Genomic DNA, 42170 nt, shown 5'->3' on the forward strand with positions numbered 1-42170 from the left:
TCGGACACGCGGTACTAGGCGCTCGCGCGCTTTAGAACTTCAGCTGCAAGCCGCCGGGCGCCGCCGACAGCTGCGCGGCCTTGCGCGACTTGGACAGGCGCACGGTCCCGCCGATGCCGAGGCCGAGGCCGGCGAGCTGGGCGACGCCGGCCATCGCCAGGCCCAGGCCTGCGGTGGCCGAGGACAGTCGCGAGGCGGCGATGAAGGGGCCGGCGACGGGGATCAGCAGCGGACGACCGACCTGCGGCTCGCCCGAGTCGATGGAGATCGTCGCCCCGACCGCGGTGAACAGGTAGACGACACCAAAGATGGTGTAGCCGCCGATCATCATGCCCATGCCCTTGTTGGGGTTCTTCTTGGGCGGCGCTGGAGGGGGCGCGACCGCGGGCGGAGGCGGCTGGGGGTAGGCACCAGGCGGCGGCGCGGCGGGCTGGGCCGCCGGCGCGGGCTGGGGCTGCGCCCAACCACCGGCGGGCGCGGGCTGAGCCGCGGGGGCGGGTTGGGCCGGCTGAGCGGGGGCCGGCTGGGCCGCGGGCGCGGGCTGAGCTGCCGGGGCCGGCTGGACCGTGACGGCCGCGGGCTGAGCCGCCGGAGCGGGTTGGGCCGGCTGAGCCGCGGGCTCCGGGGGCAAGCTCGGCGCCGCGAAGGCGACCGAGGGGACGGCCCAGGCTGCGACCATGCAAGTCGCAAGGGCAGCCGAAGCGAGGGTCTTGGAGGTCGAACGAGGGGCGTTGAACATGGGGGCTCCGCGGCGGGCAGACCTGGTGTAGCACGGCTCTACGGCTTCCCAATGTAGTAATTCACCGTTGTAGAACGCAACGCTCCGGGGGCTTCCCCCGTCGCGAAGTGCCGCCAGTGACACGGGCGACTCCGCTCCTTTTGCACCACACAGCACGCGCCCGAACCCACTCCCCCCACACCCCGCGCTGGGCAAGGCCCCGCCTCCGTGGGAGCCTGCGGTCCTCGATGGACGTCCTGTTCGTCATCGTCGCCCAGCTGCTGCTGGTCCCCTTGGTTCTATGGGCGCTGCTGGCGATCGAGCTCAGCCTGGGCCTGATCTCCTCGGTGGTCGCCGTGTTGCTCGGCCGCCGCTCGGCCAAGGAGGCCGTCCGCAACCGCCTGCGCAGCGTCGTGCGCCGGATCGTCGTGCTCATGGTGGTCTCCACCACCGCCTTGCTCGCCGCGGACCTGCTGTTCTTCGAGGCCCTCGTCAGCCTCGCCCTCGGCGGCCTCGACGACCGCGAGGATCTCGAGCTGCGCTACGCCAACGCCGAGGGCAGCTTCATCCTCGGCCGCGTCGAGCTCCACGGCCTCGAGCTCGCGGGCGCGCGGGGCAGCCACGAGGGCGGCCCCGCCAGCACCTTCACCCTGGCCGCCGAGACCCTGGTGATCGACGTCGACACCCTCGGCATGCTGACCCTCGACTTCGCCGTAGAGGAGCTCAGCCTCGACGGCGTCGAGGGTCGCTACGAACGCTTCGCCCCCCGGGTCCAGGCCGACGACGAGGCCGGCTTCGAGCTCGACCGCGAGTTCACCATCGAGCGCTTCCACGTCGGCGCGGCCCACTTCGCCTACGTCGACCACGACAAGGCCGACCGCACCGTCCACGCCACGCTCACCGAGCTCGACGCCGGGCCCGTGCGCAGCGAGGCGCCGATCTTCGATCTGCTCTACCGCACCCGCGGCCACGGGGAGCTGCGCTTTGGAGCCGACGCCGAGGCCGCCGCGCTGCCCTTCTCCCTGAGCACCGCGAGCCCCGACGCGAGCCCGCGCTCGACCCTCGAGCTCGCGGCCGTGCCCCTCGACCCCTTCACCCACGTCGTCGAAGACCGCACGGGGCTGCGCGCGAGCGGCCAGGCGGCGGTGGTGCTCGGCAACCGCTACGTCGACGCGCCGGAGTCGAGCGCCGAGGGTCCAAAGATCGAGCTCTCCCTCGAGGCCAAGCTCGCCGGTCTCCAGCTCAGCGCCGGCGACTCGGCCGGGCTCGCGGCCAAGGTCATGCTCGAGGTCGCCGAACACGCGCTGGTCCGCCTCGGCGGGGCGCTGACCCTCGACGTGCAGCTCGTGATCCTCGAGCGCGAGCTCATGGGCATGCGCAGCCTGGCGGAGTCGGACCTCGTCGATCGCCTGGTCCAGGCGAGCGTCGACGCCCTCCAGACCCAGCTCCGGGCCCGCGACGAGGGTTGACGGGGTTGACGTGCTGGTATCCGCTATCGGACCAGCGAATACCAGCACCGGATCGCTCAGCTCTCCTTCATGGGCAGCTCGACGTCGCAGTCGTCGGCGACCCCGCCCACGCACATCGTCAAGCCGAGGACCCGGACCTTGCGAACGGGGGGCGGGGGCTCCTGCGGCTCGGCCTCGGCCTCGGGCACTGGGACAGTCACATCGCAGTCGACCGCGGCCTGGTCACCGAGGCAAAACTCGATGCCCAGAAAGCTGAACACGCCGTCGTCCGCACCCCGCTGGGGAGACGCGTCGGCTGTGGGCGCGACCAGCAGCGCCGCCGCGGCGAGCGTAGCCAGCAGCGCACCGTTGCGGGTAGCGGATGCCCGCTTGGATTCAAACCTCGATCGTTGCTTCAACATCGTTTACCTCCTTGCCCGCTGTCAGAGATTCGCCAGCTGCGGGCCCGCTGGCTGTGGTTCACGGCCGTACACTGACCACTGCATCCGAGGGGTCAAGATTTTTTTTTATCGAGGCCGTTGACACGCGCTCGGCGATGCTCAGCATCGATCGCGTCCAGCAACCCACGCGATCGAGTAGCAATGATGATGAGGACAACGACCAACGTGCCCCGTCAACGGAGCCCAGTGCTGACCCGCGACGACGTCGACACCTGCGCGAGCTGTGGAAGCCACGAGAACCTCGAACGCTCCGCTCGCTTCGGTGAGATCCCCTTTTGTCGGGAGTGCATCGACCGCTCGTTCCACGTCGAAGACTGGGACGACCTGGGCGACCCCGGGGCCTGACCACCCCTGCGGCTCCGGTGGCCGGGCGGTACGACGGTGCCGTCCGGCCACCGGAGGCTCGAGCTCCCCGCTCAGCTCAGCGCAGACCGAAGATCGCGGTTGATCTGCTGGTAGAGCGGCTCGAGCTGGCGGCGCAGGAGCGGGAACATGAGCCGCGCCAGGGCGCCGTCGAACTCCTCGCCGTGGCGCACGATCGTCCCCTCGCCCCCGGGCCCGGGCTCCCAGCGCAGCCAGTGGTTGCCAAAGAAGACCCCCGGGATCCCGCCGGTCCAGCGCACCTCGCCGTCGCCACAGCTCGCCACCTTGACCCGCATGGGCGTCGCGAGGGGCCCAGCCTTGACGCGCATTCGCGCGCTGCGGCCGACGACGAGGGGGTCGAGGAAGTAGAGCCCGCGGCACCAGTCGCGCCAGCCCGGCCCGTCGCACAGCAGGGCCCCCACGGCCTCGGCGGGGGCGTCGACGTGGATCTCGGTGGCGATGTTGGTGCTCACCGGACGGAAGCTACCAGCCTTGAAAGGCGACGGGGATTGCTGGCGTTCGGTCGCCACCGGCCCCCTCCGGAGCTCCCGCCATGGCACCAAAAGCCCTGAAAACGCAGTTCGCTCAGCTCCTGACGCTCTTCGCCCTGTCCCTCCCCTCCCTGTCTGGCTGCCAGACGGGGGCGGAGGAGCGGGGCGAAGGCGCAATTGATGAAGGCGCTTCACCCGATGCCCCGGTCGAACACGCCGACGTCGGGACCATCACCAAGATCCGCGGCAGCCGGGGCGTCACCTCGCCCGACCTGCCCGAGGGCGCCTTCCTCGGCGAGGGCGCGACGGTCCACGGCGGTCAGCGCCTCGAGCTGCCGCGAGGGACCCGGGTGGAGCTCGAGCTCGCCTCCGGCGTCCGCCTGCGCGTCGACGAGGACAGCGCCCTGACCCTGCCCGAGCGCCTCGATCAACCCCTGACCCTCGAGCGCGGCCGACTCATCGCCCTGGCCAAGTCCGCCGGCGAAGGTCCAGCGCTGACCATCCTCGCCGCCGACGACCGCCTGACCCTCGAGCGCGGCGAGGTCGAGGTCCACCACGCCGGCGAGACCCGGCACTTCGGCGTGGTCCAGGGCCGCTCGGTGCTGGTCAGCGACGGCCGCGAGATCCCGCTGAGCGCCGGGGCGAGCATCTCGACCCCGGCCGCCCCCACGACGCGTCCGGAGGCCCCGCCGGACCCCAACATCCTCGCCGTCGCGGCGCCCGAGCTGAGCCTCCGACCCCTGCGCGACAGCGCCTGGGCCGACGCCTTCGAGGACACGGCCCGCATCGCCGAGAACCTCCCCCAGGGCGTCGGCAGCCTCGTCGCCCGCCGAGCCGGCAGCCGAGTCGAGCGCCAGTCCCTGCGCCTGAGCGAGCAGAAGGTCAAGGTCACCATCTCGGGCCGCATCGCTCGCACGGAGATCGAGCAGGCCTTCAGCAACGACTCGAGCCAGACCCTCGAGGGCATCTACCAGTTCCCCCTGCCCGCCGACGCCTCGATCTCCGACCTGCAGCTGCTCGTCGGCAACACCTGGATGACCGGCGAGATGCTCGAGAAGACCCGCGCGCGGCGGATCTTCCGGCAGATCGTCGACGCGACCGTGCCCCGGGACCCGGCGCTGCTGCAGTGGGAGCAGGGCGGCGTGTTCAAGCTCAACATCTTCCCGATCCCCGGCAAGGGCGAGCGGCGCATCAAGATCGCCTACACCCAGGTGCTGCCCGAGGCCGGCGAGCAGCTGCGCTACCGCTACCCCATGGGCGGGTCCGGGGCGACGGCCACGGAGATCGGCGAGTTCGAGTTCGAGGTCGAGGTCGACGGGCGCAGCGCGATGATCGACGAGGCCGCGCTGGCCAAGGTCAGCACGCCCATGGCCGAGCTCAGCCGCGAGCGTCGCGGCCAGAACCTGCGCCTGAGCATGGAAGAGCGCGACTACCAGCCGACCCACGAGCTCGGCGTCGACGTGCCCATCGCCGCCGAGCAGCGCCGGGTCAGCGCCGCGACCCACCGCGACCGCGACGGCCAGGGCTACTTCATGCTCACCCTGCGCCCGGAGCTGAAGCTGCAGGCCGACCCGCGCCCGGTCCACTACGCCTTCGTGCTCGACCGCAGCCACGGGACCACGCCCGAGCTGTGGACCGCCGCCAAGGGCATGACCGAGGCCATGCTCAGCACCCTCGAGCCCGACGATCGCTTCACCGTGCTCGCCTGCGACACGGCCTGCGACGCCCTCGACGGGGGCCTGCGCGCGGCCACGGACGCGAACATCGGGGCCAGCGTCGAGGCCTTCATCGATGACCAGGTGCTCGCCGGGGCCAGCGACGTCGGGCACATGCTCGAGCGCGCGGCCGACAGCTTCGGCGCCGATCCAAACACCGACGCCGAGCGCGTGGTCGTCTACCTCGGCGACGGCGTGCCGACCTCGGGCGCGCTGACCCCCGACGAGCTCGGAGCCATGGCCAAGGGCGAAGGCCCGCTGGCCCACCTGCGCGTCCAGGCCGTGGCCCTCGGCGCGCGCTCGGACCTGCTCGTGCTCGACAACCTCACCCGCCAAAGCGGCGGCGACCTGATCCGCCTCGACGCCCGCGACGACCTCGAGCGCGTCGCCCGAGAGCTGCGCCTGCGCGCCCAGGTCCCCGTGGCCCGGGATCTGGCCCTCGACCTGCCCCCGGGGCTGACCGACGTCTACCCCCGCTCGATCCCCGCCCTGCGCCCCGGCGACAGCCTGACCCTGGTCGGCAAGCTCGCCGAGGATCAGAGCGGGCTCACGGGCATGCGCGGCGACCTGCAGCTGCGCGGCCGCGGGCCCTCGGGCGTGGTCGACGAGACCTTCCAGATCATGCTCGACGCCGAGTACTCCAAGGGCGACATGGCCGGCCCCGGCGGCGTCCATGCCCACCTGCCCCGGACCTGGGCGCAGGCCGAGATCACCCACCTGACCCAGACCGAGGGCGCGGCCGCCAAGGATCGCATCATCGCCCTGTCCCGGGAGTTCAACGTGCTCTCGCGCTGGACGGCCCTGCTGGTGCTCGAGAACGACCGCATGTACCGGGAGTTCAACGTCGCGCGCAAGGCCGGCAAGAAGGACGGGTGGACGGACAAGCTCGACGAGAAGCCCAAGGCCGAGACCAAGACCACCACGGGCCAGACCGTCGCCAACAAGCCGGCGGAGAACCGCAACCAGGACGCGACGGCGGCCTCCGAGGCCATCCCGGGCGCCCAGCCCATGCCCAGCCCCGACGCCGCGAGCGCGGACGCCAAGGATCTCGAGAAGTCCAAGGGGGACTTCGAGGGCGGCGACTTCTCGGGGGCCTTCGACGGCAACGAGTTCGACGGCGAGGCCTTCGACGCCCTCGAGCCCGAGGCCGAGCCCCCCGCGCCCCCGGCGGACGAGTTCGCCGAGCAGCAGGAAGAAGAGCTCGCCGAGGACGACTTCGACAATGACTTTGGGGACATCGGCACGGGCGGCGCGGGCAAGGGCGGCGGCGGCTCGAGCAGCAGCGGCGCCCTCGGGCCCAACCAGGCGCCGGCCAAGAAGGAAGCCAAGGCCAAGAAGAAGCCGAGCTCGAAGCCCGGCGGCGGCTGGTCCGACGATCCCTTCGACGACCCCTGGAACGGCGGTGGTGGCCGCGGCGGCTGGTCGCCCCCGCCCAAGCGCCCCCGCCCCAAGATGGTCCTGCGCGACGCCTCGGGCCCGAGCAGCAGCGACCGCCAGCGCATCGCCGAGCTCCAGCGCCTGCGCGACACCGACCCGACCAACCGCAAGGCCCACCGCGACCTGGTCCGTCGAGCCGTGCGCAGCGGCGACGCCAACGCCATGGCCTTCGCGGCCGCCTGGGCCACGGCCGATCCGGACCACGCCCCCGCGCTCTTGGCCCACGCCGACGCCCTCGCGGCCGCGGGCGACCCCATGGCCCTGCGCGCCTACGCCAGCGCCGTCGAGGTGAAGTCCTTCGACAAGCGCATGCACCAGCGCATGGCTCGGGCCCTGACCATGGCCGGCGACTTCGAGCGGGCCTGCTCCCACCGCCGCGCCCTGGTCAGCATCGAGCCGAGCAACGCCGACGCGAGCGCCGAGCTGGTCGAGTGCCTCGTGCTCAGCGGGCGCACGGAGGCCGCCCGCGCGGCCCTGAGCCAGGCGACGGAGGTCGCCCGCGCGAGCAACCGGAGCAAGTCCCAGTCGGTCAAGTCGAGCAAGGCCCTGGCGCGGGCGCAGAAGCTCATCGACGGGACCCTCCAGCCCTCGAGCCTGGGCCTGCACGGCTCGCCGGACCTGCGCGTCGAGCTGCGCTGGACCGCGGCCGAGAACCTCGACGTCGCGGTCATCGACCGCCGAGGCAAGCGCCTGTCGGTGCAGCGCCCCGAGTCGGTGCGCGTCCGCGAGACCCGGGAGGGCAGCGAGCGCAAGGAGGTGCTGACGCTGCGCGAGGTCAAGGGCACCTGCTTCATCGAGGTCACCCGCCCCGAGGTTGACGACGAGGGCCGGGTGGCTGCGCCCGTCGACGCCGAGCTCAGCGTGCGCACGGCGACGGGTCGGCGGACCTTCCAGCTGCGCCTGCTCCCCGGGCGGCAGCGGGTGGCGCTGACCAAGTGGGACCGCCCGCGCAACCTCGGCGGGTGGTGATCCAAATGGCGGGGCGGCCGGACTTGTTCCAGGTTCGCTGCCCCGCCGTCCCCCGCCGTCCCCCGCCGCCAACAATTTAGGGGTATCGAGGGTCCGGGGACGCCACCGCGCGGGGGTTCACCCTCTGGCTCGGCCCGCTCGGCCCCCTATACTAGTCCCGGCATGCCCACTCCCCGCGACGAGCAACTCCTGGCCAGCATCCGCGGCGGCGACCGAGCGGCCCTGCACGCGCTGGCAGAAGAGATCCGCGAGGTCGTGCGCCAGCTCGAGATCCCCGGGGTGTCGGATCAGCGCGGCCGCCTCGACACCATCGTCGGGCCCCTGCACGCGCGCATCGTCCACCGCCTGCGCGCCCCCGACTTCGCCCTCCGCGGCTCGCTGCGCGCCTACATCACCACCTTCATCGCCCTGCGCCGCGACGAGATCACGCCCGGCGCCCCGCCGACCGGGCTCCGCCGCATGCACCAGGCCAACCCCGACCAGCTCGCCGGGGCCGTCGACGCGGCCCTGCGCCGGCTCACCCACAGCCACAACCCCGACGTCCGCGAGCTCGCCCACACCTGGCTGGCGCTGGTCGAGGAGGGCTCGGCGGGGGACGTGCAGTCAGGGCGGGAGACGGCGCGCATGCTCAAGACGGCCTCGCCCGTGCTCGCGCGCAAGAGCGAAGGCGAGTTCGCGGGCGCGCTGCGGACCTTCCGAACCACGCTGGGCTACGAGCTCGGAAAGCAGGGGTACTGAGATGAGCGCACGGGACATCCTGTTGCTCGCGGCCGAGGACGCCTTCGACTTCGAGCGCTTCCGCGAGGCGGGGCCGCTGACGGCCGACGTCGACCCCGAGGTGACCGCGGCGGAGATCGTCGAGTTCGAGGCCCTGGGCATCCCCATGCCCAGCGAGCTCGAGAGCCTGCGCCGCGAGCTCGAGCACGCGCCCATCGTCCGCGAGGCCCTGCGCAACGCGGCCATCGCCATGCGCCACTCGGGGCGCGCCACGGCCTCGGCCCTGGTCGCCCTCGGACCGCAGAGCGTCGTCCCGGCGGGGGCCTACGGCTTCGGTATGCCGGGCGGCCTGCCCCCCGGGGTCGACCCGCGCCTCGCCGCGGCCATGGCCGCGGGCGCCATCCCTCACGCGCCGCCACCGACCGCGCCCCCCTCCGCCCCCCACTTCGCTCAGCCAGCCCCGCCCCGGGCCCGCCAGCGCCCGCCCGCCGAAGCCCCCCCGCCCGAGCCCCGCCCGCCCATCGCAACCGCGGCCGTCGTCCACCCCGAGGGCACCGTCGACGCCGACATCCTCGACGACTGGGACGGGGCCGAGAGCGACTTCGACGACGACGACGACTGGGACGCGCCCCGCCCCAAGCGACCCCGGCGACGGCCCAAGCCCAAGTCGCGGCGGCCCCGCGACCATGGCTACGACGACGACGACTTCGACGACGACGACGACCTGCTGATCGCCGCGCCCCCGGCCCGGGACGACAAGACGACCTGGATCCTCGGAGGCATCGCCGCGGCGGCCGTGCTCGCCCTGCTGTGGATCGGCTTTGGCAATCGAGGCTCGGCGGCGCAGACCCAGGCCCAGGCGGACCCCGCCCTCGCGCCCAACCAGGCCGTGAATCAGCCGCCCGTGCAGCAGGCCGTCCCCGCCGCGGTCGCGCCCCCGCCCGCGGCCCTTCCCCCGGCCGAGGCCGCGCCCCCGCCCGCCCCCGCTCAGCCCGCGTCGACGGGCGGCGGTGGTCGACGCGGCGGCGGAGGCAGCCGTGGTGGTGGTGGTGGTGGCGGCTCCAAGCCGGCGCCCAAGTCCAGCCCCCTCAACCCCTTCGGCGGCTACACCCCGCCCGGCGAAAACCCAGCGCCTGCGCCCACCAACGGCCAGGGCGGCGCCCAGCCAGGCACGCAGCCGGGAACCCAGCCCGCCCCCGCGCCCGCCCCGGCCGGAGGCGGCGCTCAGCCAGGCACGCAGCCCGGAACCCAGCCGGCTCCCGCTCCAGCCCCGGCCGAAGGAGGCGCCCAGCCGGCGCCCGCCCCCACGCCCGAAGAGCCCAAGCCCGAGGAGCCCAAGCTCGTCAAACAAAAGATGACCGCGGCCCAGCGCGGCGCGATCACCAAGAAGGTCGGCGACCTCCAGCGCTGCTACACCGACGCCCTCGTCGGCAAGCCCGACCTCGCCGGCCGGGTCGTGTTCACCATCTCCCTCGACCAAGACGGCGTGGTCAAGCGCGTCGACATCGCCAAGGACCAGGTCAAGTACGGCGTGGCCAAGTGCGCGGCCAAGAAGATCCGCAGCTGGACCCTGCCCTCGGGCGGCATCCCGATGATCTTCGACCTGCCCTTCGACTTCAAACAGTAGCCCGGGTAGTCGAGGCGGTCAGCCCTTGACCGAGACCCCGCCGCGGACCAGGCCGGTGTAGACCTCCGGGTCGACCAGGCCCAGCCAGGGGTCGCCCGCCGGGGTCTGGAACAGCTCGGCGTAGAGCCACGCGTCGACGCTCTCGAAGTCGAGGGGCTCGCCGGCCCGGGCCCGCCGGGCGAGCTCGGCGTGCACCCGCGGGTAGAGCTCGAGGGCGTTCTTGGCCGTGTCTTCGTGGACCGAGGTCAGCAAGCCCGCGGCCATGCGCGACTCGAGCTCGGCCCGCTCCCGCGCGCCCTCGACCAGGCCATCGACGGGCCGCTCGGCGCTGAGGATCGCCAGGGTGTTCGGGTGCAGGTCGTCGTAGTGCGAAAGGCCCACGCCCAGGACGACGCGCTCGGCCTCGGTCATCGGCTCAAAGCCCGGGCCCAGGTCCAGCGCGACGCCGAGCAAGCTCGGCGCCTTCGCGGGCTCGGCCGGCCCCCGCAGCCCGAGCTGGCGCGGCGCGGCGTCGAGGATCGGCGCCTCCATCCGCGACTTCCCGACCGCCATGGGCACGGCGATCTTCGCCGGCACGCGCCCGTCTCCGTCTTCGTCGCCGGGCGCCTGGGCGAGCCACAGCCGCGCGTCCCGAACATCCACGGGCGCGCCGCGGAGGGTCGTCAGCTTGGCGCTCAGGTCGACCGCCGCCGCCTCGAAGCGCCGCTCGTGGTGCGCGGCCAGGACCGCCGTCGCGTCCGCGTCGAGGCTGCGCCCGTCGAGGGCCCCGACCAGCTCCAGGCTCTGCTCGAGGGCCGCCCGAAAGCGCGGCGGCGCCCACAGTCCGGGCAGCACGTCGAGGGTCCGGCCGTCGGCGTCGAGGACGAAGTGGGCGCTGTTGCCCGTGATCGTCCGGTGCACCACCCGCCCGTCGCCAAAGTCGATGGCCATGCGCGGCACGGGCCGCTCGCTCGACCAGTGGAGCACGAAGTGGGTCTCGAGCCAGGCCGCGAGCTCGGGGTCGGCGTAGAGCAGGGTCCGGAACAGGCGGCTGTTCGCGCACGAGAACTCCGTGTCGAGCTCGCCGAGCAGACGCAGAGACAAGATCGCCTTGCCCTCGGACCGGGCGCGCTGGCGGGCGCGATCGAGATCGCGCTCCCAAAACAGGCCGCCGTAGACCGCGTCGCGCTGCTGGGCGACGGCGTCGATGAGCCCGCGCCAGCGCGCGTCGTCCTCGCCCGTGGGCGCGAGCTCGGCGTAGCGCTCGATCAGCGCGTCGAGCTGGTCGGGACCGCGCTGACGCAGGGCGTCGACGCTGGCCGCGAAGGCCTCGCTCTCGGGATCGGCCCCGAGCGCCGCCGCCACGAGGGCGTCGGAGTCGGACGCGTCCACGCGCGACACCGAGGTCCCCCGCGCCTCGCCCTCGAGCTCTCCGCTCGCGCCCGAGAAGGCGCCCGCACAGCCGCACGCGAGCAGGGACAGCGCCAGGAAGGAGGCGCGCGCCCCTCGGTCCATGAAACGATCTCGAAGCATGCTCCGATCATGGGTCCAGCCAGGCCTCCGCGCCGGTAAGGACCGCGCTCGATCTACGTAAGGGCCGGGTAAGAGCCCCGCTGGACCCAAACGCGCGGGGCTGCCATGGTCGGGCGATGCGGACCCTCGTCGGCGCTGCCCTGGCCCTCGCCCTGCTGGGCTGCGTGCGCGCCCCGGGGCCCTCGGGTTGGCAGCGGCAGCCCGCCGCGATGGCCCCGATCGTCATCGACAGCCGCAGCGAGCGGCTGCTCGCCGTCGAGGTCGCAGGACAGCTCCTGGGCAGCCTCGCGCTGACCCTCGACAAGACCCCTGACGGCCGCTGGATCCGCTCCGAGCGGGTCCGCTTCCAGATCACCCGCTCGGGCGGAGGCGCCGACGCGGCCTTCACCATCGAGCGCGAGTCGATCTCCAAGCTCGACGCCGAGCACCGGCTGACCCGCATGACCGCCGTCGAGCGCGAGGCCGACGTCGAGATCACCTGGCAGCTCGCCCGCGACGGCGACGACTTCGTGCGCAGCTACCTCGGGCCGGGCTACGACAGCCCGGAGCTCGAGCGCTTTGCGATCCCGCCGGACTACCGCGACACCCTCGCGGTCGAGTTCGAGCTCCTCGCCGAGTGGCAGCGCACCGGCGAGGCGGCGACCCGGCGCTTTGCGAGCTTCGACCTTCGCCAGGGGCGCTTCGAGATGTCCGAGCTGACCTTCCTGGGCGAGGCCGAGTTCCGCACCGAGGCCGGCGAGCGCATCCCCGCCTACCGCCTGCGCGCCGTCGAGGAGGACGGGACGGTGACCGAGACCACCGTCGACCACGACTTCCTGCCCCTGAGCTACGAGACCGCCGGGACCTACACGGCCTACCTCGTCGACGAGCTCCCCGCCCTCGGCCGCGGCGGGGCGCGCTTGAGCTCGAAGATCCCCGTGACCGGCTCGGCTCCTTCGGCGTCGTGGGAGCTCGACGCGCGCAGCATCGTGGCGACCGTCGACGCGCCCAACGAGGCCGACGCGCCGCCCCTTTGGGAGAGCGGCCACTACCACGAGGTCGAGCGCGAGGGATCGCGCTACGCGCTGCGCCTGCTCGCGACCCGCCCGGGCCCGGACTTCGCGGCCCCGGACCTGCCCCTGACCGTGCCCGCGGAGATCGAGCGCTTCTTGGCGCCCACGCCCATGTCCCAGTCCGACGCCCCCGCGATCGCGGCCTGGGCCCGGAGCCTCGCCGACGGCGAGACCGACGCCCTCGAGGTCGCGCGGCGGGTCGTCGTCGGGGTCCACGACCGCCTCGACAAGCGCGGCGGAGTGCGCGGCTCGGCCACCGCCACCGAGGTCCTCGACAACGGCGAGGGCGACTGCACCGAACACGCCGTGCTCGTCGTGGCGCTCATGCGCGCCCTCGGCATCCCGGCGCGCACGGTCAGCGGGATCATCCTCGCCCCCGGCGGCGGAGACACCGGCATCGCCGTCTATCACGCGTGGGCAGAGATCTGGCTCGGCCGGTGGATCGGCGTGGACGCGACCCTCGGCGACACGGGCACGGCCCCACGCTACCTGCAATTCGGCCTCGACGAGCCCGGCGAGCCGAGCACCAACGGGAAGCTCGTCCGCGCCTTCGGGAAGATCCGCATCCAGCTCGAGTGAGCCGCTCGAGGGACTCAATTGCGAAGAGCCACCGGGGAGATCCCGATGGCTCGTCATGGATGTCGTCAATGCGTGGGGCAAAAAGGGACGATTAGCAGCACTCGTCGACCAGCGAGTTGAGCGTCGCCGCCCGCAGCGGCTTGCTCAGGCACCCGTTGGCCCCACGCGCGAGCGCGCCCTGGCGATCGTCGCTGCCCCGCGCGGCCATCATCAAGATCGGCACGTCCTCGTGCTCGGGCTCCCGGCGCAGGCTCTCGAGCAGCGCCATGCCGTTGATGACGGGCAGATCCACGTCGATGACGAAGAGGTCGAAGGACTCCTCGCGGCTCATCAAGAGCCCGCGCAGACCGTCGTTTGCGACCCGCACCTCGTAGCCACGCCCCTCGAAGAGCTGCTCGAGGTTCCGCGCCGCGACGCGGCAATCGTCGACGATCAGCACCTTTGGACGAACCTGAACGAAGGCGGCGAAGGGAGCCAGCGGCGCCTCGGCGACCCGCGGACGGGCCGCAGCGGCCACGTGGGGGCCCGTATGCGTGCGCCGGCCGCGAAAAACAGGCACCGAACTATCGAAGGGTTCAACGTCCATCCACATCTCGAGTGTCCTTTCGATCAAGCGTCAGTTCAAAAATATTTCGAAATGTACATCACAAAAATATCTATTCGACATCAAAGCAGCGTGAGCAATGAGTTTTTATTGGGTGCCCAAAGAAAGGTGAGCCCCACCGGGGAAGACGCGACACTGACGGATGACAGCAGTGGCCGAAAGCCCGATAGCTGGCTCCGCAGTGCGGAACTGAACGTCTCCCGAAACGAGCGAAGCGAACCCCGATGCCCTTCTCCCTCCCCGGTCACGACGAGCGCCTCGACAACGAGCGCAGCCGCGCGGGGTGGGCTCGGCGCCTGGCGGGTTCATTCATCGGTGATGCGTCGGGTTTATTCGCGCGTGCGTTGGCCGCCACGCAAGGGCCGCAGGTGAGCCCCTGGCTGCGATCTGCGGACGATGACACTGCTTCGGGCGTATGGGAGACTGTCACGTCTGGAGCAGACATGAGCTCCCGCCCAGTCCCGGTCATGAGCGTCGCCAGCCCGAGCGACTCGTTCGTCGCAGCGACCCCACGGAGGGCCTCGACTCTGTCCGAGCGCCTGCGTGCCGGTGATCCAGGCGCGGTGGCGGAGCTCTTCGATCGCTACGGCAACCACGTCGAGCGGGTGCTCGTGCGGACCATCGGCCACGACGGCGAGATGGAGGACATGATCCAGGACGTGTTCCTGGGTGCCTACCGCAGCGGGCCCAACTTCCAGGGCGACGACGATCAGCTCAAAGCCTGGGTCAGCCGCATCGCCGTGTTCACCGCCCGTGGCTACCTGCGCAAGCGCAAGCGCAAGTGGTGGCTCCGCTCCTCCGACCCCGAGCAGCTCCCCGAGCTGACCTCCAAGGAGGCGAGCCCCCACGTCCACGAGACCCTTCGCCGGACCTACGCGGTGTTGGATCAGATGGACCCCGATCTGCGCATCCCCCTGGCTCTGCGCGAGCTCGAGAAGCTGGAGCTGACCGAGATCGCCGAGGCCTGTGGCTGCTCCGTGTCGACCATCAAACGTCGCCTGGCGCGTGCCCGAAAGACCTTCGAACGCCTGGCCAAGAAGGACCCGATCCTTCGGGACTGGGTGGAGGACGAGAACTGATATGGGCGACATGACCCGAACTACCGGCAAGCTGTTCCTGGCGGTCCGAGAGGCTCAAACGTCGGACCTGCAACTCGACGACCCGCGGGCCCACGCCCGCTCGCGCGCCCGGCTGTTGCAGGCCATGGACACCGCCGAGCTCGACGCTGCGCCCGCGCTGCCCAAGAGCGTGACCCAGCCGCGCTCGCGCTGGCTGTGGCTGGCCGCGCCCGTGGCCGCGGCCGCCTGCGCCCTGGCCATCGTCATGGTCCCCGGCGACGCTCGGGAGGCCCAGCCCATCGCCTACGCCGTCGACGGCGACGCGATGTCGGCCAACCAAATGATCGTCGCCGGCGAGCGCAGCCGCGAGCTGGCCTTCTCCGACGACACCCGCGTCGAGCTCAGCCCCCACAGCGAGCTCCGCGTCGACGCCCTGCGCAGCAACGGCGCCCAGCTCATGCTCGCCGAGGGCGAGGTCTCGCTCTCGGTCCACCACGAACACGACACCAGCTGGGAGGTCGACGCGGGCCCGTGGTCCGTGCACGTCACCGGCACCCAGTTCTCCGTGGCCTGGGAGCCGACCACGGCCGAGTTCGCCGTCGAGGTGACCGAGGGCTCCGTGCGCGTCGAGGGCCCCCAGGGCACCGTGGCGCAGCTCGAGGCCGGCGATCACTTCAGCCGGACGCCGCGCCTGGCCGCCGATCTATCGGGCCCCAGCGCCCTGCCTTCGATGGCGCCCGGACAGCCCGGGGCCGCCCTCGCTGGCGCCGTCCCGGCCATGCCCGAGGCCGCCATCGCCATGCCCGGCGGGGGCACGCCCGAGGCCGCCATCGCCGAGCCCGAGGCTGCGCTGGTCGAGGGCAAGGCCAAGGGCAAAGCCAAGACCAAAAAGGCCGAGGCCGCGGAGGCCAAGGCCGCGTCGTGGAAGGAGCTCTACGACGAGGCCAACTTCACGGGCGCCTGGGCGAGCATCGCCGAGAGCCCCGGCGGTCTGCACGGCGAGGCCAACCGCGTGTCGGCGGGCACCATGCTCGACCTGGCTGACCTGGCCCGCTTCAACAAGGCCCGCGGCGACGCCCGCCAGGTCCTCGAGCGCCTGCGCGAGCGCTTCCCGGGTACGCGCAGCGCCGGCGAGGCGGCCTTCTTGCTCGGCAAGATGGCGGCCGAGGGTGGCCACTGGCCCAAGGCCGCGACCTGGTTCGAGGCCTACCTCGACGAGCAGCCCAAGGGCACCCACCGCTCCGACGCCCTCGGCCGGCTCATGGCCAGCTACCAGGCGGCGGGCAAGCAAGAGCGCGCCCGCGATGTCGCGGCCGACTACCTCGAGCGCGACCCCAAGGGCGCCCACGCGGCCAAGGCCCGCGAGCTCCTCGACCGCTGACCCCGTGAGCTCGGTGAGCTCCAGATCTCAGACGACACGACCCTGGCTGCGCGGCGGCCCGGGTCGTTTCGCGTTGGGCGGCCTCGCCCTCGCCCTCTTCGTCGTGGGCTGTCCGACCCTCGCCCACGCCAGCCTCGGGCCCGAAGAGGCGGCGGCCGAGTCCACCGAAGACGACGGGATCAGCCACGATCTCGTGCTGATCCGCGTCACCCCCGAGCGCCCGGCCGTCCGCGCCCGGCTGCAGGCCGAGCTGGGCTTGCTGGGCTTTGTCAGCGCGCCCCTCGAGCGCCCCGCCGACGACCCGGCCCTCGGCGAAGAGCTGCTCGAGGTCTTGCTCGAGCGAGAGCCGAACTCCCAAGCCGCCGGCGCGGCCATCGAGATCGTCCTCGGCGAGGGCGAGGTCGAGCTGTGGATCGCCAACCTCGGCAACGAGCGCGTGCTCTACCGGCGCCTCGACGCGGCCGAGAGCGACGACGGCAACCCGCGGACCCTGGCGATCGCGGCGGTCGAGCTGCTCCGCGCCGCTCGCATCGAGACCGACGCGCCGGCCCCCAGTCCGGACCCGCCAGAGCCCGACCCCATCGACACCGATCCCGACGGGGAGCCCGACCCAGACCCCGACCCGGACCCCGACCCCCCCGAGCTCCCGGACTACCGCGTCGGCATCGGCATCGCGCCGGTGCTCGGCTACGCCCAGGGCCTCTCGGTGAGCGCCCACGTCGAGCTCGGCGTCCGCTGGCTGCCCCGCCTGCCCAACCTGAAAGACGACCACGACCCCTTCGCCCTGCGCATGGCCGCGTGGCTGTGGACCGTGCCCGCCCGCGCCGAGAACAACCTCGGCACGGCGCAGGTCAGCTGGGGCATGGTCTTTCTCGAGCCGCAGTGGCGCATCCCTCCGCCCGCCCGCGCGCCCTACTTCCACCCGGACGTCGGCGTCGGCGTCGGCGGCCTGCTGACCCTCAGCCGCAGCGTGTTCGACGACGCGGGCCAGACCGTCGACCAGACCTCGGGGGCCTTCGCAACCTACGGCCACCTCGGCCTCGGCTTCGCCGTCACGCCCCGGCTCTCGGTCCACCTCAACGGCTACGCCGGCATCGTCGCGCCCTACTTGAACATCCAGCTCGAGATCCTCCAAGACGACGGCACCTCGACCATCGAGACCCTGACCCAGTGGGGTCCCTTCTGGGCGGGCACGAGCCTCGGCATCGAAATCTGGCTGTGACAATCGAAGCCGCGAAGAGCGGATGTCGCGGCAATTCTCGGTATGAGGCGGTTTCCAGATCAGAACGTGGTCTACGTCTCCAAGTTCGCATGAAATTACTCGTGTATTTGTGCCTACGCCTGGGTGCTTGTCCAAATAGAATCGCGTAGACTCAGTGTCAAGCGCTTCTCCATGTCTTCGCCCGCTCGCCCCATCCTCGGACTCGTCGTCGCCAGCCTCGGGCTCACGTCCATGGCCTGCGCCCTCGACGTGACCTTGACGGCGGCGGCCGCGGACGAGGTCGGCACCGAGGACGAAGGCGACGAGGCGTCGGCCGACGAGGCCGGCACCGACTCGAGCGACACCGACGAGAGCGGGTCGAGCACCGACGGCGAGGACGAGGGCGAGACCGGCCGGGCCGAGCCCAGCCCCCTGTGCCAGGTCGTGCCGGGAGAGCTCGACGCCCCCCTGCCCTGCGACATGCCCTACGCCGCCGTCAGCCTCGAGCCCGAGGTGCAGTGGACTTGGTCGGGCAACGGCTTCGAAGACAGCGTCGTGACCACCCCGCTGGTCGCCAACCTCGACGACGACAACGGCGACGGCTTCATCGACCTGTGCGACACGCCGGACGTCCTGGTCGCCGCCGTCGATCTGCCCGCGGAAAAACAGGCCGTGTGGCCCAAGGCCCACCTGACCGTCATCGACGGCGCCACCGGGGAGACCTCGCGGGTGTTCGCGCACGGCATCGACGGGGCCGTGAACCCGGCCATCGCCGACCTCGACAACGACGGCAGCCCCGAGATCCTGGCCCTCGAGCAGTACGGCACCAACAGCCCCTACCAGTTCGCCGACCGGCACCTCGTGGCCTTCGACGCCGAGGGCAACCTGAAGTGGTCCGGGGAGTACGTAGCCCAGTCGCGGGGCGGAGGGGCCATCGCCGTGGCCGACCTCGACCACGACGGCTCGCCCGAGATCCTCGCGCCCGAGTACGTCACCGACGCGAGCGGCCAGCTGCTGTGGGCCCTCGACGATCCGCCCACGCAGTACTCCATGCCCGTGGCCGCGGACTTCGACCTCGACGGGGACCTCGAGGTGCTGTTCGGCGGCACGGCCTACCACCACGACGGCTCGCTCTACTTCGACGTCCAGGGCGCGCCGACCAACCGCGGCAGCGCGGCGGTCGCGAACTTCGACGACGACCCCAACCCCGAGTTTTACGCCCAGCACGACGGCGCGCACGCGGTCTTCGACCACGACGGCTCGCTGATCGCCGTGTGCCCGGCCCACCTCGTCATGGGCGAGGCTGGCAACCCGACCTCGATCGGCGACCTCAACGGCGACGGCAAGGCCGAGATCCTGTTTGCGATCGGCCAAAAGGTCTACGCCCTGCGCCCCAACGCGGACAGCTGCACGATCGCCTGGGAGAAGAACATCGACACCCCCGGCGCCAAGGGGGCCGCGACGGTCTTCGACCTGCTGACCGACGGCGGGGCCGAGGTGCTCTACGCCGACGACAGCCAGATGCGCCTCTACGATCAGATGGGCAACGTCGTCGCCAGCTTGCCCCGGACCGCGCGGGAGAACATCGCCAGCCCGGTGGTCGCCGACATCGACGGGGACGGCGGCGCGGACATGCTCTTCGCCTCGAGCCAGCCGGTGTCCTCGGTCGGCGAGCCCGAGCTCCCGGGCACCGCCGCGCTGACCATGGTCAGCAACGGCCAAGGCGCCTTCGCTCCGACCCGGCGCATCTGGAACCAGCACGCCTACCGCGGAGAGACGATCCGCGAGGACGGCCGCGTGTCGAGCTACGAGGCCGACTTCGAGCCGGGCAACTGGATGGACCACAACGCCTATCGCGCCAACCCCGGCGTCGTCGGCTTTGAGCAGTGCGCCCCCGGCGGCTGACGCGTCACGACTGCGCTCCCCCCGCTAATTGGAGGGCTCGAGGCAGCCAGCAAGGGCTTGCGCGGTCGCGCTGGGGTATTTTGCCCGGTAAGCTCCGGCGGTCGTGGGCAGGTCACGCAACCGAGGGACAGTTCGTCCCATGCTCGCGCTGTTCGCACTGGCCAGCGCGGGGCCGAGCGCCTGCGCGCTCGACGTGACACTCACCGCACAGGCCGCAGCCGCCGACGATGGGGACACGGGCGGCGACGAGCTCGGGGGCGAGCTCGGCCACGACAGCGGTGCGCCCCACGAGCCCGGGCCCGGACCCGAGCCCCACGAGCCCCCGCTCTACTGCCAGGTCGGGCCGGGCTCCATCGACGGGCCGCCCCCCTGCGAGACCCAGTGGCGCTCGGGGCAATCGTGCGAGCTCGACTTCCATCCCGAGCTCGCGCGCACCTGGGTCGGCCCCGAGGGCGAGCACAGCGTGCTGACCACGCCCTTGGTGCTCAACTTCGACGACGACAACCACGACGGCGTCATCGACCTGTGCGATCGCCCCGACCTCATCGTGGTCGCCGCCGAGCTGCCCAAAGAGCCCACGCAGCTGCTGTCTCCCGGGCACGTCTACGTCGTCGACGGCGAGACCCTGACCACGCGCCTGCGCAGCCCCTACCCCGTCGACCCGACGGTGACCCCGGCCGTCGCCGACATCGACGGCGACGGCGATCCCGAGCTGGTGACCCTCGAGAGCCAGGCCGCCACGCCCGGCGCGCCGCGCCTGCGCCGGCTGGTGATCCTCGACCATACCGGGCAGATGGTCGGCCTCGGCGACGAGTGGCACCCCTCGAAGGGCGGCGGGGCCGTGGCCATCGCCGACCTCGACCGCGACGGCGAGCCCGAGCTGCTCGCCCCCGACTTCGTCGCCGACACCCACGGGACCACGCTGTGGCTGCCGACCTCCACCCCCGAGGCCGACTCCTCGCCGGTGGCCATCGACCTCGACCTCGACGGCGCCCAGGAGGTCCTGTTTGGCGGCAGCGCCTACGCCTTCGACGGCGAGCTGCGCTTCCACGCCAGCCCCGCGAACCCCAACGGGGGCCACGCGGCCGTGGCCAACTTCGACGCCGATCCCTTCCCCGAGCTCTACCTGCAGCTCGACGACCACCGCGTGCTCGAGCACGACGGCAGCGAGAAGGCCCACTGCTCGAGCGGCGACCGCAACCACGCGGCCATCGCCGACCTCGACGGCGACGGCATGGCCGAGATCCTCTACGGCTACCACGACCGCTTCGAGCTCCTCGCCGTCGAGGGCGACACCTGCTCCAAGGAGCTGTCGATCCTCGTCGACGAGGGCGACGCGCGCTCGAGCGGGACCGCCTTCGACCTCCTCGACGACGGCCACGCCGAGATGATCTACGCCGACCGCTCGCGCCTGCGGATCTTCGCCCTCGACGGCAGCGTGCGCTTCGAGAGCCCGCGCAGCGCCCGGGCGAGCTCGGCCAACCCCGTGATCGCCGACATCGACAACGACGGCGCCGCCGAGCTCGTCGTCGTCAGCTCGATCCCCTACGCCGGCGACCTGCACCCCGACATCGAGCTCACGCCCACGCTGATGGTGTTCGAGAACCAGCCCGGCGGCTTCGCGCCGACGCGGCGGATCTGGAACCAGCACGCCTACCACGCCGGCTCGATCACCGAAGACGGGCGCCTGCCCGGCCTCGAGCTCCCGACCTGGCGAGCCGAGCTGGGCTTTCGGACCAACCCGCCGGCGGAGGACGCCGGCGGGATGTGCCAGCCTCCGCTGATCGAGTAGCGCCCGCCGAGCCTCGTCAACGCCCGCGGGTCACCCGGACGCTCGCGTCGAGCCCCGGGCGACCTGGCCGTCCGCGCGCTCGGGGATCCCGGGTGCGCGCCTGGGTCGACTACATGCGCGAAACCTTCGCCAATGGGCAGTTGGACGAATCAGCACAAAATCGAGATTAGAAGACATGGTTCGTCCATACGTTCGGGCCTACCTTGCCCTCGACTCCAGCGGCGGACGACGCCCGCGGAGCACGACACGAGGAGAGTGTAGTGAACGAAAACGTGTATACCATCGCCATCTTGGTGGCAAAGCCTGGCCAGGTCGACGCGCTGATCGCCGCCCTGGAAGCCCTCGCCGCGGCCACGCGCGAGGAGCCCGGAGCCCTCGAGTACGGCTTCATCCGTGACCACAAACGCCCGGAGGTGATCCTCTCCTACGAGCGCTGGAGGGACGCCGAGGCCGAGTCGGCGCACTGGCAGACGCCGCACCTAAAGCGCGCCCTCGGGCGCTTCGAGGCCCTCCTCGACGGCAAGCCTGCGGTCTACACGGGCGCCAAGATCATCTGAACCCGCGACCACGAAGGAGACACCACCATGAGCAAGACCATTTTGATCACCGGAGCGGGTTCGGGGCTCGGAGAGGGCACCGCCCTGGGCCTGGCCGAGCGCGGCCACACCGTCATCGCCGCCGTCCACGACTGGCCCCAGGCCACCGCGCTGCGGGCCGCCGCCGAGGCCCGCGGCCTCGAGCTCGAGGTCACCAAGCTCGACCTGCTCGACGCGGACGATCGCGCCCGGGTGTTCGAGCGCTACGCCAACCGCCTGGACATCCTCGTCAACAACGCGGCCACCGGCGAGACCGGACCCATCGCCGAGATCCCCGTGGACCGCGTCCGCCGGGTGTTCGAGGTCAACGTGTTCGCCACCTTGGCCTTCACCCAGCCCTTCGCCCGCTACTTCGCCAAGGCCGGCAAGGGCAAGATCCTGTTCACCTCGTCGATCGCCGGCTTCTCGACCTTCCCCTTCCTCGCGCCCTACGTCGCGTCCAAGCACGCCCTCGAGCCGATCGTGCAGCTGATGCGCGAGGAGATGGAGGGGACCGGCGTGCAGATCGCGACCATCAACCCCGGGCCCTTCCGCACGGGCTTCAACGACCGCATGTACGACACCCTCGACCAGTGGTACGACCCCGCGCACCACTTCACGCCGGAGCGACCGATCCGCGAGGTCCAGGCGCTGTTCGCCGGCGACGAGCTCCAGCTCGACCCCGAGGACATGATCGCCTTCATGGTCGACGTGATCCCCCGGGACCACCACAAGTTCCGCAACGTCTACCCCGAGCGCTTCATCGAGGACGTCAAGCGCTACCAGGACAGCCTGTGGACGCGTGAGGTCTAGGCCGGTCTAGGCCGCGAGCATCCAGCTCAGCGCCCCGCGCAGGGTCTCCCGGACCTCGCCCGGGGCGCCCTCGAGCAGCTCGCCGTGGGCGACGATCACCCGCTGCATGTCGAGGTCGAGCAGGGCCTCGACGCTGGCCCTGGCGGCCCCGCGGTCGTCGGTCATCGAGCGGATCAGCCGGCTCTGCGCCGGCCGCTTCCACGCCCCGGCCATGCGCAGCACCAGCCCCGTGAGCGCGCCCTCGACCTCGCGCATGTTGAACAGCAGGTCCGTGGCGATGAGCGTCTGCGTGGGTCGATGAAAGAGCATGTACTCGTCGAGGTCGCTAGCGCCGTCGAGGTGGTGCAGGTCGAAGACCCCCAGCCAAGGCGCCCCCTCGGCGCCGCAGCGCGCCGGGCTCAGGGCCTCGTCGATGCGCACCCCGGGCTGCTTGGCGCGCAGCCCCGGCGGGGCGTGGACGGTCGCGCTGGGGTAGCGCTCGCTCGCGTCGCCCAGCCAAAAGTGGTGGAAGAGGTTGGGCGCGAACAAGTCCGTGACCTCGCCGAGGGCGTCGAGCTCGGCCGCGAGGGCGTCGTCGATGGGCAAGGGCGAGAGCAGCAGCACCCCCTCGGCGTGGCGCACGACGGTCATGCGCGCGGGGAAGCGGACCCCCGGGGCGACGCGCACGGAGCTGTCGACACACCACAAGTTCTCGTCGATGGCGCGGAGCATGATGAAGATAGTCAAGCATGGCTGACGATTTAGTCAAGGTTACTTGACTTGTTTGTCGGGCCTGGGCAAGCTGAGTCCGTGGCGCCCCGGCGCAAGACGAAGGCGGACGAGGCGGAGGTCGAGTTCGTCGCCGCGGTCGAGGCCGTGAAGGCGCAGAGCCTCGCGCAGCGCCTGTTCAAGTGCGCACGGCTCCTCGACGAGCAGGCCGTGGCGCGCCTGCCCACCACCCCCGGCGCGCCGCGGATCCGCCCGGCCCACACCAAGCTCTATCCCCACATCGATCACGGGGGAACACGGCTGACCGAGCTCGCCCGGCGCATGGGCATCAGCAAGCAGGCCGTGGGTCAGCTCGTCGACGATCTCGAGGCCATGGGCGCCCTCGAGCGCGTCCCCGACCCCGAGGACGGCCGCGCCAAGCTGATCTGCTTCTCGCGCTCGCCCGGGGTGTCGATCCTCGACGGCTTCGCGGTGCTGCGCGATTTCGAGACCGAGCTCGCCGAAGCGATCGGCGCCGCCCGAGCCGCCCGGCTGCACCGAGACCTCGGCGTGCTGCTCGCTGAGCTCGAGGCGCGCGAGGCCGCCTCGACCGACGAGTAGGCACCAACCGTCGCGACCGAGCTGCCACCGAGTTGGAACGGGTGCACGGGGCTGCGCAGCTTTGATCCGCGCAGCATCTTGATAGCCTCGACAGCCTTGGAGCTTGCCATGACCTCGGACCTGACGACGCCCCGCTTCCTCGCCCTGTGTACCGGCCTGACCCTCAGCTTCACCCTCGCCGCGTGCGGCGACGACGGTGGGCGTGCGGACGACCCCGGCCTCGACGACGAAGCCGGCAACACCCTCGGCAACCAGACCGAGACCGACGGGGAGTCGAGCGAGAGCGCCGACGAGTCCTCGACCACCCTCGACGACGACACCACCGACACGGACAGCGCGGAGACCAGCGGCGGCGGACCCTGCGAGGTGAGCAGCGACTGCCCCGAGGGGGAGGTCTGCGTCGACGAGATGTGCCTGCCCAGCGAGGGCCCGTGCGAGACCCACGACGACTGCAACGGCGACACCTACTGCTGCGAGGCGCCGGACTGCCTGCCCGAGGGCGAAGACGAGGGCGCGTGCATCCCCTTCGGCTCCGGCCCCTACGGGACCCAAAACCCCGAGTGCGAGCAAGAGATCATCATCGGCCTGTTCGAGCCCGACGTGCAGTGCGAGTGGACGGCCCCGGCAGAGGGCGACCCCTACCCCAGCCACGTCAACGTGCTGACCACCCCGCTGGTCGCCAACTTGCCCTTCGACCAGGAGCACGCCGGGCAGGTGATCATCGTCAGCTACAACTACACCGACGGCGGCGCGCAGGCGGGCTGGGGCTCGGACCCGGCCTACTACGGGGTCATCCGCATCCTCGACGGCGACGACTGCTCGCTGATCCAAAACGTGCACGACCCGGCCAACCCCATCGTCGCGGCCTCGCCCCCGGCGATCGGCGACCTCGACGGCGACGGCAACGCGGAGATCGTCACCCAGCGCGCCAACTCCGGGCTCATCGCCTTCACCTTCAACGCCCAGACCCAGACCTACGAGCCCTTTTGGAACACCAGCGGGCAGTCGAACCTCGCCGGCGTCAGCCGCTGGGACGGGCCCTCGATCCACGACCTCGACGGCGACGGCATGCCCGAGGTCATCTCGGGCTCCGAGGTCTACGACGGGGTCACCGGCGTGCGCCTCAACCCCGGGCAGGTCATCACCGGGGCCGCCAACGGCGTGATCTCGGTGGTCGGCGACCTCGACCACGACTTCATCCCCGAGCTCATCGCCACCGACGTGCACGAGTGGGACATGGGCACGAGCACCTGGGTCTACAAGGCCCCGGGCGGCCCCGGCGGGCGCCACTACGCCTTCGCCGACTTCGGCAGCCCCGGCGTCAACCCGGGCGAGTGGAACGAGGACGCCCTCGACAACATCGCCGAGATCGTCACGGTGATCTCCGGCGCCGTCTACCTCGACACCCTCGACGGCGAGAACATCATGACCATCACCGGGGGCATCACCGGGGGCGGGCCGCCGACCATCGGCGACTTCGACAACGACGGCCTGCCCGAGATCGCCTCGGCCGGCGGCAACTTCTACCGCGTGTTCGACCTCGACTGCGACGGCAGCGACCCGAGCTGCGCCGCGACCTGGACCCGGTGGATCCAGCCCAGCCAGGACCTGAGCTCGGCGACCACGGGCTCGTCGATCTTCGACTTCGAGGGCGACGGCGAGGCCGAGGCCATCTACGGCGACGAGTGCTTCGTGCGGGTCTACGAGGGCGCCACCGGCGAGGTGCTCTACTCGTCCTCGCGGACCTCGTGCACCTGGTACGAGAACCCGATCGTCGCCGACCCCGACAACGACGACAACACCGAGATCCTCGTGGGCAGCAACGGCAACTGCTCGGTGTCCTGCCCCCTGCTCGACCCGATCCACAAGGGCGTGCGCTGCGAGGACGGCGAGGGCTGCCCCTCGGGCGTGTGCGACGAGGGCTTTTGTCGCTGCGTCGACGATACGGAGTGCCCGGCCGAGCACGCGTGCACGGCCCCGCTGGCCAACACCCCGGGCATGGGCGCGAACGTGTGCCGGGCCACGCACCCCCCCGGCATCGCGCAGACCGGCGTCCGCATCCTCCGCGACCAGCTCGACCGCTGGGCCTCCTCGCGCAACCTGTGGAACCAGCACGCCTACTCGATCACCAACGTCAACGATGACCTGAGCATCCCCGACGCGGCCAGCTGGGGCGTGAACCAAAACTACTCGGACCCCGAGCTCAACAACTACCGCCAAAACCGCCAGGGCGACACGCCCCCCGACGCCCTGCCCGACATCACCGGCGAGCTCGACGACGCGACCTGCTCGATCGTCGACGGCGAGACCGTGCTGACCGGGACCGTGTGCAACCGCGGGCTCAAGGCCGTGGGCTCGACCCTGCCCGCGACCTTCTACCTCGGCGACCCCGCCGACGGCGTGATCCTGTGCGTCGCCTACACCGAGGAGCCCGTGCCCGTCGAGGAGTGCCGCGAGGTCTCCTGCGTCATCGACAACGAGACCTCGGGGACCATCACCATGGTCACCAACGACGACGGCATGGGCGGCCAGACCACCCTCGAGTGCTTCGAGAACAACAACTCGGACACCGTCGAGGTCGAGGCCTGCGTGCCCGTCGAGTAACTCGACCCTCCGGGCCCAGGCGCGTGAGCCTGGGCCCCGTGGCGGGCGCCCCACCTCCAGACAGGGCCGCAGCGAACCCCTTTCGCCGGCCCTGCGCCGCTTTCGAGCGCTCCTGGGACAAAGCCGAGCCCGCGTCGGCGCGGAACTCACGGCCCCGCGGGCCCTTGCAGCTTCGGCCCAGGCACCCGACACTGACTGCACCTCTTTGTTTTCGAGGTCCTGACCATGCTCCAGCGCAGCCTTCCCCTCACCCTCGCGTCGACCTGCCTCCTTGCCCTGGGCGCCTGCTCGTCCGGCGACGGCGACGAGTCCCCCGGCAGCTTCAGCGCCAGCTTCTCGAGCGGCAACGCCGACAACAGCAGCATCGACGACGACGCGACCACGGACGAGGAGACCGAGGAGTCCACCGAGGAGTCCACGGAAGAGTCGACGGAGTCCACGAGCACCGAGGAGTCCACCGAGGAGACCACCGAGGAGACGGACACCATGGAGGAGGACCCCTGCATCGCGATCTGCGACGGGGCCTCCAACAACCAGCCCAACACCTGCGACGACCCCTACATCATCGGGCGGACCGAGGCCAAGCTGGGCTTCACCCACGGCGGCACGACCAACGCCGCGACCAACGAAGACACCGAGAACTGCGGGCCGCACGACGACCCCGGCAACCTCGACACGGGCAAGGACCACTTCTTCCGCATCTGGCTGTACGCCGGCGACATCGTCACCGTGCAGCAGGTGGCCATCGGCGGCTGGGACCCGCGGGTCAAGATCCACGACGAGGCCGACTGCGTGGGCAAGGCCAAGGAGTGCACCGAGGACGACATCAACCTGTTCGAGTACACCGCGCCCAAGGACGACTGGTTCACCATCGTCGTCGACGGCATCTCCCTGGGCCTGGGCGACGCGGGCGACTACGTGCTCAACGTGACCTTGGTCCAGGGCGACGGCGTGCTCGACATGTGCGCGTGCCTGTGAGGGGCTAGCCCTCAACTAGTCCGCCGCGGCTTCGAGGGCGCGGCGTAGCGCCTTGGACTCGACGTCCTCGAAGGCCTCGAGCAGCTCGAGGCCCGCGCGGGCCTGCTCGCCGACCTCCGGCGAGCCGGGCTCGGCCAGGCGCGCGCGGCAAAGGTGCGCCCTCGCCCGATCGGTCGCCGGCGGGGCGGCGGCGGCTTCCATGGCCGTGTAGCGCTCGATCAGCGCCCGCGCCTCGTCGCGCTCGCCGTCCTCGATGAGCAGCGCGGCGAGCAGGGCCAGGTTCGCGGCCAGGTCCGGGTGCTCCGCGGTCAGGTTGCGCTCGCGCAGGGCCAGGGCCCGCCGCAGCAAGCCCACGGCCGCTCGACGCTCGCCGATCGCCGCGCGGGCGTGAGCGTAGACCACGAGGGTCTCGGCCACGGAGGGGTGGTCCTCGCCGAGGGTCTCGACGCGGGCGTCGAGGGCCACCTGCAAGCTCGCCAGGCCGCGCTCGTGCTCGCCGAGGTGGACCTGGGCCGTGGCCAGGCCCTCGAGCGAGCTGAGGCTCTCGTCGTGCTCCTCGCCGAACACCGAGCGGCGCAGCGCGTAGGCCTTCGCGTGGACCTCGGCGGCCTGCTCGTAGCGCCCGAGTTTGTTGTAGACCCGGCCCAGGTTGCTCCACGTCGAGGCGCGCTGGGGGTCGTCGGCGTCGAGGTGCTTGGCCTGGAGCTCGACGATGCGCTCGAGGGTCTCGCGCGCGGCGTCCTGCTTGCCCTGGCGACCGCGGACCACGGCGAGGTTGTTGAAGGCGTTGAGCACGCTGGGGTGGCCCTCGCCGTAGCTGCCCTCGAACAGGTCGAGGGTCTCGATGAACTCGGCCTCGGCGAGGGTGTAGCGGCCCTGGGCGAAGTGGGCGCTGGCGAGGTTGTTGAGCGCCGAGCCGACCTTGGGGTGGCTCGCGCCCAGGGTCGCGCGCAGGGTGTCGACGACCAGCTGGAACTGCTCGGCGGCGGCCTCGGCCTCGCCCTTGGCCCACAACACGCTGCCCAGGCCCTTGCGCACGCGGATCGCCAGGAGCTCGCGCTCGATGTCCTCGCCTGGGGCCGCCCCGCTCGTGCTCGCCGAGGCGAGGGCCAGCGCCCCCTCGAGCTCCGCCTGCGCCTCGTCGAGCTCGCCCTGGCGCCAGTGCATCAAGCCGACGAAGTACTCGAGCAAGACGCGCTCGCGGCTGGGCGCCCGGCCGTCCTCCTCGCCGCCCACGGCCAGGGCCGCGCCCCGCCGCTCGTGCTGCTCGACCAGCGCCCGCGCGATCCGGGCCCAGTGCCCCGCCGCCTCGAACTGCTTTTGCCGGTCGCCGGTGAGCTGCAGCAGGGCCAGGGCCGCGTCGAGCTGGACCGAGGCGTCGCCCGTGGCCAGGGCGCCGTAGAAGGCCTCGTGGAGGTTGAGGCCGGCGGCGTCGAAATTGCCGCCCTCGAGCTGAGTGAGGCCGTGCTCGAGGCTCGCCCGGGCCGTCGCGGCCTGCATCGCCGCGGACGGCCCCGCCTGGGGATCGACCGTGGCGCGCAGCCGGGTGTGGGCGCCCTCGACGATCGCCAGCGCCCCCTCGACGTCGCCAGCGTCCCGGCGCGCGCGCGCGCGGGTCAGGGCCTCGTCGAGGATCGCGATGCGCTCGCCCTCGCCCGCGCTCCGGGCCTCGCTGGCCTGGGCCTCGCTGGCCTCGAGCGCGCTGCGGTCCCCGCACGCGGCGATGGCCGGGAGCTTGTGCACGGCCTCGATGCTGTTCTCGACCACGGTCGCGTCGGGCTCGAGCAGGACCTCGACCAGGGCGTCCAGGCCGGCGCGGCGCCGCTCCAGGCAGGACATGCGCAGATCCAAGAGCGCGGCTGACTGCTCCCCGCGGACGTGGGTGGCCTCGCAGGCGTCGGTGTGGGCCAGCTGCCACTCGTGGGCGTAGCCGTCGAGGGCCCCGATCACGGTCGGCGCGACCTTGGCCGCGAAGGGCAGCTCGGTCCCGCCAAAGGCCGCCTCGAGCGCGGCGCGGCGCTGCGGGTTCCAGCTCTCGGCGATCCGCGCCTGCGCCCCCGTGCACTGCGGACCCTGCTCGGCCTGCCCCGCCCGCCGGGCCGCGTCGAGGCCCCAGGCCCCCGCGACCAGCGCCATCGCGAACACCACCCCCGCGCTGATCCGCCGCTGGGTCGCCCGCGGGTCGCGATCGACGACCGCGAGCAGCTCGTCCATGGACGCGAAGCGATCCTCGGGCTCGGTCTGCAGCCCGCGGACCAGGGCCCGGTGCAGCTTCGGGGGCACGCGGCGGGTCGAGGGCGGCTGGAGCTTGCCGTCGCGCACGGCCTGCCACAGCGCCAGGGGCGACTCGCCCAGGTAGGGCCGCCGGCCGTGGATCGCCTCCCACAGCGCGACGCAAAACGAGAACTGGTCCGCGCGCGCGTCGGTCTCGGCGCTGTCGAACTGCTCCGGGGCCATGTAGGCCGGCGTCCCGACCATCGCCCCGGCCCGGGTCAGCTCCGTGTCCAGGGCCAGCGAGGTCGTGCCCGAGCGCTCGTGGATCGAGGGCGTCGAGCGGCTCAGCTCGCGCTCTTCGGTGCTGGCCAGGCGGTGGCTCGCCGAGTGCTCGATGAAGCGGCGCCGCTCGATGCTCTCGTCGAGGCTGTGGTCCGGATCCTCGGCCCGCGCGAGGGCGTGGGCGATGCCGAAGTCGAGCACCACCACCCGCCCCGCCGGGGTCACGATCACGTTGTCGGGCTTGAAGTCGCGGTGGACGAGCTTGCAGGCGTGGGCCGCCGCGAGGCCGTGCCCGGCCTGGGAGAAGGTCGCGAGGATCTGCGCCAGGCTGCGGGCCTCCTCGCGCAGCCAGGACTTGAGGGACTGGCCGTCGACGAACTCCATCGCGATGTACACGCGCTCGTCGACGGTCCCGATGTCGTAGACCTGGATGACGTTGGGGTGCGAGACCCGAGCCAGGGCCTGGGCCTCGCGCAGCAGCCTCAAGGTCGCCCGCTCGCTGCGGCCGTCGTCACCGTGGAGCAGCTTGATGGCCAGCTTGCGGTCGAGGTCCGGGTCGTAGGCCGAGTAGACCACGCCCATGCCACCGGCCCCGAGGCGATCGAGGATCAGGTAGCGCCCGACTCGCTCGGGCATCTCCTCCTCGAAGTGCTCCCCGTCGCCGCCGATCGTCGCCGCGACGGTGTCCTCACCAAAGGAGTAGGACGAGAGCTCGCTGAGCATCGTGTCGGCGGTCCCGCCGTTGATGTCGCGCCCGCCCGGAACCATCGCCCAAGCTTCGGATTTTGCGTTGGCCCCCGCAACCGCGCGGCGCCCGACGAGCGGCGCAGCCCCTGCGCGGCCGTTCCCGCCCCTTTGTCTGTTTTAGCCGTCGTGGACGACGCCACGCCCTCCCTGCCCCACGTCCACGACTCAGCGCCGCGCGGGGCCCACGGCCTCGATCAGCACGGCCCCAGATCTTCGCCGAGCGGCTCGCACATGAAGCCTTCGTCGACGGCCTCGGCCGGCACGCACGCGGGGTAGTGGATGATGCCCTCGGAGTTCTGGTTGCACCAAAAGGGCTCGCCGCCCTCGATGCAGTCCTCGACGAAGCGGCACTCGATGTACTCCGCAGGCTCGATGCAGTAGCCCTCCGCTCCCGCCGGGACGAGCTCGCCGACCATCAGGGGCTCGCACCCGACGGCGAGGACGCAGTCGTTGTAGGCCTCGATGGCCTCGCACTCGACCGGTGAGTCATCGGCGCTCGTGTCCGGGGCCTCGGACGCGGCGCCGGCCGTCTCGTCCGCGGCCTCTTCACCGACGCTCTCCTCGGACTCACCTTCCTCGTCCTCTTCCTCGTCGGTCCCCGCGTCGTCCCCCTTGCCGTCGCCGCGGCCTTTGTCGCCGAACTGCGAGTTGCCCATGGTGCACGCGAGCCCGCCCACCAGCGCGCACGCGCTCAACACCCAGATCAGTCGCGCGCCCCGAGTCATGGCCTCAGTTTCTCGCGCGCTTCGCGAGCAGCGCAAGTCCTGGTTGCGCGTCCGCCCCGACATGTCGCCACGCGGCGCGCGGCGCTACCATTTGACCGTGGATCACCCCGAGCCGACGGATGACCTCCTCCTCCAAGCCTGGCGCGACGGAGACAAGGTCGCGGGGCAGCGCCTGGTCGAGCGCCACTACCAGGCCGTCGCCCGCTTTTTCCTCCACAAGCTCGGGCCGCAGACCGACGACCTGGTCCAGGCGACCTTCCTCGGGCTCATCGAGGGCATCGAGCGCTTCCGATCCGAGGGCAGCTTCCGGGCCTTCTTGTTCGCCATCGCGCGCAACAAGCTGCTCAAGCAGCTGCGCAACACGACCCGCGATCGGGCCCGCTTCGACGCCGGCGAGACCTCGCTCGCGGGCCTGGATCCCTCGCCGACCCACCTGCTCGTCGCCCAGGCCGAGTCCAAGCTGCTGCTCAACGCCCTGCGCCACCTGCCCATCGACTCGCAGATCATGCTCGAGCTCCACTACTGGGAGCGCATGGCCATCGCGGACATCGCGGTGGTGTTCGACATGAAGGTCAACACCGTCAAGGCGCGCATGCGACGGGCGCGGATCGCCCTCGACGAGCACATGCAAGCGCTGGCCGCGACGCCGCAGGAGCTCGAGGCCACGCGCAGCGGGCTCAGCGGGTGGGCTCAGCGATTGCGCAACGAGCTCGAGCTGCGCTGAGGCCCGCTTCCAAGTCGGGTTCGCGAGTGGCTACAACAGCCGCCAGACCCCTGTGTGAGCCCTTTCTGGGCCAAAAAACGTGACGGAAACAACTGCGCGGAGCGACCACCAGATCGGAGCATGGACGCTCCGCCGCTCGCCCCCGACGCAACCATGGACTTAGACGAACTTCGTGCCTTCCTCGCCGTCGCCAAGACGGGCTCCTTCCTCGCCGCGGCTCAGGAGCTGCGCCAACCCCGGGCCACGCTGCGTCGCCGCGTCAACGCCCTCGAGGCGCGCGCGGGGGTCACCTTGTTCGAGCGCAGCAACTCCGGGGTGAGCCTGACCCAGCCCGGGGCCCTGCTCGCCGACAACGGGCGCGAGCTCTTGCAACAAGCCGGCGCCTTGCTGTCCTCGCTGCGCGAGGTCGACAGCGAGCCCTCCGGGGAGCTGCGCGTGGTCTTGCCCGAGGGCGCGCCGGTGACCGGGCTGACGCCGCTCATCCAGGTGATGCGCATGCGCTACCCCAAGCTGCGCGCGACGATCCACTTCAGCGACGACCCGCTGCGGGCCCAGGACGACTTCCACCTCGCCGCCCACTTCGGCGTGCGCACACCCAAGGGGCCATGGACGGCCTTCCCCCTCGCGCGCATGCGCATGGGCCTGCTCGCCAGCGCCGACTACCTGCGCCGCAACGGCACCCCCGAGCGCGTCGAGGACCTCGCCGAGCACACGCTGATGAGCTGGCTGTGTCCGAGCGAAGATCCGGGGCGCTGGCCGTGCGCCAACGGGCACTACTGCGAGGTCGAGCCCGCGATGACCAGCGCCAACAGCAGCCTGCTGCGCCGCTGCGCCCACGCGGGCATGGGCATCGCCATGGTCCCCGACGTCGGCATGCCCGATGTCGGCAACGAGGACTCGGAGGCCCTCGTGCCCGTGCTCCCCGAGCAGGTCGGCCGCGCCCACGACCTGCGCCTGGTGATCCACGAGGCCCTGGCGAGCTCACCACGGTTGTCGGCCATCGTCCGCGAGACCCAGCGCTTCGTCGACATGATGCGTGCGGCCGAGACCCGCGTGGAGAAGCTCTGCGCGCGGCTCCAGGACGGGCGCAGCCGCATCCAGAGCGCCTTCGAGCAGTCCGCCGTCTAAACTGGAGCGGTGTCCCAGGCCGAGCTCCTCGAGACCCTCCGGGCCCACGCGGGCGATCGCAGCCACCGGACCGTGCTGTCCGACGCGCTGCTGAGCGTGGGCGACCCCCGCGGCGCGTTGATGGCCGCCCAGCTCGCCGGCCTCCCCCCGCCGGCCGAGGCCTGGGAGCACACCCTCGACGCCGCCCTCGCTGCGGCGCCCAACGTCGACCAGCTCCGCGTGCACGCGGGCATGGTCGTCGAGCTGTCGCTCTCCGACTGGGACCACGCCGCCATCGATCCGAGCTGGATCGCCACCCAGCCCCTCGTCGTCGCCCGCGTCAGCCTGCCCTCGAAGGCCGAAGAGCTGCCGACGGCCATCGACTGCCTCGACCTGGCCCTGATCCGCTGCCGCGGGGTCGCGCTGGGCTCCCGCCTCGACGCGGACGCCTGGCCGCTGGTCTACGCGTGGCTGCAAGACCGGGACTTCGAGCACCTCGAGCTGGACCTGAGCGCGAGCGTCGACGAGCTCGGCGAGCTGACCGAGGCCCTGAGCTCGGTGCGCTCGGCCAAGCTCGACTACCGCGACGTCCAGGTCGCCGAGACCCTGTGCCTGTCCCTGCTGCCCAACCTGCGTCGGCTGTGCCTCGAAGGCCCCGCCGCGGGCTTCGACCCGCGCATGCTCGCCGGACTCGAGCACCTCGAGCACCTCGACCTGCGCCGCTGCGCCCTGTCTCCGGACCAGCTCGAGGCCGCGGTCGCCTGGCGCGACGCGGCCCCGGGCCGCAGCCTCCGACACCCTGAGCTCGGGGAGCTCGGGCTGCGCCCCCCGGACCTCGACGACGTGTTCGGGACCCAGGGCCTGCGCTGGGAAAAGGGCGACGCCCTGCGCACCCGCGTGGCCGTGTGGCCCGCCGAGGTCTGGACCTTCGCGTCCCTGCGCGGGTCGGAGCTGCAGCTGCACGTCCGCGACGCCCCGAGGGCCCGGGTTCAGCTCGACGCGGACCTCACCGAGCTCGCGGCGCTCCCGGATCGACTGGTCCTCGCGCGCCGCGAGGGCGGGGTGCGCAGCTACGCCCTCGACCTCGCGGGCATCGACTCGCCCCGCCTCGAGGCGACCCTGAGCGCCGCCGGCCCGCGCCGCCGCGGGACCCAGGCCGGGCGGGTCCGCGGCCTGGACCAGCGCGGAGACGCCCTCGCCGTCGACGGGCTCGCGGCTTCGTGGCGCTGCACCGACGGCGCCGATCGAGCTCCGGCCGATGACGGCGAGCTCGGCCCCGTGCGCCGCTGCCTGACCCTGCTCGAGGGCGGCGCGGCCTGGGTCGAGGGCGAGCTCCACCAGGCCGCGGCCTCGCGCCTGCGCGTCGCCTTCGAGGGCGAGCGAGCCGAGCGCTCCCGCACCGTCGAGCTCGGCGAGCCCATCCTCGCCCTCGGCGCGTCCGCGACCACGGTGTTCGCCCTGACCCCGCGCGAGGTCTGGCGCGTCGGCCTCGACGCCCGACCCCAGCGCATCGGCAGCCGCAGCGGGGGCCGGGCGCGGATCGTCTCGCGCGAGGGCGTGACCGCGTGGACGAGCTCGCGCCGCTCGGTCACGATCCAACGCGGCGATCGCATCGACTCCCTCGCCTACCCCGACAGCTACAGCGGCGGCTGCGACGAGGAGCTCGCCGTCGCCGACCTGGCGATCACCGAGGACGGCGTCGTCATCGCCGCCCTCGAGCACGGCGGCCTGAACCTGCTGACTCCCGACGGCGCGCTCAAGGCCGACGAGTTCCCCGAAGAGCCGCTGCGACGGTGGATCTTCATCTACCGCAGGGAGATCCTGATCGCGGGCTGACGCCCGCCCTGCCCCACGTCCGCGACTCAGCCCGCCGAGCGCTCGACGCAGCGCACCGCCTGGGCCTTGCCCCACGCGCGCACGTTGACGAACACCGACTCGAGCTCGCCCTCGCGGTTCACGAAGTAGGTGTCGGGGATCTTCTCGCTGCCGAACAGCTTGTGGGCCTCTTCGCCCTTGGCCCACAGCACCTCGACCCTGGTGTCGAGCAGGCCCATGCGCTCGAGGTAGGGCGCGAGCTCGGCCTTGTCCTCGTCGACGCCGACGGCCAGGATGACCACGTCCTCGCGCTCGCCGAGGCGGTCGGCGAGGATGTCGAGGTCGGGCCACTCGCGGGTGCAGGGCTCGCACCAGGTCGCCCAGAAGTTGAGGATCACGAACTGCCCGCGGTAGTCGGCCAGGGTCACGGCGTTGCCCTCGAGGTCCTCGAGCTCGAGGCTGGGGGCTGGGCCCGAGCGCGGCTCGGGGGCCATGGGCCGACACGCGGCGCCGATCTGGGCCTTGGCCGCGGGCACGAGGGCCTGGGCCAGCGCGAACACCAGCACGCCGCCGATGAGCACGAAGCAGACCAGGGCGGCCAGGCTCAGGGCGTCCATGGACGAGCCGCGCGGCTTGGCGGCCCGCGAGGGCGCCGGGATGTCGAGGTCCAGGCGCGGGTCTCGGGCCTCGAGCTGGGCCGCGAGCGCGGCCGCGCCCTCGTCCTCACCGTCGAAGCTCTCCCCGTCGACGCTGGCGTCGTCGATGGTCATGCCCGCGGCCGAGCGAGCCGAGCGTGGCTCACTGACCGCCGAGATCATCCGTTGCGGCGCGTCCTGGTCCTCGTTCACGCCTCAGTCCTTCGCGGTGGGCTTGCCGTCGGCGATGATCTTCGCGTACACGCCGCTGGCTGGGGTCCCGGCGTCGACCAGGCCCTTGGCCTCGGCGCGGCGCTCCTCGAACACCTGCTCGAAGACCGCGAAGCTCTGCGCCCCGGACAGGTAGCGCCCGTTGACGAAGAAGGCCGGGGTCCCGCTGATGCCGAAGCGCTGGGCGACCTCGAGGTCGGACTGCAGCGCCGCCGCGACGGCCTCGCCGTCGTAGTCGGTGACGAATTTTTCCACGTCGAGGCCGAGCTCGGCGGCGAGCTTCTCGAACTCGTCGAGGGTCTGGGCCTGATGCAGGAACAGCTTGTCGTGCATCTCCCAGAACTTGCCCTGCTGGTGCGCGGCCAGGGCCGCGCGCGAGGCGTCGCGGGCGTTGGGGTGCATGGCCAGCGGGCGCTGGCGGTACACGACGCGCACGTCGTTGGGGTAGGTCTCGGCCAGCTTGTCGACGGCCGTCTTGACCCGCACGCAGTAGGGGCAGTGGTAGTCGGCGAACTCGACCACGGTGACCAGCGCGTCCGCGGGGCCCTTGGCCGGGGCGCCGGTGATCGGCACGGCGTAGACCGAGACGTCGTCGGGCTCGCCGGGGCGGCGCTTTTTGGGGGCCGCCTTGCGCTCGGGCGCGCCGACTTGCTTGTCGAGGGCGTCCTTCATCAGGAAGTCGTAGACCTCCCCGCGGGCGAGGCCCTCGCTCTTTTTGATCTCCTCGGCGTAGTCGAGCTCGGCGGCGATGATCTTCTTCCACCCGAGCTCGTCGCGCTTGCCCCGGTACATGTGGCCGTTGACCAGGAAGGCCGGGGTCCCGGTCACGCCGACCTTGCCGCCCGCGGCCATGTCCTCGTCGACGGCCGAGCGCGCGTCGAGGGACTCCATGTCGCGGCCGAACTTCTCGGCGTCGAGGCCCAGCTCCTTGATCCAGTCGGGCGTGTCGTCGATGGCCGACTTGGCCGCGAACAGGCGGTCGTGGAAGATCCAAAACTCGCCCTGCTGGTGCGCCGCCCACGAGGTGTAGGCCGCCGGCGCGGCCAGGCGGTGCCCGGGCAGCGGGTAGTGCTTGAAGATCAGCCGGACGTCGCCCTCGTAGCTGTCCATCGCGGCCGCGAGGGGCTCGACGGACTGCTCGCAGTAGGGGCACTGGAAGTCGGCGAACTCGATGATGGTCACCAGCGCGTCGTCCGGGCCCTTTTGGGGCTCGTCGCCGCGCAGCTCCACGCGGTAGCGGTCGCCGCCGTCGGGCTGGGGCTTGTCGCCGAACTTCAGCCGCGCCCACTGGCCGACGTAGTAGCCGGCGATCAGCGTGGCGACGAAGCCGAGCACGAACACGAGGTTGCCGAGGAAGGCGCTCTTGACCACGTCCTTGCGGTTCGCGTCCTTGGCCGCCTGCTCGGCGGCCTCGACCTCCTGCGCAGGATCGGGCTCCTGGGGCGCGTCCTCCCCGACCCCCGAAGGCGCGGCCGCCTCGGTGGACTCGGTGGTCACCGACGCGCCGCCGGCCCCGGCCTTCTTGGCTCGGGACAGGCGCAGCGCTTCGGCGATCTCGGCATTGGTCTGCGACTCGTCGAGGGTCTCGTCGTCGCGGGTCTTGGTGTCGTCGTAGTCGGACATCGAGGACTCCGGCGGGAGTGGTAGCGCACAGTCTCGGCGGGCTCCACCCCCCACCTCAGGACTCCAGCCACGCGGGGCTCATGCGGGGCGAACGCGGGTTTGGGCCGCGGCTGGGGCTCTGAGGTGGGGGGGAGACCCCCTCGGCGCGCCCGCCGAAGCGGGCGCTGGGGGTCTCCGAGGGGACGTCGCCGGCTACTTGGCGTCGTCCTCCTTCTTGGGCTCGGGCTTCTTGGCCTCGTCCTTCTTGGCGGGCGCGCCCTTCTTCTTGGCCTCGAAGCCGCCGGCGAGCTCCTCGTCGAGGACGGCCTTGGCCATCTCGAAGGGCACCGCGCCACGCATCGAGCGGCCGTTGATGAAGAAGTTGGGCGTGCCCGAGACGCCGTTCTTGGCGCACACGGCCTTGTCGTCCTGCACCTTCTGGGCGGTCTCCTCGGAGTTCCAGTCGGCGATGAACTTGTCGACGTCGATGCCGATCTGCGCCGCGAAGTCGCGGTAGTCCTGCTCGGTGCGCTTGCCCTTGTTGGCGAACAGCACGTCGTGCATCTCGAAGAACTTGCCCTGCTTGCCGGCCGCGACCGCGGCGCGGTGCGCCGACTCGGCGTTCTTGTGCATGGGCAGCGGGAAGTTCAGGAAGTAGAAGGCGACCTTGTCCTTGTACTCCGGCGCCGCGAAGATGTCCTCGATGAGCTTGGCGCCCCGGGTGCAGTAGGGGCAGTCGAAGTCCGAGCACTCGACGATGGTGAGCTTCGGATCGGTGGTGTTGCCCTTGCCGGGGACGGCGCTGAGGTCGAACTGGCGACGCTGGTGATCGGCGATCGGCGGGGCCTTGACCTCGGTCTCCCAGCCCTTGAGCATCTCCTCGTAGAGATCCTCGGGCTTGACGCCCTTGTCGGCCATGAACTTCTCAGCCTTGGCCTTCTCCTGGTCGATGATGGCCTTGAAGGCCTCGAAGGGCTGCGCGCCCGAGACGAAGCGGCCGTTGACGAAGAAGGCCGGGGTCCCGCCCGCGCCGAACTGCTGCGCGACCTTCTGGTCCTCGGCGATCATCTTGGCCAGCTCGGGGTCCTTCATGTCGGCCTCGAACTTGGCGACGTCGAGGCCCAGCTGCGTGGCGAGCTCGCTGTAGACGCCCTCCTTGCCCAGGGCGCCGCGCTCGGAGCCGGCCTTCTCGAACAGGGCGTCGTGCATCTCCCAGAACTTGTCCTGCTTGTGCGCCGCGAGGGCGGCCAGGGCCGCCGGCTTGGCGTTCTTGTGCATCGGCAGGGGCTGCTGGCGGAACACCACGCGCACGTCGTCGCCGTACTCCTCCTCGATCTGCGTGAGGGTCGGGAGCACCTTGCGGCAGTAGGGGCACTCGAAGTCCGAGTACTCGACGATGGTCACGAGCGCCTCGGCCTTGCCCTTCATCGGGCGATCGGTGACCGGCACGGCGTAGTTGGCCGCGGGGTCGGGCTTGCCGGCCTGCTTGCCCTGCTTCTTCTTGTTGGGGCGCTTGGGGGCCTCACGCTTGGTCTTGGCGTGACGCATGATGTGGGCGTAGAGGTTGTCCCGGGTCGCGCCCGCGTCGAGCAGGGTCTGCGCGAAGGCCTTCTCCTCCTCGACGAGCTTCTCGAGCGCCTCGAGGTTCTTGGCGCCGCGCTGCGGGCGACCGTTGATGAAGAAGCTGGGCGTGGAGGTGACGCCAAAGCGCTTGCCCTGGGTCATGTCGGCCTCGACGGCGCCGCCGAAGGTCTTGCCCTCGAGGTCCGCCTTGAACTTGTCCATGTCCGGGACCTTGGCCTGCTCGGCGTAGGCGATCAGGTCGTCCTTGCTGAGCTTGCGGGCGTTCTTGAACACGATGTCGTGCATCGCCCAGCCGAACTCCTTGCCCTGGGCGTGGGCGGCGAGCACGGCCTCGGAGGCCGGGCGAGCGTCGCGGTGCATGGCCAGGGGGTAGTGCTTGAAGACGATGCGCACGTCCTCGGGGTGCTTCTCGGCCAGCTCGCGCAGGGCGTCGGTCAGGCGCGAGCAGTAGGGGCACTGGAAGTCCGAGTACTCGACGATGGTGACCAGGGCGCCCGACTCGGCGCCGTGCCACATGTCGCCCTCTTGGTAGGTGATCTGGTAGCGATCGCCGGTGACCTTGTCCTTCAGGCCGTCGTCGACCTGATCCATGGTCACGAAGGCGCCGGTGCCCGCGGGGGCGTCGCCGTCGGCACCCTCGCCGCCGCCCTCGGACTTGGCCGGGGGCTCGACGCAGGCCGAGGTGGTCACGAGGCCTCCGGCGAGGCCGGCGACGATGAAGGAGTTGAATAGGAAGCGCTTCATGATGTTGTCCTGTGTTGGAATCTGAGTGAACCGGAGGGTTCAGAGTTGGCCGAGCTGTCCGGCCGCGTTGGATGTCATCTGGATGTGGGCGTTGGGGTATTGCTCGGGGCCCAGGGCCCCGCGCATCAGCTCTGCGTTCAAGTCGGCCCGCGCAGTGCCCTGCTCCGCGAGCGCCTTGGCGCGTTCGAGCTCCTCGTCGATCAGCCCCTCGAAGGTCCCCACGCTGCGGGCACCGTCGACGAAGCGACCGTTGACGAAAAAGCCTGGCGTGCCCCGGACCCCGAGGCGCCGCGCGAGCAGCAGGTCCGCCACCAGGGCGTCGCTGACCTCGCGGGTCTGGAAGTCACGCTCGAATGCCTCCTTGTCCAAGCCGAGCTCGTCGGCGAGGCGCACGAAGGTCGAAAAGCCCAGGCCCCCGCCGTCGAGCTTCCACAAGGCCTCGTGGAACTCGGTCGCCTTGCCCTGGCGCGAGGCCGTGATCACCGCGCGCGCGGCCGGGGCAGCGCCCGCGTGGATCTCGAGGGGCAGGTGGCGCAGCTCCACGCGCAGGTCGTCGCCGTAGCGCTCGATGAGCGCGGGCACGATCTCCTCGTGGGCCTTGCGGCAGTAGGGGCACTGGTAGTCGATGAACTCGACGAGGACTACCGGAGCGTCCGCAGGGCCGTAGCCTGGGGCGCCGGTCGGGATGGCGTAGCGCTGGTCGTGCTTGGGGCCCTCGGTCTGCGGGGCCTTGGCCGCCTCGGCCATGGCCTTGCGCTCGGCCATGAGCCGCTCGGCCTCGGCCTCGGCCGAGCCCTGACCTTCGGGGCCGTCTTCGGTGACCTGGCCGTGCTTCGCCGTGCGCATGAACTCGGCGTAGACGGCCTCGCGCTTGATGCCCTCTTGCATCATCCGGCGGGCGCTGGCGAGCTCGCGGTCGATGAGCGCGTGCCAGCCGGCCTCCTCCTTGAAGCCGAGCACGAACAGGCCGTTGACGAAGCCGGCGGGCAGCGCCGACAGGCCGAGCTCGGTGGCGCGGCGACGATCACGGACGCGGTCGCCCGAGTAGGCGCCGGTGTCGAGGTCGTCCATGAACTGGTTGACGTCGAGGCCGATGACCTCGGCGTGCTTGCGCAGAACCGGGCGGGAGAAGTCCTCCGGGTTCTCGAACAAGCGCCAGTGCATCTCCCAGAACTTGCCCTGGGCACCGGCCGCCAGCGCGGCCTCGGTGGCGCGCTCGCCGTGCTGGAAGCCGGGCACGGTGCCGGCCCGGAACACGACGCGGACGTCGTCGCCGTAGTCTTCGACGAGGTGCTTCATGACCTGCCAGGTCCGCCCGCAGGGCGGGCAGGCGTAGTCGGTCCACAGCACGATGGTGACCAGGGGTTGTTCGCCCCCGAGGGCGTACTCCCGGTCGCGCTCGTCGAGCTCGACGTAGTAGCGGCGCAGGTCGATGTTCGTCCCGGCCTGGAGCGGATCTGGCTTGGCGGGGCAGCCGGCCATCGTGACAGTGACGGCGGCCGCGAGCAGGGCCAGCGAGCAAGCGGAGACGACCGCCCGCGCGCGCGAAAGCCTAGATTGTTGAGTCATGGTGCACTTCGGTTCCTGAGGGGGTGCCCCCGCGAGCGCGCGTCGAAGTCCCGCCGATGTGCGGGATGGCGCTCGAGGTGGCGAGCAGCACGAAGTCCGCCTGTTGCTTGTGGTTCGGTGTGGTCACCGATCCCAGGACGAGGCGTGCAGCCGCGCGGGACCGGTCCACGCCGGGCAGCGCGTCCCGAATGGACGGGCGCTGCCGAGGCGGACAGAGGGTGCGCTCAGGACCGAGGTGGCGGCGAGGGAGGCGTGGGCGTGAGCAGGGCGCGGAAGCTGGCGTCCGCGGGCAGCGGCAGCCGGCGCGCGCCGGGGATGGGCGCGCTCAGCTGGGCCAGGAAGGTGTCGCCGGTCGACGCGTTGGCGAGCTTGGGCGCGGGCCCGGGCAGGCCGCCGGCGATGAGCTTGCCGCACTCGGTCCCGCCGACCTGGCAGCTCTCGCGCTCCCACAGCTCGGTCAGCAGCTCGGTGCACTGCTCGGGCGTGCCCTCGAGCAGCACCCGGCGCAGCAGGCTGACCAGGGCCGGCTCGTCGAGGGACTGGGACCACTCCGCGCCGCAGTCGACCAGCTCGCTCACCGAGCTCTGCTCGGGCGCGTCGCAGGCCTCGTCCAGGCCGGGCGCCGACACGGGCCCGTCGACGGAGACCTGCTCGACGCGGGGATCTGGCGCGGTGGTCAGGGGGTCGAAGCCGGCCGCCGCGGGCAGCAGCGCGTGAGCCTGGGCCCGCGTCGCGGGGGCCTCGGGGTCGTCGTCACCATCGATCTCGGCGCGCACCCAGCTCGGCGCGAGCAGGGCTGCGAACAGGAGCAGCACCCCGAGGAGGGAGACTGCGGGGCCCCCGAAGGGCCTCATGGTGGATCGACGACCCACGACAGCGACGA

General features: G+C 71.6%; 32 protein-coding genes. 19 read left to right on the plus strand and 13 right to left on the minus strand.

What is annotated here, in order from left to right:
- Nucleotides 1-31: 31 nt before the first annotated feature.
- Nucleotides 32-679: a hypothetical protein gene (locus PPSIR1_RS49660; protein WP_053335459.1), complete on the minus strand. Its 648-nt coding sequence runs from the start codon at nt 677-679 to the stop codon at nt 32-34.
- 287 nt (nt 680-966) lie between these two features.
- Between PPSIR1_RS49660 and PPSIR1_RS30710 the strand changes: the two genes are divergently transcribed.
- A complete protein-coding gene (locus PPSIR1_RS30710; RefSeq protein ID WP_006975123.1) occupies nt 967-2187 on the plus strand; it encodes an AsmA family protein in 1221 nt (406 codons plus the stop codon).
- Nucleotides 2188-2243: 56 nt separating this feature from the next.
- Here PPSIR1_RS30710 and PPSIR1_RS30715 read toward each other — a convergent pair whose 3' ends face one another.
- Complete coding sequence (locus PPSIR1_RS30715; RefSeq protein ID WP_006975124.1) at nt 2244-2447, minus strand: hypothetical protein; 204 nt, start codon at nt 2445-2447, stop codon at nt 2244-2246.
- 345 nt (nt 2448-2792) lie between these two features.
- Here PPSIR1_RS30715 and PPSIR1_RS48465 point away from each other — a divergent pair, with 345 nt between their 5' ends.
- Nucleotides 2793-2972, plus strand: a complete 180-nt coding sequence (locus PPSIR1_RS48465) for a hypothetical protein (protein ID WP_157596140.1) — start codon at nt 2793-2795, stop codon at nt 2970-2972.
- Nucleotides 2973-3043: 71 nt separating this feature from the next.
- Here PPSIR1_RS48465 and PPSIR1_RS30720 read toward each other — a convergent pair whose 3' ends face one another.
- Nucleotides 3044-3463: an SRPBCC domain-containing protein gene (locus PPSIR1_RS30720; RefSeq protein ID WP_006975126.1), complete on the minus strand. Its 420-nt coding sequence runs from the start codon at nt 3461-3463 to the stop codon at nt 3044-3046.
- Nucleotides 3464-3543: 80 nt separating this feature from the next.
- On the opposite strand from PPSIR1_RS30720, the gene PPSIR1_RS30725 reads away from it, so the two are divergent.
- The 3 genes from PPSIR1_RS30725 to PPSIR1_RS30735 all read left to right on the plus strand — a co-directional run bounded on the left by PPSIR1_RS30725 (nt 3544) and on the right by PPSIR1_RS30735 (nt 9946).
- Nucleotides 3544-7602, plus strand: a complete 4059-nt coding sequence (locus tag PPSIR1_RS30725; protein WP_006975127.1) for a VIT domain-containing protein — start codon at nt 3544-3546, stop codon at nt 7600-7602.
- A gap of 162 nt (nt 7603-7764) precedes the next feature.
- Nucleotides 7765-8340: a hypothetical protein gene (locus PPSIR1_RS30730; protein WP_006975128.1), complete on the plus strand. Its 576-nt coding sequence runs from the start codon at nt 7765-7767 to the stop codon at nt 8338-8340.
- A 1-nt stretch (nt 8341) separates the two neighbouring features.
- A complete protein-coding gene (locus PPSIR1_RS30735) occupies nt 8342-9946 on the plus strand; it encodes an AgmX/PglI C-terminal domain-containing protein (protein WP_006975129.1) in 1605 nt (534 codons plus the stop codon).
- An 18-nt stretch (nt 9947-9964) separates the two neighbouring features.
- Here PPSIR1_RS30735 and PPSIR1_RS30740 read toward each other — a convergent pair whose 3' ends face one another.
- Nucleotides 9965-11458 carry a hypothetical protein gene (locus PPSIR1_RS30740; protein WP_157596141.1) on the minus strand — a complete coding sequence of 498 codons (1494 nt, stop codon included), beginning with the start codon at nt 11456-11458 and terminating at the stop codon, nt 9965-9967.
- A 116-nt stretch (nt 11459-11574) separates the two neighbouring features.
- Between PPSIR1_RS30740 and PPSIR1_RS30745 the strand changes: the two genes are divergently transcribed.
- Nucleotides 11575-13089 carry a transglutaminase-like domain-containing protein gene (locus PPSIR1_RS30745; RefSeq protein WP_006975131.1) on the plus strand — a complete coding sequence of 505 codons (1515 nt, stop codon included), beginning with the start codon at nt 11575-11577 and terminating at the stop codon, nt 13087-13089.
- Between the two features lie 91 nt (nt 13090-13180).
- Here the strand turns inward: PPSIR1_RS30745 and PPSIR1_RS30750 are convergent, their stop codons facing one another.
- A complete protein-coding gene (locus tag PPSIR1_RS30750) occupies nt 13181-13606 on the minus strand; it encodes a response regulator (protein WP_006975132.1) in 426 nt (141 codons plus the stop codon).
- A gap of 650 nt (nt 13607-14256) precedes the next feature.
- Here PPSIR1_RS30750 and PPSIR1_RS48470 point away from each other — a divergent pair.
- The 7 genes from PPSIR1_RS48470 (at nt 14257) to PPSIR1_RS30785 (ending at nt 22418) form a co-directional block, all read left to right on the plus strand.
- Entirely contained in the window at nt 14257-14772 is a 516-nt protein-coding gene (locus PPSIR1_RS48470; protein ID WP_006975133.1) for an RNA polymerase sigma factor, read from the plus strand.
- A gap of 10 nt (nt 14773-14782) precedes the next feature.
- Nucleotides 14783-16132 carry a FecR domain-containing protein gene (locus tag PPSIR1_RS30760; protein WP_198154652.1) on the plus strand — a complete coding sequence of 450 codons (1350 nt, stop codon included), beginning with the start codon at nt 14783-14785 and terminating at the stop codon, nt 16130-16132.
- Between the two features lie 73 nt (nt 16133-16205).
- The gene (locus PPSIR1_RS48475) at nt 16206-17354 is read left to right on the plus strand and encodes a hypothetical protein (RefSeq protein WP_006975135.1); all 1149 of its coding nucleotides are present in this window, start codon (nt 16206-16208) and stop codon (nt 17352-17354) included.
- A gap of 171 nt (nt 17355-17525) precedes the next feature.
- A complete protein-coding gene (locus PPSIR1_RS30770; RefSeq protein ID WP_006975136.1) occupies nt 17526-19238 on the plus strand; it encodes an FG-GAP repeat domain-containing protein in 1713 nt (570 codons plus the stop codon).
- 139 nt (nt 19239-19377) lie between these two features.
- Nucleotides 19378-21030: an FG-GAP repeat domain-containing protein gene (locus PPSIR1_RS30775; RefSeq protein WP_006975137.1), complete on the plus strand. Its 1653-nt coding sequence runs from the start codon at nt 19378-19380 to the stop codon at nt 21028-21030.
- Between the two features lie 293 nt (nt 21031-21323).
- Nucleotides 21324-21587 (plus strand): putative quinol monooxygenase, encoded by a 264-nt coding sequence (locus PPSIR1_RS30780; protein ID WP_157596142.1) that lies wholly within the window; start codon nt 21324-21326, stop codon nt 21585-21587.
- A 27-nt stretch (nt 21588-21614) separates the two neighbouring features.
- Nucleotides 21615-22418, plus strand: a complete 804-nt coding sequence (locus tag PPSIR1_RS30785) for an SDR family oxidoreductase (RefSeq protein ID WP_006975139.1) — start codon at nt 21615-21617, stop codon at nt 22416-22418.
- A gap of 6 nt (nt 22419-22424) precedes the next feature.
- Here PPSIR1_RS30785 and PPSIR1_RS30790 read toward each other — a convergent pair whose 3' ends face one another.
- The gene (locus PPSIR1_RS30790) at nt 22425-23129 is read right to left on the minus strand and encodes a DUF4336 domain-containing protein (protein WP_006975140.1); all 705 of its coding nucleotides are present in this window, start codon (nt 23127-23129) and stop codon (nt 22425-22427) included.
- A 78-nt stretch (nt 23130-23207) separates the two neighbouring features.
- On the opposite strand from PPSIR1_RS30790, the gene PPSIR1_RS30795 reads away from it, so the two are divergent.
- The 3 genes from PPSIR1_RS30795 to PPSIR1_RS30805 all read left to right on the plus strand — a co-directional run bounded on the left by PPSIR1_RS30795 (nt 23208) and on the right by PPSIR1_RS30805 (nt 27308).
- Nucleotides 23208-23726 (plus strand): MarR family winged helix-turn-helix transcriptional regulator, encoded by a 519-nt coding sequence (locus PPSIR1_RS30795; RefSeq protein WP_006975141.1) that lies wholly within the window; start codon nt 23208-23210, stop codon nt 23724-23726.
- Between the two features lie 108 nt (nt 23727-23834).
- A complete protein-coding gene (locus tag PPSIR1_RS30800; protein WP_006975142.1) occupies nt 23835-26330 on the plus strand; it encodes an FG-GAP repeat domain-containing protein in 2496 nt (831 codons plus the stop codon).
- Nucleotides 26331-26555: 225 nt separating this feature from the next.
- Nucleotides 26556-27308 (plus strand): hypothetical protein, encoded by a 753-nt coding sequence (locus PPSIR1_RS30805; RefSeq protein ID WP_006975143.1) that lies wholly within the window; start codon nt 26556-26558, stop codon nt 27306-27308.
- Nucleotides 27309-27323: 15 nt separating this feature from the next.
- On the opposite strand, the gene PPSIR1_RS44320 is transcribed toward PPSIR1_RS30805, so the two are convergent.
- Nucleotides 27324-30572, minus strand: a complete 3249-nt coding sequence (locus tag PPSIR1_RS44320) for a serine/threonine-protein kinase (RefSeq protein WP_006975144.1) — start codon at nt 30570-30572, stop codon at nt 27324-27326.
- A 173-nt stretch (nt 30573-30745) separates the two neighbouring features.
- Complete coding sequence (locus tag PPSIR1_RS30815; protein WP_006975145.1) at nt 30746-31276, minus strand: hypothetical protein; 531 nt, start codon at nt 31274-31276, stop codon at nt 30746-30748.
- A 97-nt stretch (nt 31277-31373) separates the two neighbouring features.
- On the opposite strand from PPSIR1_RS30815, the gene PPSIR1_RS30820 reads away from it, so the two are divergent.
- From PPSIR1_RS30820 to PPSIR1_RS30830, 3 genes are all read left to right on the plus strand, one after another.
- On the plus strand, nt 31374-32000 hold the full coding sequence (locus PPSIR1_RS30820; protein WP_053335461.1) for an RNA polymerase sigma factor: 627 nt from the start codon (nt 31374-31376) through the stop codon (nt 31998-32000).
- Between the two features lie 153 nt (nt 32001-32153).
- On the plus strand, nt 32154-33128 hold the full coding sequence (locus PPSIR1_RS30825) for a LysR family transcriptional regulator (protein WP_006975147.1): 975 nt from the start codon (nt 32154-32156) through the stop codon (nt 33126-33128).
- A 9-nt stretch (nt 33129-33137) separates the two neighbouring features.
- On the plus strand, nt 33138-34943 hold the full coding sequence (locus PPSIR1_RS30830; protein WP_006975148.1) for a hypothetical protein: 1806 nt from the start codon (nt 33138-33140) through the stop codon (nt 34941-34943).
- A 26-nt stretch (nt 34944-34969) separates the two neighbouring features.
- Here PPSIR1_RS30830 and PPSIR1_RS44325 read toward each other — a convergent pair whose 3' ends face one another.
- The 5 genes from PPSIR1_RS44325 to PPSIR1_RS30855 form a co-directional block, all read right to left on the minus strand.
- Nucleotides 34970-35770, minus strand: a complete 801-nt coding sequence (locus PPSIR1_RS44325) for a peroxiredoxin family protein (RefSeq protein WP_006975149.1) — start codon at nt 35768-35770, stop codon at nt 34970-34972.
- 3 nt (nt 35771-35773) lie between these two features.
- Nucleotides 35774-37411 carry a DsbA family protein gene (locus PPSIR1_RS30840; RefSeq protein WP_006975150.1) on the minus strand — a complete coding sequence of 546 codons (1638 nt, stop codon included), beginning with the start codon at nt 37409-37411 and terminating at the stop codon, nt 35774-35776.
- Nucleotides 37412-37603: 192 nt separating this feature from the next.
- Nucleotides 37604-39718, minus strand: a complete 2115-nt coding sequence (locus tag PPSIR1_RS30845) for a DsbA family protein (RefSeq protein WP_006975151.1) — start codon at nt 39716-39718, stop codon at nt 37604-37606.
- 39 nt (nt 39719-39757) lie between these two features.
- Entirely contained in the window at nt 39758-41200 is a 1443-nt protein-coding gene (locus PPSIR1_RS30850) for a DsbA family protein (protein ID WP_006975152.1), read from the minus strand.
- A gap of 311 nt (nt 41201-41511) precedes the next feature.
- Nucleotides 41512-42170, minus strand: a 659-nt coding sequence (locus tag PPSIR1_RS30855; RefSeq protein WP_232296571.1) for a hypothetical protein, incomplete at its 5' end; no start/stop codon positions are given.

It is taken from the genome of Plesiocystis pacifica SIR-1 (genome assembly GCF_000170895.1).
GTDB lineage: Bacteria > Myxococcota_A > Polyangia > Nannocystales > Nannocystaceae > Plesiocystis > Plesiocystis pacifica.

Bases quoted from the DNA above. Each gene is read 5' to 3' on its own strand.
- PPSIR1_RS49660 (WP_053335459.1), bottom strand. From the start codon at position 679: ATGGTCGCAGCCTGGGCCGTCCCCTCGGTCGCCTTCGCGGCGCCGAGC.
- PPSIR1_RS30710 (WP_006975123.1), top strand. From the start codon at position 967: ATGGACGTCCTGTTCGTCATCGTCGCCCAGCTGCTGCTGGTCCCCTTG.
- PPSIR1_RS30725 (WP_006975127.1), top strand. From the start codon at position 3,544: ATGGCACCAAAAGCCCTGAAAACGCAGTTCGCTCAGCTCCTGACGCTC.
- PPSIR1_RS30730 (WP_006975128.1), top strand. From the start codon at position 7,765: ATGCCCACTCCCCGCGACGAGCAACTCCTGGCCAGCATCCGCGGCGGC.
- PPSIR1_RS30735 (WP_006975129.1), top strand. From the start codon at position 8,342: ATGAGCGCACGGGACATCCTGTTGCTCGCGGCCGAGGACGCCTTCGAC.
- PPSIR1_RS30740 (WP_157596141.1), bottom strand. From the start codon at position 11,458: ATGCTTCGAGATCGTTTCATGGACCGAGGGGCGCGCGCCTCCTTCCTG.
- PPSIR1_RS30745 (WP_006975131.1), top strand. From the start codon at position 11,575: ATGCGGACCCTCGTCGGCGCTGCCCTGGCCCTCGCCCTGCTGGGCTGC.
- PPSIR1_RS30760 (WP_198154652.1), top strand. From the start codon at position 14,783: ATGACCCGAACTACCGGCAAGCTGTTCCTGGCGGTCCGAGAGGCTCAA.
- PPSIR1_RS30770 (WP_006975136.1), top strand. From the start codon at position 17,526: ATGTCTTCGCCCGCTCGCCCCATCCTCGGACTCGTCGTCGCCAGCCTC.
- PPSIR1_RS30775 (WP_006975137.1), top strand. From the start codon at position 19,378: ATGCTCGCGCTGTTCGCACTGGCCAGCGCGGGGCCGAGCGCCTGCGCG.
- PPSIR1_RS30785 (WP_006975139.1), top strand. From the start codon at position 21,615: ATGAGCAAGACCATTTTGATCACCGGAGCGGGTTCGGGGCTCGGAGAG.
- PPSIR1_RS30790 (WP_006975140.1), bottom strand. From the start codon at position 23,129: ATGCTCCGCGCCATCGACGAGAACTTGTGGTGTGTCGACAGCTCCGTG.
- PPSIR1_RS30800 (WP_006975142.1), top strand. From the start codon at position 23,835: ATGACCTCGGACCTGACGACGCCCCGCTTCCTCGCCCTGTGTACCGGC.
- PPSIR1_RS30805 (WP_006975143.1), top strand. From the start codon at position 26,556: ATGCTCCAGCGCAGCCTTCCCCTCACCCTCGCGTCGACCTGCCTCCTT.
- PPSIR1_RS44320 (WP_006975144.1), bottom strand. From the start codon at position 30,572: ATGGTTCCGGGCGGGCGCGACATCAACGGCGGGACCGCCGACACGATG.
- PPSIR1_RS30815 (WP_006975145.1), bottom strand. From the start codon at position 31,276: ATGACTCGGGGCGCGCGACTGATCTGGGTGTTGAGCGCGTGCGCGCTG.
- PPSIR1_RS30825 (WP_006975147.1), top strand. From the start codon at position 32,154: ATGGACTTAGACGAACTTCGTGCCTTCCTCGCCGTCGCCAAGACGGGC.
- PPSIR1_RS30840 (WP_006975150.1), bottom strand. From the start codon at position 37,411: ATGTCCGACTACGACGACACCAAGACCCGCGACGACGAGACCCTCGAC.
- PPSIR1_RS30845 (WP_006975151.1), bottom strand. From the start codon at position 39,718: ATGAAGCGCTTCCTATTCAACTCCTTCATCGTCGCCGGCCTCGCCGGA.
- PPSIR1_RS30850 (WP_006975152.1), bottom strand. From the start codon at position 41,200: ATGGCCGGCTGCCCCGCCAAGCCAGATCCGCTCCAGGCCGGGACGAAC.